This is a genomic window from Streptomyces sp. NPDC028308 (assembly GCF_055565855.1).
In genome coordinates this window covers 57,672-115,342 of the sequence record NZ_JBVHTO010000003.1, presented here as the reverse complement: position 1 = coordinate 115,342, position 57,671 = coordinate 57,672, and the positions used below count along the sequence as shown (strand labels likewise).

42 protein-coding genes (1 of these 42 only partly in view) are annotated in these 57,671 nt (G+C 71.6%); 15 read left to right on the top strand and 27 right to left on the bottom strand.

All coding sequences use genetic code 11. The features are described from left to right. Positions 1 to 238 precede the first annotated feature (238 nt). Together ACZ4VA_RS08155 and ACZ4VA_RS08150 are read left to right on the top strand one after the other, a co-directional pair. Complete coding sequence (locus tag ACZ4VA_RS08155; protein WP_355782891.1) at positions 239 to 733, top strand: DUF6082 family protein; 495 nt, start codon at positions 239 to 241, stop codon at positions 731 to 733. 604 nt (positions 734 to 1,337) lie between these two features. Then, positions 1,338 to 1,574 carry a hypothetical protein gene (locus tag ACZ4VA_RS08150; protein ID WP_355782912.1) on the top strand — a complete coding sequence of 79 codons (237 nt, stop codon included), beginning with the start codon at positions 1,338 to 1,340 and terminating at the stop codon, positions 1,572 to 1,574. 46 nt (positions 1,575 to 1,620) lie between these two features. On the opposite strand, the gene ACZ4VA_RS08145 is transcribed toward ACZ4VA_RS08150, so the two are convergent. Next, positions 1,621 to 2,796, bottom strand: coding sequence for a citrate synthase (locus ACZ4VA_RS08145; RefSeq protein WP_468080415.1), 1,176 nt, complete (start codon positions 2,794 to 2,796; stop codon positions 1,621 to 1,623). Between the two features lie 107 nt (positions 2,797 to 2,903). On the opposite strand from ACZ4VA_RS08145, the gene ACZ4VA_RS08140 reads away from it, so the two are divergent. From ACZ4VA_RS08140 to ACZ4VA_RS08120, 5 genes are all read left to right on the top strand, one after another. Then, positions 2,904 to 4,169, top strand: coding sequence for a citrate synthase (locus tag ACZ4VA_RS08140; RefSeq protein ID WP_468080413.1), 1,266 nt, complete (start codon positions 2,904 to 2,906; stop codon positions 4,167 to 4,169). A gap of 141 nt (positions 4,170 to 4,310) precedes the next feature. Then, positions 4,311 to 5,255, top strand: coding sequence for a sucrase ferredoxin (locus tag ACZ4VA_RS08135; protein WP_355782897.1), 945 nt, complete (start codon positions 4,311 to 4,313; stop codon positions 5,253 to 5,255). Positions 5,256 to 5,382: 127 nt separating this feature from the next. Beyond that, entirely contained in the window at positions 5,383 to 7,218 is a 1,836-nt protein-coding gene (locus ACZ4VA_RS08130; RefSeq protein WP_468080411.1) for an ATP-binding protein, read from the top strand. Then, a complete protein-coding gene (locus ACZ4VA_RS08125; protein WP_355782903.1) occupies positions 7,215 to 7,895 on the top strand; it encodes a response regulator in 681 nt (226 codons plus the stop codon). The genes ACZ4VA_RS08130 and ACZ4VA_RS08125 overlap by 4 nt, the downstream gene beginning before the upstream one ends. Positions 7,896 to 8,058: 163 nt before the next feature. Then, positions 8,059 to 8,751, top strand: coding sequence for a response regulator (locus ACZ4VA_RS08120; protein ID WP_356173802.1), 693 nt, complete (start codon positions 8,059 to 8,061; stop codon positions 8,749 to 8,751). Between the two features lie 246 nt (positions 8,752 to 8,997). Here the strand turns inward: ACZ4VA_RS08120 and ACZ4VA_RS08115 are convergent, their stop codons facing one another. The 5 genes from ACZ4VA_RS08115 to ACZ4VA_RS08095 all read right to left on the bottom strand — a co-directional run bounded on the left by ACZ4VA_RS08115 (position 8,998) and on the right by ACZ4VA_RS08095 (position 15,876). Beyond that, entirely contained in the window at positions 8,998 to 10,590 is a 1,593-nt protein-coding gene (locus ACZ4VA_RS08115) for a solute symporter family protein (RefSeq protein WP_468080408.1), read from the bottom strand. Then, entirely contained in the window at positions 10,587 to 11,153 is a 567-nt protein-coding gene (locus ACZ4VA_RS08110; protein WP_468080406.1) for a DUF485 domain-containing protein, read from the bottom strand. The genes ACZ4VA_RS08115 and ACZ4VA_RS08110 overlap by 4 nt, the downstream gene beginning before the upstream one ends. A 68-nt stretch (positions 11,154 to 11,221) precedes the next feature. Beyond that, positions 11,222 to 11,905 carry a response regulator transcription factor gene (locus tag ACZ4VA_RS08105; protein ID WP_355779769.1) on the bottom strand — a complete coding sequence of 228 codons (684 nt, stop codon included), beginning with the start codon at positions 11,903 to 11,905 and terminating at the stop codon, positions 11,222 to 11,224. Next, positions 11,902 to 13,053 carry a sensor histidine kinase gene (locus ACZ4VA_RS08100; protein WP_356242073.1) on the bottom strand — a complete coding sequence of 384 codons (1,152 nt, stop codon included), beginning with the start codon at positions 13,051 to 13,053 and terminating at the stop codon, positions 11,902 to 11,904. The genes ACZ4VA_RS08105 and ACZ4VA_RS08100 overlap by 4 nt, the downstream gene beginning before the upstream one ends. A 699-nt stretch (positions 13,054 to 13,752) precedes the next feature. After that, the gene (locus tag ACZ4VA_RS08095; RefSeq protein WP_355790977.1) at positions 13,753 to 15,876 is read right to left on the bottom strand and encodes a DNA gyrase/topoisomerase IV subunit B; all 2,124 of its coding nucleotides are present in this window, start codon (positions 15,874 to 15,876) and stop codon (positions 13,753 to 13,755) included. 440 nt (positions 15,877 to 16,316) lie between these two features. On the opposite strand from ACZ4VA_RS08095, the gene ACZ4VA_RS08090 reads away from it, so the two are divergent. After that, positions 16,317 to 16,544 (top strand): DUF7455 domain-containing protein, encoded by a 228-nt coding sequence (locus ACZ4VA_RS08090; protein WP_355790980.1) that lies wholly within the window; start codon positions 16,317 to 16,319, stop codon positions 16,542 to 16,544. Between the two features lie 355 nt (positions 16,545 to 16,899). On the opposite strand, the gene ACZ4VA_RS08085 is transcribed toward ACZ4VA_RS08090, so the two are convergent. The 7 genes from ACZ4VA_RS08085 to ACZ4VA_RS08055 form a co-directional block, all read right to left on the bottom strand. Then, positions 16,900 to 17,715 (bottom strand): S1 family serine peptidase, encoded by an 816-nt coding sequence (locus ACZ4VA_RS08085; RefSeq protein ID WP_355790983.1) that lies wholly within the window; start codon positions 17,713 to 17,715, stop codon positions 16,900 to 16,902. A 202-nt stretch (positions 17,716 to 17,917) separates the two neighbouring features. After that, entirely contained in the window at positions 17,918 to 19,459 is a 1,542-nt protein-coding gene (locus tag ACZ4VA_RS08080; RefSeq protein WP_355787280.1) for an RNA polymerase sigma factor, read from the bottom strand. 405 nt (positions 19,460 to 19,864) lie between these two features. After that, a complete protein-coding gene (locus tag ACZ4VA_RS08075) occupies positions 19,865 to 20,752 on the bottom strand; it encodes a FadR/GntR family transcriptional regulator (RefSeq protein WP_355787277.1) in 888 nt (295 codons plus the stop codon). Positions 20,753 to 20,914: 162 nt separating this feature from the next. Continuing rightward, entirely contained in the window at positions 20,915 to 22,675 is a 1,761-nt protein-coding gene (locus tag ACZ4VA_RS08070; RefSeq protein ID WP_356243841.1) for an ABC transporter ATP-binding protein, read from the bottom strand. A 382-nt stretch (positions 22,676 to 23,057) separates the two neighbouring features. Next, positions 23,058 to 23,816, bottom strand: a complete 759-nt coding sequence (locus tag ACZ4VA_RS08065; protein WP_355794163.1) for an NUDIX hydrolase — start codon at positions 23,814 to 23,816, stop codon at positions 23,058 to 23,060. Positions 23,817 to 23,946: 130 nt separating this feature from the next. Next, on the bottom strand, positions 23,947 to 26,151 hold the full coding sequence (locus ACZ4VA_RS08060) for a glycogen debranching N-terminal domain-containing protein (RefSeq protein WP_389390260.1): 2,205 nt from the start codon (positions 26,149 to 26,151) through the stop codon (positions 23,947 to 23,949). 285 nt (positions 26,152 to 26,436) lie between these two features. Continuing rightward, entirely contained in the window at positions 26,437 to 28,257 is a 1,821-nt protein-coding gene (locus ACZ4VA_RS08055; protein WP_468080400.1) for a DUF4192 domain-containing protein, read from the bottom strand. A 133-nt stretch (positions 28,258 to 28,390) separates the two neighbouring features. Here ACZ4VA_RS08055 and ACZ4VA_RS08050 point away from each other — a divergent pair, with 133 nt between their 5' ends. Next, on the top strand, positions 28,391 to 30,571 hold the full coding sequence (locus ACZ4VA_RS08050; RefSeq protein ID WP_468080398.1) for a RecQ family ATP-dependent DNA helicase: 2,181 nt from the start codon (positions 28,391 to 28,393) through the stop codon (positions 30,569 to 30,571). A gap of 225 nt (positions 30,572 to 30,796) precedes the next feature. Next, positions 30,797 to 31,432, top strand: a complete 636-nt coding sequence (locus tag ACZ4VA_RS08045; protein WP_355783463.1) for a hypothetical protein — start codon at positions 30,797 to 30,799, stop codon at positions 31,430 to 31,432. Positions 31,433 to 32,169: 737 nt separating this feature from the next. Here ACZ4VA_RS08045 and ACZ4VA_RS08040 read toward each other — a convergent pair. The 3 genes from ACZ4VA_RS08040 to ACZ4VA_RS08030 all read right to left on the bottom strand — a co-directional run bounded on the left by ACZ4VA_RS08040 (position 32,170) and on the right by ACZ4VA_RS08030 (position 34,283). Continuing rightward, the gene (locus ACZ4VA_RS08040) at positions 32,170 to 32,796 is read right to left on the bottom strand and encodes a hypothetical protein (RefSeq protein ID WP_356243853.1); all 627 of its coding nucleotides are present in this window, start codon (positions 32,794 to 32,796) and stop codon (positions 32,170 to 32,172) included. Positions 32,797 to 32,864: 68 nt separating this feature from the next. After that, a complete protein-coding gene (locus ACZ4VA_RS08035; RefSeq protein ID WP_355783469.1) occupies positions 32,865 to 33,566 on the bottom strand; it encodes a ribonuclease HII in 702 nt (233 codons plus the stop codon). A gap of 93 nt (positions 33,567 to 33,659) precedes the next feature. Beyond that, positions 33,660 to 34,283 (bottom strand): TetR/AcrR family transcriptional regulator, encoded by a 624-nt coding sequence (locus ACZ4VA_RS08030; RefSeq protein ID WP_468080395.1) that lies wholly within the window; start codon positions 34,281 to 34,283, stop codon positions 33,660 to 33,662. Between the two features lie 173 nt (positions 34,284 to 34,456). On the opposite strand from ACZ4VA_RS08030, the gene ACZ4VA_RS08025 reads away from it, so the two are divergent. Then, on the top strand, positions 34,457 to 36,004 hold the full coding sequence (locus ACZ4VA_RS08025; RefSeq protein WP_355783474.1) for an MFS transporter: 1,548 nt from the start codon (positions 34,457 to 34,459) through the stop codon (positions 36,002 to 36,004). Positions 36,005 to 36,160: 156 nt separating this feature from the next. On the opposite strand, the gene ACZ4VA_RS08020 is transcribed toward ACZ4VA_RS08025, so the two are convergent. The 4 genes from ACZ4VA_RS08020 to ACZ4VA_RS08005 form a co-directional block, all read right to left on the bottom strand. After that, positions 36,161 to 37,828, bottom strand: coding sequence for a DUF4153 domain-containing protein (locus ACZ4VA_RS08020; protein WP_468080393.1), 1,668 nt, complete (start codon positions 37,826 to 37,828; stop codon positions 36,161 to 36,163). 398 nt (positions 37,829 to 38,226) lie between these two features. Then, complete coding sequence (locus ACZ4VA_RS08015; RefSeq protein ID WP_468080391.1) at positions 38,227 to 39,132, bottom strand: ADP-ribosylglycohydrolase family protein; 906 nt, start codon at positions 39,130 to 39,132, stop codon at positions 38,227 to 38,229. A 12-nt stretch (positions 39,133 to 39,144) separates the two neighbouring features. Then, on the bottom strand, positions 39,145 to 39,804 hold the full coding sequence (locus ACZ4VA_RS08010) for a histidine phosphatase family protein (protein ID WP_355793940.1): 660 nt from the start codon (positions 39,802 to 39,804) through the stop codon (positions 39,145 to 39,147). 128 nt (positions 39,805 to 39,932) lie between these two features. Continuing rightward, a complete protein-coding gene (locus tag ACZ4VA_RS08005) occupies positions 39,933 to 40,538 on the bottom strand; it encodes a YdbC family protein (protein ID WP_355793941.1) in 606 nt (201 codons plus the stop codon). A gap of 153 nt (positions 40,539 to 40,691) precedes the next feature. Here ACZ4VA_RS08005 and ACZ4VA_RS08000 point away from each other — a divergent pair, with 153 nt between their 5' ends. Then, positions 40,692 to 41,225, top strand: a complete 534-nt coding sequence (locus ACZ4VA_RS08000) for a TerD family protein (protein ID WP_355793942.1) — start codon at positions 40,692 to 40,694, stop codon at positions 41,223 to 41,225. 307 nt (positions 41,226 to 41,532) lie between these two features. Here ACZ4VA_RS08000 and ACZ4VA_RS07995 read toward each other — a convergent pair whose 3' ends face one another. Then, complete coding sequence (locus ACZ4VA_RS07995; RefSeq protein WP_468080389.1) at positions 41,533 to 44,436, bottom strand: vitamin B12-dependent ribonucleotide reductase; 2,904 nt, start codon at positions 44,434 to 44,436, stop codon at positions 41,533 to 41,535. 165 nt (positions 44,437 to 44,601) lie between these two features. After that, positions 44,602 to 45,153: a transcriptional regulator NrdR gene (nrdR, locus tag ACZ4VA_RS07990; protein ID WP_355789529.1), complete on the bottom strand. Its 552-nt coding sequence runs from the start codon at positions 45,151 to 45,153 to the stop codon at positions 44,602 to 44,604. Positions 45,154 to 45,669: 516 nt separating this feature from the next. On the opposite strand from nrdR, the gene lexA reads away from it, so the two are divergent. After that, complete coding sequence (gene lexA, locus ACZ4VA_RS07985) at positions 45,670 to 46,446, top strand: transcriptional repressor LexA (RefSeq protein WP_355789532.1); 777 nt, start codon at positions 45,670 to 45,672, stop codon at positions 46,444 to 46,446. 165 nt (positions 46,447 to 46,611) lie between these two features. Here lexA and ACZ4VA_RS07980 read toward each other — a convergent pair whose 3' ends face one another. From ACZ4VA_RS07980 to ACZ4VA_RS07965, 4 genes are all read right to left on the bottom strand, one after another. After that, entirely contained in the window at positions 46,612 to 48,612 is a 2,001-nt protein-coding gene (locus tag ACZ4VA_RS07980; RefSeq protein WP_468080386.1) for an ATP-dependent DNA helicase, read from the bottom strand. Positions 48,613 to 48,714: 102 nt separating this feature from the next. Continuing rightward, positions 48,715 to 49,506, bottom strand: coding sequence for a GNAT family N-acetyltransferase (locus ACZ4VA_RS07975; RefSeq protein ID WP_355789296.1), 792 nt, complete (start codon positions 49,504 to 49,506; stop codon positions 48,715 to 48,717). A 39-nt stretch (positions 49,507 to 49,545) separates the two neighbouring features. After that, positions 49,546 to 51,684: an IucA/IucC family protein gene (locus ACZ4VA_RS07970; RefSeq protein WP_468080383.1), complete on the bottom strand. Its 2,139-nt coding sequence runs from the start codon at positions 51,682 to 51,684 to the stop codon at positions 49,546 to 49,548. A 415-nt stretch (positions 51,685 to 52,099) separates the two neighbouring features. Beyond that, positions 52,100 to 53,578, bottom strand: coding sequence for a diaminobutyrate--2-oxoglutarate transaminase family protein (locus ACZ4VA_RS07965; protein WP_468080381.1), 1,479 nt, complete (start codon positions 53,576 to 53,578; stop codon positions 52,100 to 52,102). A 342-nt stretch (positions 53,579 to 53,920) separates the two neighbouring features. Here ACZ4VA_RS07965 and ACZ4VA_RS07960 point away from each other — a divergent pair, with 342 nt between their 5' ends. After that, positions 53,921 to 55,144: a trypsin-like serine peptidase gene (locus ACZ4VA_RS07960; protein WP_355791594.1), complete on the top strand. Its 1,224-nt coding sequence runs from the start codon at positions 53,921 to 53,923 to the stop codon at positions 55,142 to 55,144. Positions 55,145 to 55,414: 270 nt separating this feature from the next. Further along, a complete protein-coding gene (locus ACZ4VA_RS07955; protein ID WP_356243866.1) occupies positions 55,415 to 56,614 on the top strand; it encodes a trypsin-like serine peptidase in 1,200 nt (399 codons plus the stop codon). A gap of 101 nt (positions 56,615 to 56,715) precedes the next feature. Here ACZ4VA_RS07955 and hflX read toward each other — a convergent pair whose 3' ends face one another. Beyond that, positions 56,716 to 57,671 carry the 3' portion of a GTPase HflX gene (gene hflX, locus ACZ4VA_RS07950; RefSeq protein ID WP_355792093.1) on the bottom strand. The gene runs 538 nt beyond the window's last position, so 956 of the gene's 1,494 nt are visible here — the last part of the coding sequence; the start codon falls outside the window, past its right edge; the stop codon is at positions 56,716 to 56,718.

The window sequence follows — 57,671 nt, the reverse complement described above, 5'->3', positions numbered from 1 at the left end:
GGCGCCGGGAAACGCAACCCGCACTTCCCTCCGTGCGCCTCCTCTCCGCCTCCCTGCCGATCAGAGCCGCTCGGCAAAACTGGGAGACGGCAAGCGCCGCCCATCGCTCGCCGGTCCGCTCCCTGTCGCCCCACACCCGACGACCGGCGGACGGTCGCCTGATTCGGGGGTTGACATGGCCACACGGAAAGTAGCGGTACCGGGGCTGGGCTCCGTGGCCGCGGCGGGGGTAGGCCTGGTGACGGGCGCTCTCGCGACCCTGACCGCACAGCGCCGAGCTCGCGACTCCCTGCGTCTGCGTGTCGAGCGTCTGGAGCGGAGCGGGAACGCACAACACCGTGCCAACCTCGCCCACCAGCAGCGCCTGCACTGGGAGCTGCTGAGCAAGGCGATGGACGACCCCGAGCTGGCCGAGGTACTGAACACCTACGAGGAGACCGTCCCCGCCAACAGGCAGCGGCAGTTCCTCTTCGCCAATGCCCTCTACACCAACGCCCTCTGCTACTACCGGATCGGCAACATCAGCCGCGAAGAGTTCTTCGGCTTCGTAAGGGGCATCCTGCAGAACCCCGTCTTCCGCGAGTACTGGTACGCCACCAGGCCCCACCGCGCGACATTGATCGAGACGTCCGAAGAAGCCGAACTCGGACGCATGGTCGAAGATCTGCTCCGCCAATTGGAGGAGACGGACATCGACGAGTGGTGGGTTGTGGGTGAACCCCCGAGCGAGTAGCGCTCGGGGACCGCGGTGAGCCCCCAACGTGCCGGACGCCCCGCACCTTCGTGGATCACACCGTCGGCCGAGTAACGAATCGATAAATGCACACGTTTCCCCAGATGCCAACAGGGTTGACTGCTCCGCACTCGCGCCAAGCGTCGACCCCACAGCGTCGCTCCGTGCCGCCCGTTCGTCGAGCCAGCCCCCTCGCAGGCTCTTCGCGACGCGTAGCGCTGCGTGCAGGCACTCAGCCTCGAGACCAAGGGAAACTTGAACAGTGAGTCAGATCAGCCGTCGGCTTGGCCTCCCTCCCAAAGCGCGGGGAAGCGTGTCCGGGCAGAACTGCCCGGACATCTTCGAGTTGTCCGACGGGAAATTCGCGGTCATCGGCACCGATGCCACCGTCACGCTGGGCGCTCGGCTCCCTGCCGACGCAAGCCGCGCCGAGCACGAACGCATCGTGGTCATCACTCGCGAAACCCTGATTCACGCGAAGGGCGACATCCCCACAGCCCCCGAAGGCGTTGAGGCATCCTCCGCGCCGGTCAGCACGGGACGCTCGAGGACAGTCATCACCAGGCCTGTGCCCAAACCTGCCGACAGGGAAGGTCAACACCAGGTGAAAATCGTACGGCGTATCGGTTCGTCGCCAACTGACAGAGGCAGCGCCACCGGACAAACCTGCCCGGACATCTTCGAACTGGAAGACGGCAATTTCGCCATCATCGGGGTGGAGGCCACGGACGCTCTCGACGGCGAGCTGCCGGCCGACGCCGCTCGCGCCGACTACGAACGCATCGTCGTCATCACTCGCGAAACGCTGGTGCGAGCCAAGGCCGACATCCCGGACGCCTGACGTCGACGCGGGTCCCGGCGTCCCCTCCTTCGGGCGCCGGGCCCACTTAGACCACCGCCGGAATCCTCTGCGGCGCCGGTTCGCCCACGTACCGGGCCGCCGGGCGGATGATCTTCGAGTCCTCCGCCTGTTCCAGGATGTTGGCGCTCCAGCCGACGACCCGGGCAGCCGCGAACGTCGGCGTGAACATCTCCCGGGGCAGCCCGCACAACTCCATGACGACACCGGCGTAGAACTCCACGTTCGTGTGCAGTTCCCGGCCCGGCTTCAGCTCGGCCAGGATCGCCTCGACGCGCCGCTCGACCTCGACCGCGAATGCGACCAGTGGGCCGCCGAAGCTCTCGGCGATGCCTCGCAGCATGCGGGAGCGCGGATCCTCCGTCCGGTAGACGGGGTGGCCGAAACCCATGATGCGGTCACCGGCCAGGACGCGTTCACGGATCCAGGCGTCGATGCGGTCGGGCGTGCCGATCGCGTCCAGCGTGTCCAGAGCGCGACTGGGGGCGCCACCGTGCAGAGGGCCGGAGAGGGCCCCCACGGCCCCGACGAGACACGCGGCGACGTCAGCTCCCGTCGACGCGATCACCCGCGCGGTGAAAGTTGACGCATTGAATCCGTGATCAATGGTGGAGATCAGGTATTGCTCGATAGCCCTGGTACGCGTCTCGTCCGGCTTCGAACCGGTCAGCATGAAGAGGTAGTTCGCCGCGTACGACAGGTCCTCGCGCGGTTCCACCGGGTCGAGTCCGCGCCCGAGGCGGTACAGCGCCGTGAGCAGCGTCGGTACGGCGGCGGAGGCGGCAAGGGCGTCCGCGCGACGCCGGTCGGGGTCGATGTCGTACACCGGCCGGAAGCCCGAGGCCGCGCCGAGCAGTGACAGGGCCGTACGCATCCCGGCGAGCGCGCCGCTGCCCGCGCTTCCCTGGGCGATGCCCGGCAGGGCCGCCCGCACCTCGTCCGGCAGCCGTCGTAGGGCGGCCGTCCTCGCGGTGAACTCGGCCCGCTGTGCGGGGTCCGGCAGTTCGCCGTGGACCATCAGGTGCCAGACGTCCTCGAAGCCGCGGGTCTGTGCGAGTTCGACGGCCGAGTACTGGCGGTAGTGGTAGAAGCCCTCCCGGCCTCTCACGTCACCGAGTGCTGTGTCGGTGACGACGACGCCCGCGAGTCCCCGCGGGACGTCGACAGGGGTGAGGGACGCGGTGGCGACCTGGTTGTTCGGCATGGTTCCTCCCTGGACTTGATTCGACTGTCCATGCTTGACTCAATTGTTGTCAACATTGATCCAATCAATGTGAATCAACCCCGTCGAGATATGGATACGGTGACGCCATGAGGGATCAGGAACCGTCGGCTCCCACCCGCGACACGGGGCGGCGGCTCAACACCAAGGAGACCGCCGAACTGCTCGGCGTGAAGCCCGAGACCGTCTACGCCTACGTGAGCCGCGGCCAGCTCGCCAGCCGGCGCGACCCCGGCGGGCGCGGAAGCACCTTCGACGCCCAGGAGGTCGAGGCGCTCGCCCGGCGCAACAGGCGCGACGGCGCCGGGAGTTCGAGCACGGGGGGTGAGCTGTCCGTCCGTACCCGCATCACCCTGATCGACGCGGATCACTACTACTTCCGGGGCGTCGACGCGACCGAACTGGCCGCCCGGTACTCCTACGAGGAGATCGCCGAATGGCTGTGGACGGAACAGCTGCGCCGCGGCGTCACCTTCACCGCCCCTGAGGCCTCCGTGGCCGTGGCGCGCCGAGCCGTCGAGTCGCTGCCCGAACACAGCGGGCCGACCGACCGGTTGCGGGTCGCCGCGATCGCGGCCGCGGCTGCGGACCCTCTGCGCTTCGACCTCTCCGAGGAGGCGGTTCTCGGTACCGCGCGCACCCTCATCCCCACCCTCGTCGCGGCTCTCCCGCCGAAGCGGCACGACCACCGGGACGAGGGACCGCTGGCCCAACGGCTGTGGGCGCGGCTCAGCGGGCGTACACCTGACGAGCCGTCACTGCGCGTACTGGACACGGCACTCGGGCTGCTCGTCGACCACGACCTCGCCGCCTCGACACTCGCGGTCCGGGTCGCCGCGTCGGCCCGGGCGCACGCCTACGCGGCCGTCTCCGCGGGCCTGGGCGTCCTCGAAGGCCCCCTGCACGGCGCGGCCAGCGGCCTCGCCCACCGGCTACTCCTGGAAGTCCTGGACAGGGGGACCGCCGTCCCGGTGATCGCGGACGAGTTGCGCGCCGGCCGCCGCGTCCCGGGCCTCGGGCACCGCCTGTATCAAGGCGAGGATCCTCGCGCGCGTGCCCTGTTCGCGCTCCTGGAGGACGTACCGCAGGCCGCGCCGGCCCTGGCGGCCGCCCGGGACATCGCGACCACCGCGGCCCGTCACACGCCCTTGCACGCCAACGTCGACCTCGCCCTGGCCGTCCTCACGGTCGCCTCCGGGATGCAGTCGAGCGCGGGGGAGACGGTCTTCGCCGTCGCGCGCACCGCCGGCTGGATCGCGCACACGCTGGAGGAGTACGGGGAGAGGCCGCTGCGCATGAGGCCGAGCGGGCACTACGTGGGCGCTCGGCCGCCACAGCCGTTCCCGGGCGAGTGAGCGGGGCCGTTTCGGGAAACCGATCGACACCTCGCGCCCAGCGCGAGCCGGATATAACCTCGTATGCCGGGTATGGGGTCTACAGCCCCGTCTCGGGGTCGCTGGAAGCCGTCCGAGGGAACTCAGGTTAGGCTCACCTCTGTGAGTACGTGCACGACCGCGTCCCGGGAGCTCGACGAGCCCCTCGCGGGCACCGCGGCCACCGCGAGAACCTGGCTGCTGCTGGAGCAGCCGGGACCCTGGGGTGCCAAGGCGCTCACCTCGAGCCACCTGGACCCCGCGCTCGGCCGCGCCCTCGAAGCCGCCGCCAAGGACACGGGTGTACGTATCGCACTCATCCGACGTCCCGGTCGTCACGCCGACTGCGGCACGCCCACCGAACGCCAGGTGTACGCGGCGCACACCGTCCCCGGAAACGCCTGGCTGCACAGCGCCACGGTGTCCGATCCGCAGGAGCTCCTCGACCTCGACCTCGCCGCGCTCGGCGGAGGCGACCACCACACCTTCGACGCGGCCCTGCGAGGCCGGCCGCACACCGCCGCCCCGCTCGCGCTCGTCTGCACCAACGGCAAGCGTGACCGCTGCTGCGCGCTCCTCGGGCGCCCTCTCGCGGCCGAACTCGCCGCCTCCGGCGTCACGGGCGCCTGGGAGGTCACCCACCTCGGCGGCCACCGTTTCTCGCCCACCCTGCTCGTCCTGCCGTTCGGATACGCCTACGGGCGCGTCGGGGCCCACCAGGTCAAGGAGGTCCTCCAGGGCGTACGGGAGGGACGCGTCGTCACAGAGGGGTGCCGAGGAAGCTCCGCCTGGGAGCGCCCGGCACAGGCCGCCGAGCTCGCGGTGCGCACCGCGACCGGAGAACACGCCGCGGACGCGCTGACCGTCCTCCGCACGGATGGAGCGGCACCGCGCTGGGAGGTGACGCTCGCCCACACGGACGGCCGACTGTGGCGTGTCGTCGTCGCCATGGGCGCGTCCGAACCGCCCCGCGAGGAGAGCTGCGGCTCGGCACTCGGCTCCCCGGCCCGCATGGACGTCGTGGCGGTACGGGAACTGCGCGCGGCGGATCTTCCCGTTCCGCATTGACCCGCAGCGACATCCTCTACTGGGACGCAGGACAACCACGGTCGTCCCGACACCCGTCGGCAACCTTCGGGAGATCCCCACCACACCCCCTACGGCCTCCCCCACGCGCCCCCGTACCGTCATAGGCATGAGCCCCACTCACCCTGGCCGTCGGCTCCGTCTCGGGTTGCCGCGGCGGATGTTCTCGCAGGTGCTGCTCATGCAGGTGGCGATCGCCGCCGGAGTGGCCGTGCTCGCCACCGGGCTGTTCCTCGCGCCGCTCAGCGAGCAGCTGGACGACCAGGCGATGCGCCGGGCGCTGGCGATCGCGCAGACCACGGCGGCCCAGCCGCAGATCGCCGAGGACCTGCGGTCGAGCCGACCGACGGCGGACGGCCCCGTCCAGCAGGAGGCCGAGCGCATCCGTGAGGCCAGCGGGGCCGAGTACGTCGTCGTGATGAACATGCGCGGGGTGCGCTGGTCGCACACCGACCCGGCGCAGATCGGCGGGGTCGTCTCGACCGACCCACGCCAGGCTCTGGCCGGCCGGGACGTCATGGAGATCGACACCGGCACGCTGGGCCGTTCGGCGCGCGGGAAGGTGCCGCTGCGGGCCGAGGACGGCGCCATCGTGGGCGCGGTCTCGGTCGGCATCGAGTACGACAGCGTGCGCGCCCGGCTCATCCACGCGATCCCCGGGCTCCTCGCCTACGCGGGCGGGGCCATGGCGGTCGGCGCGCTGGCGGCGTATCTGATCTCCCGCCGGGTGCAGCGGCAGACCCGGGACCTGGCGTTCTCGGACATCTCGGCGATGCTCGCGGAACGCGAGGCCATGCTGCACGGCATCCGCGAAGGAGTCGTCGCCCTGGACCGCGGCGGCCGGGTCCGGCTCCTGAACGACGAGGCGCAGCGGCTGCTCGGGCTCGACGCGGAGGCCATCGGACGGCCCCTCGACGACACGCTCGGCCCCGGCCGCACCACCGATGTCCTGGCCGGACGCGTCACCGGCACCGATCTCCTCACCGTCCGGGGTCAGCGCGTCCTGGTCGCCAACCGCATGCCCACCGACGACGGGGGCGCCGTCGCCACCCTGCGCGACCGGACCGAGCTGGAGCAGTTGGGCCGCGAGCTGGACTCGACGCGCGGTCTGATCGACGCCCTGCGCGCCCAGGACCACGAACACGCCAACCGCATGCACACGCTCCTGGGGCTCCTCGAACTGGAGATGTACGACGAGGCCGTGGAGTTCGTCGGCGAGGTGGTCGGCGACCACCGGGCCACCGCGGAACAGGTCACGGAGAAGATCCAGGACCCGCTGCTCGCCGCCCTGCTGGTCGGCAAGGCCACCGTCGCCGCGGAGCGCGGAGTGGCGCTGTGGATCTCGGACCGGACGTTCCTGCCGGACCGGCTGATCGATCCCCGGGGGCTGGTCACCGTCGTGGGGAACCTCGTCGACAACGCGCTGGACGCCGTCGGGGGCACGCCTCACGCGCGCGTGGAGGTCGAATTGCGCGCGGAGGGGCGTACGGCGGTGCTGCGCGTACGGGACACCGGGCCCGGGATTCCGGCGGAGCAGCGGCAGTTGATCTTCACCGACGGGTGGTCCACGAAGAAGCCCCCGGCGCACGGCAAGCGCGGGATCGGCCTCTCCCTGGTGCGGCGGCTGGCCGAGCGGCAGGGTGGGAGCGCCGAGGTGGCGGAGGCGGACGGCGGGGGCGCCGAGTTCACCGTCGTACTGCCGGAGGCGCTCACCGGGCCGGGCCTGACGCCCGAAGCCGAACCGGGACCGGTGGGAGCAACCGGATCGGCACACGGCGACGGAGCCGGATGGACGCTCTCGCCGGGGAGGGAGCCCGGTCAGGCGCCGGGAGACGGGCACGAGTCCGCCCCAGGGGCGGTCGCGGGCGACGCCCCTGGGGCAGCGTCCTCCGCGTCCGTCCCGTCCCCCGCCGTCCCCGCGTCCGCCGAGGAGGAGTCACGATGATCGAGGTACTCGTCGTGGACGACGACATCCGCGTCGCGCGGGTCAACGCCGCGTACGTGCAGAAGGTGGCCGGCTTCCATGTCGCGGGCGAGGCGCACACCGCCGCCGAGGCGCTCCACCTGATGGAGACGCTGCCGCGCCTGGACCTGGTCCTCATGGACCACTACATGCCGGACGAGACGGGCCTGGCCGTCGTCCAGGAGATGCGGCGGCGCGGCCACCAGACCGACGTCATCATGGTGACGGCGGCCCGGGACGTCGCGACCGTGCAGGCGGCGATGCGGCAGGGCGCGCTCCAGTACCTGGTCAAGCCGTTCGCGTTCGCCGGTCTGCGCGCCAAGCTGGAGGCGTACGCGGGTCTGCGCCGTACCCTCGACGGTGGCGGTGAGGCCGAACAGGCCGAGGTGGACCGCATCTTCGGAGCCCTCTCGACGGGCGCGGAGCCCGACCTGCCCAAGGGCCACTCCCCCACCACCGCCGAACTCGTACGCCGTGCCCTGGTGAACGCCGAGGGCCCCCTGTCGGCCCAGGAGATCGCGGAGGCGACCGGACTGAGCCGGCAGACCGCCCAGCGCTATCTGAAGCTCCTGGAGCGCACGGGGCGCGCCCGGCTGACCCTCAGGTACGGCGACGCGGGGCGCCCGGAGCACCGCTACGTCTGGGCGACCCGCAGGTGAGGACGGCCCGCGGTCGAGGCGCGCCCCAAAGGAGCGGCCTTCTTTTAGGCGCAAGGTCCTCTTCCGCTTGCCGGAGTCTGTTGTGCTCACTCCGGTCGCGCTACAACAGCGGGACCGGAACACGGGCTCCGCGCTCGGCCGGCCCTGACGGAAAGAGGGGTTGATGCTGGACGTCCTGGTCGTGGACGACGACCTCCGCGTTGCCGAGATCAATGCCAGGTACGTGGAGAAGGTGCCCGGGTTCCGGGTCGCCGCCCGCGCCCACAGCGCCGCCGAGGCGCTGGCCGCCATCGAACGCACGCCTGTCGACCTCGTGCTGCTCGACCACTGCCTGCCGGACGGGACGGGCCTCGACCTGGTCCGCCGGCTGCGGGAGGACGGCCACGGCACCGACGTCATCATGATCACGGCCGTCGGCGACGTCGACACCGTGCAGGCCGCCCTTCGGCTGGGTGCCCTGCACTACCTGGTCAAGCCGTTCACCTTCGCCGCCCTGCGCACCCGGTTGGAGTCGTACGCCGCCCTGCGCCGCACCGTCGACCGGGTGGGCGGGCGCGGCCCGGCGGACCAGGAACAGGTCGACCGGATCTTCGGCGCGCTGCGCACCGCGCCCACGCCCTCGGCACCCGAACTCCCCAGCGGCCACTCGGAAGCGACCACGGACTTGATCTGCGACGTGCTGCACCGCGCCGGGCGTCCGCTGTCCGCCGTCGAGGTCGCCGCCGAGGCAGGACTGAGCCGCTCCACCGCCCAGCGCTATCTCCGCCACCTGGAACAGGCGGGGCGCCTGCGCCTCTCCCTCAAGTACGGCGACACCGGACGCCCCGAACACCGGTACGCGTTGATCGCCCCCTGAACGGGCCCGGACACCCGGACTCCACGGGCGTGCTTCGCGACCAGCGCCCTGCACACGCCCGCGGTGCCGTCCGACGCACGCCTAAGCGCCGCCCTGCATACGCCCGCGTGCCGTCCGGCATCCCCGTACCGGCGTCGGCACACGCACGCGTGCCGCCCCGTGCGCGCCCCGCGTGCCTTCCGGCATCCCGGTACCGGTGTCCGACGCCAGGAATGCCCCCTCCGGGGTACGCGCCCGGCGGGGCCCTCAGACCGCTCCGGCCCCGGTGAGGGAACGCACCTCGGTCTCCGCGTGCTTCGCCTCGTCCGGGGGCTCCGCCGAGGTGACCGTGCCGAGCCAGCCCGCGAGGAATCCGAGCGGAATCGAGATCAGGCCGGGGTTCTGCAGTGGGAAGTACTGGAAGTCGACGCCCGGGAACAACGACTCCGGGCTGCCCGACACCACCGGCGACAGGACCACGAGGAGCAGCGCCGGGACCAAGCCGCCGTACACCGACCACACCGCCCCGCGCGTCGTGAAGTTCCGCCAGAACAGCGAATACATCAGCACGGGGAGGTTCGCGGAGGCGGCCACCGCGAAGGCGAGGCCGACGAGGAAGGCCACGTTCAGGTCGCGGGCCAGCAGCCCGAGTGCGATGGCGACCACGCCGATGCCGACCGCCGCGGCGCGTGCCACGGCGACCTCGCTGCGCGGTCTCGCGTGTCTGCGTCTGAGCGAGGCGTACAGGTCGTGGGCGACGGACGCGGAGGAGGCGAGCGTGATGCCCGCGACCACCGCGAGGATCGTCGCGAAGGCGATCGCGGCGACCACCGCGAACAGCACCGTTCCACCTGTGGAGCCCGCGCCGCCGCCCAGGTCGAGGGCGAGCAGGGGCATGGCGGTGTTCCCGGCGGCGTTCGACCCGCGGACCACGTCGGGCCCCACGATCGCGGCCGCACCGAACCCGAGGACGATGCTCATCAGGTAGAACCCGCCGATGAGTCCGACCGCCCAGACCACGGACCGGCGCGCCGCCCGCGCGGTCGGCACCGTGTAGAACCGGGACAGGATGTGCGGCAGACCGGCTGTGCCGAGGACCAGGGCGAGTCCCAGGCTGATGAAGTCGAAGCGCGCGGTCCAGCTCCCGCCGTACTTCAGTCCCGGTGCCAGGAACGCGTCACCGTGCCCACTGCGCGCGGCCGCCGTGCGGAGCAACTGGTCGAAGTCGCCGTGGAAGCGCACGAGTACGAGCACGGTCAGCACGACCGTGCCGCCCAGGAGCATGACCGCCTTGACGATCTGGATCCATGTGGTGGCCCGCATCCCTCCCATCGACACGTAGATCACCATGAGTGCTCCGACGCCGATCACCGTCCAGTTCCGCGCCGCCCCGCTCGTGCCTCCCAGCAGCAGCGCGACCAGGCTGCCCGCACCGACCATCTGCGCCACCAGGTACAGAACGGACACGGTCACCGAGGAAGTTCCCGCCGCGATCCGCACCGGCCGCTCGCTCATGCGGGCCGCCACCACGTCGGCCAGGGTGAACCGGCCGCAGTTGCGCACCAGTTCGGCGACCAGGAAGAGGACCACGAGCCAGGCCACGAGGAAGCCCACGACGTAGAGCAGCCCGTCGTAGCCGAAGAGTGCGATGAGTCCCGTGACGCCGAGGAAGGACGCGGCCGACATGTAGTCGCCTGAGATGGCAAAACCATTCTCCATCGGGGAGAACAACCGCCCGCCGGCGTAGAACTCCTCGGCGGAGCCATGACGGTTGCGGCTCACCCACGTGGTGATCCCCAGCGTCACGGCCACGAACACGCTGAACAGCAGCAACGCCAGCGACTGGTGGTGTCCCGTCACCGCTGCCCACCCCCGGCGCTCCGCGTCAGCTCCTGGGTGTCCCAGCGCAGATCCAGCGCGGCCCGGTCCCTGCGCAGCCGGGCGTGACGGGCGTACGCCCAGGTGAACAGGAAGGTGGTGAGGAACTGCCCCAGCCCCGCCAGCATCGCCACGTTCACCGCGCCCGCCACGGGGCGCGCCATGAGCCCCGGCGCGGACGTCGCGGTGACCACGTAACCCACGTACCAGGTGAGGAAGACGGCGACGCCCGGGAACACGAACCGGCGGTACCGGCCGCGTACCTCCTGGAAGGCCGCACTGCGCTGCACCTCCAGGTAGACCTCGGCCGCGCCACGGGATACGGGCTCGCCCTCCCGGCGTACGGCGGGCTCTACGGGAGCGGGCGCGCCAGTGCTGTCCAACTCGCCCCAGCCGGACGCCAACGCGTCGTACCAGGGGTCGTCGTAACCCACGTTTCCGGTCTCCACCGGCTGCGCGGGGACACGTTGACGCCCTTCGTGGTCCTCGGACGGACTCTCAGGACCCTCCCCGCGCAGGCGGGGACGACCGTTCCTTGACTGCATGCCCAAGGATGGGCAGAACGGGAAGATCCCGGACTCTTCAATCCATGGTCTTCACTCCATCAGGTGACTCACGCCCCCGGTGGGCGCACCAGGCCCTTCCCATAGGCGTAACGGACCGCCTGCGCACGGTCCTTGAGCCCGGCCTTGGCGAACAGGTTGTTGATGTGGGTCTTCACGGTCGCCGTGGACACGTGCAGCTTGCGGGCGATCTCCTGGTTGGCGAGACCTTCGGCGATCAGCACCAGCACCTCGACCTCCCGTGCGGTGAGCCCGTCCGGCGCCTCGGGTGGCCGTGCCGGTTCCCGCTCGGGCTCCGACAGCCGCTCCAGCAGCCGCCGTTGGATCCCGGGCGACAGGCCGGCCTCCCCGGACAGCACGCTCCGCACCGCCCGTACGATCTCGTCGCCGCCCGCGTCCTTGGTGAGGTATCCGCGGGCGCCTGCCCTGATCGCGGGGAACAGCGACTCGTCGTCCGCGAACGTGGTGAGCACCACGACCTGGGTGCCGGGGTACCGGGTCCTGATCCGCCGGGTCGCCTCGACCCCGTCGCACCGGGGCATCCGCAGGTCCATCAGCACGACGTCCGGGGACAGTTCGGCGACCAGGGCCACGGCCTCGTCCCCGTCGCCCGCCGCGCCGACGACCTCGATCCCGGGCAGCAGGCCGAGCAGCATGACGATGCCCTCACGCACCACTGTCTGGTCGTCCACCACCAGGACCCGCGCCGGCCCGCCGCCCGGCTCCCCGGTCATACGGGCACCTCCAGCGTCACCAGGAACCCCTCCTCCTGCGGCCCGGCTTCAAGTGTGCCGCCCAGCAACTCGGCGCGCTCCCGCATGCCCAGCAGACCGTACCCGGCACCGCTGCCGGACATCTCCCCCGGCGAGCCTCCCGAGTCCCGGATCGCCAGCCGCACTTGGCGGTCCCCGTAGTCGAGGCTCATGTGGACCCTGGCGCCACGCGCGTGCTTGCGGACGTTCGTGAGGGCTTCCTGCGCGACCCTGCGCACCGCCTGTGAGGCCTCCGCGGGCAGGAGCCGTCTCTCCCCCGACACCGTGAGGTCCGCTCCGTCCTGCGTGGCGACGAGCTCGCTCAGGAAGTCCTCCAGCGGGGACATCTCGCCGCGCAGGGCGGAGAGCGCCTGCCGTGTCTCGGCGAGGCCTTCCCGGGCCATCCCCCTCGCCGCCACCACCCGTTCGAGAATCCGGTCCTGTCCCGCGCCCCGCTCGATCAGCAGCCGGGCCGCCTCCAGGTGCACGAGCTGGGCGGAGAGGCTGTGCGCCAGCACGTCGTGGATTTCCCGAGCGATTCTGGTCCTCTCCGCGAGCGCGGCGGACTCCGCCTCGGCGACACGCGCCGCCCGCTCCTGGGCGAGCAGCCGCTGGGCGTTGCCGCGCGCCTCGGCGTCGAGCCGCAGGACGTACCCGCCCAGGGCGAGACCGGCCGCCGTCGTCAGGGTCGCCGTCCAGTCGTCGTTGTCGGCCACCGCGTACGCACCGAGGGCCGCGGACATCGCGGGTAGCGCGGCCGCCAGAGGCAGGCGCTCGATGGCGCTGACGGCGCACGCGCACCACAGCACCAGTGCCGGGACCCGGAAGCCGGTGGCCTCGGCCGTCGTCGCGACCGCGAGCAGCAGCGCGAACAGTCCGAGGGACGGCAGCAGACGGTGTTCCAGCGTGGTCCGGAAGAACGCCCAGGCGGACAGGGCGCACAACACGACTCCCAGTACCGCCACGGCAGCGGCCCAGCCTCGCGGGCCCCCGTCCGCGAACGTCGTCCACAGCAGGGCGGCCAGGGCGATGAGCCGTACGGTCCAGGCCAGCGCGCGCCGGGGTGTCGGCACTCCTGCCCGGGACAGCGCCTCACGGGAGGGCCAGCGCGTCCACGCGTTCCCCGTCACACGCGCCCCTTCCACGCCGCCCACGCAGTGCCGTCACCGTACGGGTCGTTCCCGGCACGACATCGGCCACGGAGACCGGCCCGCCGAACCAGAACGACGCCCGCGACGATCAACAAGGCATTGATCAACCCCGAGATACGGGCCGCCGTGAGTACCGGCAGCGGGCGCTACCGACGCCACCGACCCTACGGAAACGGCCACCTCGGCAGATCAACCCCGGGGTGGATCAACGATGGACTCACTCCACCCCCGGGTGGACACCCCGTCCGGACCCTCGGGCGCATCAGCACCCGACGCTGTAGTGGACGTAGGGGTGGGACGGCGAACCCGGCGCCAGCGGGGAGCCGCCTGCGCCCACCCTCCCCCATCGCCCCGAACGGCACGCATGCCCGCAGCTGAGGCGGGCGGACGACCGCCCGCGGCCAGGGTGGGCGCCGCGCCCCTCACCTCACGCATGCCCGCAGCCGACACGGCGGGTCGGCGCCTCGCCCCAGCCGCTCAGGGCCCGCAGTCGCCATCGCACCGAAGGGGCCGTGCCGGTACATCAAATGGCCGTCGAGACGGGGACGTACCCCACCGAGGAACGCTGGTGACGGAGGCCCACACCAACTACCGACGGCCGGATGTACCGGCACGGCCCCGACCCACCCACCGGACCGACAGCGCCCGACGCCCTCCAAGCCGAACAGCCCTCGACACCTACGCGTCGATACGCGACCGGTCCAACGTCGCCGCCGAGCTGGAGATGAACTCCTTGCGCGGTGCCACGTCGTTCCCCATGAGCAGGTCGAACACCTGCTCGGACGCCTCCAGGTCGGAGATGTTGATCCGGCGCAGCGTGCGGTGGCGCGGATCCATCGTCGTCTCGGCCAGCTGGTCGGCGTCCATCTCGCCGAGGCCCTTGTACCGCTGGATGGAGTCCTTGTAGCGCACGTTCTTGCGCTGCAGCTCCAGCAGCGTCTCCCGGAGCTCACGGTCCGAGTACGTGTAGATGTACTTGTCCTGCCCCTTCTTGGGCTGACTGAGCTCGATCCGGTGCAGCGGCGGCACCGCCGCGAACACCCGCCCCGCCTCCACCATGGGCCGCATGTAGCGCTGGAACAGCGTCAGCAGCAGGCACCGGATGTGCGCCCCGTCCACATCGGCGTCGACGAGGAGAATGATCTTCCCGTAGCGCGCCGCGTCGATGTCGAAGGTCCGGCCGGACCCCGCCCCTATGACCTGGATGATCGCGCCGCACTCGACGTTCTTCAGCATGTCCGTGACGGACGACTTCTGGACGTTGAGGATCTTGCCGCGGATCGGCAGCAGCGCCTGGAACTCGGAGTTCCGGGCGAGCTTGGCGGTGCCCAGCGCGGAGTCGCCCTCGACGATGAAGAGCTCGCTGCGCTCGACGTCGTCGCTGCGGCAGTCCGCGAGCTTGGCTGGCAGCGAGGAGGACTCCAGAGCCGTCTTCCGGCGCTGGGCGTCCTTGTGCTGGCGGGCCGCGATGCGCGTACGGGCGGCGGAGACGGCCTTCTCCAGGACGACCCGTGCCTGCGCGGCCGTGTCCCGCTTGGTGGAGGTCAGGAACGCCTTGAGCTCCCTGGAGACCACGTTGGTCACGATGCGGCGGGCAGCGGAGGTACCGAGCACCTCCTTGGTCTGCCCCTCGAACTGAGGTTCGGCAAGACGCACGGTGACGACAGCCGTCAGGCCCTCCAGGGCGTCGTCCTTGACGATGTCGTCCTCGGCGACGCGGAGCAGCTTCTTGGCCCGCAGGACTTCGTTGACCGTCTTGGCGACGGCCTGCTCGAAGCCGGCGACGTGGGTGCCGCCCTTGGGGGTGGCGATGATGTTCACGAACGACTTGAGCGTCGTGTCGTAACCGGTGCCCCAGCGCAGGGCGACGTCGACCCCGAGGTCACGGGTGACCTCGGTGGGCGTCATCTGACCGTGGTCGTCGAGGACCGGGACCGTCTCCTTGAAGCTGCCCTGCCCTGAGAAGCGCAGGACGTCGCAGACGGGCTTGTCGTTGGCGAGGTACTCGCAGAACTCGCTGATGCCGCCGTCGAAGCGGAAGGACTCCTCGCCCTTGCTGCCGCCCTCACCGAGGCCGAACTCGTCACGGACGACGATCGTGAGCCCCGGCACGAGGAAGGCCGTCTGGCGGGCCCGCTGATGCAGGTTCTCCAGGGAGAGCTTGGCCTCCTTGAGGAAGATCTGGAGGTCGGCCCAGTAACGGACGCGCGTGCCGTTGCGCGCCTTGGGGATCTTCTTGGTCTTGCGGAGGCCGCTTCCCGCGTCGAACTTCGCGTCCGGGCCCGCACCGGCGAAGGCACCCGGCACACCGCGCCGGAAGCTGATCGCGTGCGTGTGGCCGTTTCGGTCGACCTCGACGTCGAGGCGGGCGGAGAGCGCGTTCACCACGGAGGCGCCCACACCGTGCAGACCGCCGGAGGCCGCGTACGAGCCGCCGCCGAACTTTCCGCCGGCGTGCAGCTTGGTCATGACGACCTCGACACCGGAAAGGCCGGTTTTGGGCTCGACGTCCACGGGGATGCCGCGGCCGTTGTCCCGCACTTCCACCGAGGCGTCGTCGTGGAGGATGACCTCGATGTGGTCGCAGTAGCCCCCGAGGGCCTCGTCGACGGAGTTGTCGATGATCTCCCAGAGGCAGTGCATCAGGCCGCGACTGTCGGTCGAGCCGATGTACATACCGGGGCGCTTGCGTACGGCCTCGAGCCCTTCGAGGACGAGCAGGTGCCGCGCGGTGTAGTTGGAACCGTCCCGGTCTGCTCCGGTCAGCAGCGCTGTGGACGGCACGGACGTCTCGGCGGTCACGCGGTTCGCTCCTCGCTGAATTTCAGATGGTGGCCTTTTGGGTAAGGGCCCGGCTTGGTTCGCCGCTCAGAGGGTACCGAGGCCTGGTAGAGCCGTTGTAGCGCCACCCTCGTCCGAACTTAGACTAGTCGAGAGTCGCATAGGTGTTCGATCCCTCGATGGAGTGAAGTACATATCACGTTCCCTTCGAGGCATGAACCATTTAGGCTCCGGGCACGTCCTCATGAACAACCCGGCAAGCCAGCCGGGAGGACCGACACTGACAGACAACGCGAACCCGTAAGACGCGAACCACGTAATACGGCACATTCGCCGCCAACCGGCAGCAGACAGCCACCTCGGAAAGAAATTTTCGAGGAGAAGCCACGAGCGGGAACGTTTTCGGCCTGGTTGGATGTTGACCCTGGTACGACAGCTCGTCGAGCTAGAGAAGAGGCGACGTGACTACTGTTCTGACCCCCGCGAGCCCGCTGACGGCCGCTGACCGCTGCGACCGTTGCGGCGCCCAGGCATATCTGCGCGTCGTCCTCCTGAGCGGCGGAGAACTGCTCTTCTGCGCCCACCACGGTCGCAAGTTCGAGCCGGAACTCAAGAAGATCGCCGCTGAGATACAGGACGAGACGGAGCGGCTGACGTCCGTTCCGACAGTCAGCGACGAAGATCGCTGACTTTCGCGTCGACGACGAGCGAGTGCCGGCATCAGGCCGGTCCACGGGCGACCACCCCCTCGAAACGGGGAGTGGCCGCCCGTACTCGTACCGCGACGCACCTCGTTCCCCCCCCAGCCGTCGAGCCCACAGACGGGCTCGGCACCCCAGCCACCCCCAAGCAGCCGGACCGCCACGGCCTAAGCGACCCCCAGGCCACTGGACCGGCTCAGCAGCGACCGGCAACGATGAGCATGCCGAGCGCGCCTGGCCACGAGTCCGGTGAACCACAGGGCCGCTGAAGCATGAGCCCGCTGAGCGCCGAGCTCGCCGGGTCGCAAGCCCGCCGAGCCCGTCAGCACACCCAGCCGGGGCCTCAGCGCCCTCCGAGCCGCCGTACGGCGTCCGACACCCGCGTGTACACGCCGGGGCTCCCCGCACGCCCGCAGCCGCTCCCCCAGGAGACCAGCCCGATCAGCCGTCCCTGGGCGACCAGCGGACCGCCGCTGTCCCCCTGACAGGCGTCCCGTCCGCCCCTGACCTCTCCGGCGCACAACATGGAGGCCGCCCGGTACGTCCCGTCCGAGCTGCCCGGGTAGGCCTCCTCGCAGGCCGCGTCGGGCAGCACCTTCACCCGAGCCGCCCGCAGACCGCCCGCGTAGTCGCCTGCGCCCGTGGTGTCGCCCCAGCCGTAGACCTCGGCGACCGTCCCGGGGGCGTAAGCGGGATCGCCCTTGGGCGCGGTGGGGATGACGTAGCTCTCGGGCAGGGGGCTGGCGAGAGTGAGCGTCCCGAAGTCACCGGCCTTGGTGCGATGGTCGTAGTCGGGGTTCACCCAGGTGTCGCGGACCTGGATCTCCTTGCCGGCGTCCGAGGTCAGGTTCCCCCGGCCCGCGATGACCCTCAGGTCCCGGACCTGCTGCGGCGGCGCCCCGAGCACGTCCTCGCTCAGGCAGTGGGCCGCGGTCAGCACGGTGGACCGGCCGATCACCACGCCCCCGCAGAACTGCCCCGCCCGCGTACCTCCGAACCGGTCACGGCTGGCCAGCGCCACCGTCCAGGGGCTCTGGGAGATCTCGACCGGATAGCCGCCGATGACGACGTTGTCGGGGGCCGCGTGGGCGGGTGACGCCAGCGGTATCACGGCCGCCGTGGCCGCCAGGGCCAGGACTCGGGCGAAGGGACGGCGCATGCGCTCTCCTCACTCAGGGGTGGTCGTGGAAGACCCAGAGTGATCCAGCGGGGACGGACCCGCACCCCGCGCACACGCACGGAGGACACTCGCACATACGCGTGGACAGGAACCCGCCCGGATGACCGGAGGAGGCACGCCCGGACACGTCGAGGGCCCGGCTCCGTGAGGAGCCGGGTCCTGGGAGACGTACGGCCGAGGCCTAGTCCAGGTAGTCGCGCAGGACCTGCGAACGCGACGGGTGGCGCAGCTTCGACATGGTCTTGGACTCGATCTGGCGGATCCGCTCGCGGGTCACGCCGTAGACCTTGCCGATCTCGTCGAGGGTCTTCGGCTGACCGTCGGTGAGACCGAAGCGCATCGAGACGACGCCCGCCTCGCGCTCCGAGAGGGTGTCCAGGACGGAGTGCAGCTGCTCCTGCAGCAGGGTGAAGCTGACCGCGTCGGCCGGGACGACGGCCTCGGAGTCCTCGATGAGGTCACCGAACTCGCTGTCGCCGTCCTCGCCGAGCGGGGTGTGCAGCGAGATGGGCTCGCGACCGTACTTCTGGACCTCGATGACCTTCTCGGGGGTCATGTCGAGTTCCTTGGCCAGCTCCTCCGGGGTGGGCTCGCGGCCCAGGTCCTGGAGCATCTGGCGCTGGACGCGCGCGAGCTTGTTGATGACCTCGACCATGTGCACCGGGATACGGATGGTGCGGGCCTGGTCGGCCATCGCTCGGGTGATCGCCTGACGGATCCACCAGGTGGCGTACGTGGAGAACTTGTAGCCCTTGGTGTAGTCGAACTTCTCGACCGCGCGGATCAGACCGAGGTTGCCCTCCTGGATCAGGTCCAGGAAGAGCATGCCGCGGCCGGTGTAACGCTTGGCCAGGGAGACCACCAGACGGAGGTTGGCCTCCAGCAGGTGGTTCTTGGCGCGGCGCCCGTCCTCGGCGATGATCTCCAGCTCGCGCTTGAGCTTGGGGGCGAGCTTGTCGGCGTTCGCCAGCTTGTCCTCGGCGAACAGACCGGCCTCGATGCGCTTGGCGAGTTCGACCTCCTGCTCGGCGTTGAGCAGCGGGACCTTGCCGATCTGCTTGAGGTAGTCCTTGACGGGGTCGGCGGTGGCACCGGCGACGGCGACCTGCTGGGCCGGTGCGTCGTCCTCGTCGTCGTCGGAGAGGACGAAACCCTTGTTCTCGGTCCCTTCCTCTTCCTCCTCGCCGGCCTTGACGGCACCGGCGGTCTCCTCGACCGCCTCGTCGTCGACCAGCTCGGCGTCGTCCTTCTTGGACGTGGTCTTCTTGGCCGTCGCCTTCTTGGCGACGGTCTTCTTCGCGACGGCCTTCTTGGCGGTCGTCTTCTTGGCGGCAGCCTGCTTGACGGACGCGTCCTCAGCCGGCTCGTCCGCGGTGGGGGCCGCCGGGGCAGTGGTGGCGGTGGCCTTCTTGGCCGTCACCGTCTTCGCCGCGACGGTCTTGGTCGCGGTGCGCTTGGCCGGACTCTTCGCTGCGACGCTCTTTCGGGTGCGCTTGGGCTCCGCGGCACTGACCATCAGCGTCACACCCTCTTCCTCGAGGATCTGGTTGAGGCTGCGCAGTACGTTCTTCCACTGAGTGGCCGGAATCTGGTCAGCTTCGAAGGCCCGACGCACGTCATCGCCGGCGATCTGCCCCTCAGCCTTTCCCCGCTCGATGAGCGCCATGACAGAGACGGACTCGGCGATCTCCGGCGGGAGCGTACGGGATGTGCTGGCCGACACGAACAACCTCTCGGAACGTTGGAAAACGGCTTCCGGCCCCGTCCGGTACGGACAGGAGCCGACGACCGCCGACTTGGGGATGGGCCGACGGCGCGGGCGGGGGCCGGGAAGATGCACAGCGCCATGAACGGCGTCCGTATTCCTTCCTCGGCTGTCACCTCTTAGGTCATCGCGTGGTTCCGAGGAGCGTTACGCCCAATCTGCGTGGCCCGAGTCACACCCCGTAAGCACACAAAAGCGGCCGAATAATGTCAGAGGTGGTCATTCTGCGGGCTTCTCGGCCCCTCGCGCCACCGGACCCCGTCGATCCCTGGGGATCCGACGGGGTCCGGCGCGAACTGGGGCGCCGGCCGTGCGATGCCTGTCGTGGACACCCGCCTTCGGCCGCGCCACGCCTGGTGCGCGTCAGTGCTCGCGCGGCGCGGGCACCACACGCTCCACCTCGGGGTGGACGGTGAGCAATTGGCGCATGGCGGCCTCGGCCGCCGCTCCGTCGCTCGCGGCGAGGGCGTCGACGATCCGCGCGTGGTACGACAGCGAGGCCTCGGTGGGCCGGTCGCAGCCGGTGACCGGGTTCCCTGCGACCTGGAGCGCGGCCGAGACGATGCCCGAGAGGTGCTCCAGCATGCGGTTGCCGGCGACCTGGATCAGGAGGGAGTGGAACTCCGCGTCGGCGCGGGAGAAGGTGAGGGCGTCACCCTGCGCCATGGCGTGGCCCATGATCTCGATCATGTCGCCGAGGCGCTGCTGCACCTCCTCGCGCCCGTGTCCCGCGGCCAGGCGCGCGGCAAGCGGCTCGATCGTCCAGCGCAGCTCACTGAGCTCGCGGCGCTGGTCGTCGCGCTGCGGCCCGAAGGCCCGCCATTCGATGATGTCCGGGTCGAGGAGATTCCAGTCGCTGACCGGGCGCACGCGCGTGCCCACGTTCGGCCGCGCGCTCACGAGGCCCTTCGCCTCCAGGACGCGGAGCGACTCGCGGACGACGGTGCGGGAGACCTCGAATCGCTGGCCGATCTCCTCGGGAACGAGCGGGCGGTCCGCGCCCAGGTCGCCGGAGACGATCATCTGGCCCAGCTGCTGAACGAGTTGGCCGTGCAGTCCGCGGCCGCGACTGCCGGCGGCGCGCCGGCCCACGCGGCCGAGCTCCGGCTCCGAGTGCTCCCAGGCGGGAATGCCTACGCGGTCGACACCGGGGGCTTCGGCGTAGGGGTAGCGGTCGAGTTCGCCCGGGCCGGCCAGGCCGGAGTCTGCGGAGCGGGCGGCGGTCATCATGGTGTGCGCAAGGGTACTCACGGATCTTTTGTCGGCGCCCCGTTCAACTCCCTTGAGGTCTTTGGTGAAAAGCACACGAAAGGGTGATCGCTCACCCCGTCGCAATTGACGCCTTATCGGAAAGAAATGAGCGTTCCCCGGGGAGTTGTGTGCAGCGCCGGAAGGGAAGGGTGCCGATGGTCGTCATCGGACCCTGCCGCGCAGGGTCGTGAGCAGATATGCGCAGAGCAGAGCGGCCAGCGACAACGTGAGGGCGCCGCCGACGGGTTGGGCCACCGCCTTCGCCCCGGCCGCCAGAACACGCTCTCCGCCGAACGGCCACTGCGACAGCAAGTGCTCACGCAACCGCACGGAGAAACCGGCCGTGGACCGCACAGACGGACCCTCCACGGCCTTCTGTACGAGTGGTACGACGAGGATCGGAACCGTGAGCACGGCGGCGAGGCCCGCCGTCGTGGACCGGAAGACACCGGCGGCCAGCACACCGGCCCAGGCGCATCCCACGACGACCCCGGCCCAACTGACGGCCAAGGCAGGCCAGTCGGAGGGGACTCCGGCAAGTTCTTGGCCGTACAGGAGGTAGAGCGCCTCGAAGTCGCAGGCGACCGTGAGGAAGGCGAGGGCCAGCGCCGTGGCACCGCTGACGAGGAGTTTGGCGACGAGCAGGCTCATGCGCCGGGGCACGGTTCCGCGGTCGGCGGCCAGGGCGGGATGCCGGAACTCCTCGCCGAAGGCGATCGCGCCGAGCAGTCCCGCGCCGAGCGCCGCGGGCGGCAACGGGAACTCCCTCGGCCACGCGGCGAGCAGTCGCGCCTGCGGAGTGTGCCCGATCCGGGCCAGCAGAACGGAGACGAGCGCGGAGGTGACGAGTACGGCGGCTGCGGTGAGATATCCGGTGCCGACCCCGGCGGCGCGGCGCAGTTCGTAGCGCAGTGGTCGCAGCGGGCTCGGTGCCTGGCGGACGCTGATGGGCGGTGGCAGGGGCGACGAGGCGCCGTCGTCCGCGTCCAGCACCTCGACGGGCCGTGACTCACCGCTCCCGCGCCCCTCGTCGGCCGGTTCGGCACTGGGCCCCATGTCGCCGATCTCGTCGGCGAGTTGGTGGACGAGGATGCCGTGCCGGAAGGCGGTCTCGCCGACGTCGGCACACGCGCTGCCGTACACCGAGAGGCGGTTGCCGTCCTCGTGGACGACCTCCACGGAGCGCTGGGTCGCCCGGGCCTCCTTGGCGAGCAGGACGCCGAGCCGGGCTGCGTGCGGGCTGCGGACGGCGACCCGGGGACGCAGCCGCGTGCGGGCGAAGTCGGCGACGTCCTGGTCGGCGAGGAGCTTCCCCTCGGCCAGCGTGACGACCCGGTCGGCCGCCCCGGCGGCCTCCTTGGGGTCGTCGGTGGTGAACAGCACGGTGCCGCCCTGTGCGGCGTGCGCCCGCAGGATCTCGTGCAGCCAGCGGGCCTCGCGCGTGGCGAGGCCCGCCGCGGGGCCGTCGAGGACGAGCGTGTGCGGGTCGGCCAGCAGTGCGCACGCGAGGCCGAGACGTCGGTCCATTCCCCGCGAGAGAGTGCCCAGGCGCTCGTCACGCAGGCTGACGAGGCCCACGACTTCGAGGACTTCGTCGGCCCGGCGCATGGGCACGCCGGCCGCCGCGCACAGCATGCGCAGATGCCCCCGCACGCTGCGGGACGGGTGACCGGGCACATCGCCGAGGAGAACGCCCACTTCACGCGACGGATGGGCGATGCGGTGCAGCGGCCGACCTCTGAAGTAGGCGATTCCGCGGCCCTGTTGGAGTTCGAGCATGAGTCTCAGGGCCGTCGTCTTGCCTGCGCCCGGTGCTCCGAGGAGCGCCGTCACACGGCCCGCGTGTGCCTCGAAGGAGACGTCGTCGAGGGCGGGGGGTAGCTCCTTGCGAGGGTTGCTGGTCAGTCCGATGGCCTGGATCACCCTGAGCAAGATAGCGGTACATTTCCCGTTTTCCGGGCACCTCGGGGCGCGCTAGGAGCCGACTTCGCCCGTCTCCGGCCGCGTCTGCGGGGGTCGGCTGCGGCCAGCGGTCCCGGACCTTCTCGTCTCACGCGCGGAAGCCGACGCGCCCCGGGGGCCGCCGCTCTCGCCCGACGACCAGGTCAGGCCCCGGGGCGCGCTACGAGCCGACTTCGTCCATCTCCGGCCGCGCCTGCCGGGGGCGGCTGCGGCCGCCGGTCCCGGGCCGCTCATCGCGCGCGGCCGAAGTCGTCGTGACCAGCCGAGGCCGCCGCTCCCGCCGCCGCGTCGACCTGCCCACCTACGCCTTCACCCGCCGCCGCTACCCGACGGCCAGGTCAGGTCACACCTCGGGGCGCAGCATCGGCGGGTTGAGCAGCGTGGCGCCACCCGCGCGGAAGAGCTGCGCGGGGCGGCCGCCCTGCCGGGTGGTCGTACCGCCGGTGGGCACGAGGAAGCCCGGCGTGCCCGTCACCTTGCGGTGGAAGTTACGCGGGTCCAGCGCCACACCCCACACGGCCTCGTACACCCGGCGCAGCTCACCGACGGTGAACTCGGTCGGGCAGAAAGCGGTGGCCAGTGACGAATACTCGATCTTGGACCGGGCGCGCTCCACCCCGTCCGAGAGGATCTGGGCGTGGTCGAAGGCGAGCGGGGCCGCCTGCTCGCCGTCCCGGCCGTAACCGCCCTGCTGCAGCAGCTCCTCGACCGGCGCCCAGCGGGCGCTGTTGGCGTCACCGCCCGCCCGGGGCGCAGGCAGGTCGGGGGCCAGCGCGAGATGAGCGACGCTGACCACGCGCATCCGCGGGTCGCGCTTGGGGTCGCCGTAGGTCGCGAGCTGCTCCAGGTGTGCGCCGTTGTCCTGCGCCGGAGCCGAGGGGTCGTGCGCGCACAGCCCGGTCTCCTCGACCAGTTCACGGGCCGCCGCCTGTGCGAGGTCCTCGTCGGACCGCACGAAGCCGCCCGGCAGCGCCCACCGCCCCTGGAACGGCTGCTCGCCCCTCCTTACCGCCAACGCGCACAGGGCATGGCGTCGTACGGTCAGCACGACCAGGTCCACGGTCACGGCGAAGGGCGGGTAAGCCGACGGGTCGTAGGGCATGCCGCGATCATAGTCGTCTGCCTGACGATAAACACTCCCTTCGTCGGTCGCATCCATGGCTGATCCACTGCGCTGCGACACGTGTTCCAGAGGCCCCCGCAGCCGCCCTCCCGCGTCACGTCGCGCCAGCTCACGCCCCCAACTGCAGCCCCTCTGCCGCTTCCTCGACCATGGCGACGCCGAGCCGGCTGACGCGTACGGAGAAGGGCGCGCCCGCCACACGCAGTCCCGTGAGCCCGATCTCCCCGAGGGGCGCGCTGCTCATGGGACGAAGCGTCACCGTCCCGGCCGGGGCGTCGGGCCGGATCCCGGCAAGCGAAGTGAGCAGGAGCACCCCGGCGGCAGCGGCGGTGGCCGCCGGACGGCAGGCTGCGGGGTGCGGCAGCGGGGCACCGTCTTCCCTGCGCTGCTCCCCCGCGTACATCTCGGGCAGCCGGTGGCCGAAGGTCTCGGCGGCCGCCAGCACGCCCCGCAGCAGCGAGCCTGCCTCCCTCTCGTACCCGGCCGCGGCCAGCCCCGCGACCGCGACGGCGGTCTCCTGCATACGCACGGCTCCGCCTCGATGCCCGAACGGGTTGTACGCGGCTTCCTTCGCCCCGAGGCTGCGCAGCCCCCAGCCCGAGTCCATGGCCGGACCGCCGAGCAACCGGGCGAGCTGCTCGGTCTGCATTTTGTCGAGCAGCCCCGCGGCGGAGGTCCCGGCGCCGAGCAGACCGGTGTCGAGGAGGTGCGCGGCGCCCGCCCCCAGGTGGGGCACGAGGCGCCCGTCCGGCGCACGGGCCGCCGCCGGCCTGCCGCCTCCCCGGTCCTCCAGCCAGAAGTCGGTGCGGAACGCGCGGCGCATGCTCTGGGCCCACTGCCGCAGCCCCGCGCCACCCGGCCTGTCGTAGGCATCGAGCAGATCGGCGCCGAGGAGGGCCGCACGGTGGGCATAGGCCTGTGTCTCGCAGCGCAGTGGTCCGCCGGGGTGGGGGTCGGGCAGATAGGTGCCGTCGCCGACGGTGGTCCGCAACCACTGAAGGCAGCCCTCGGCCGCGGGCAGCAGTTCCTCGGTCTGCTGGTCCGGAAGACCCCATCGCCGGGCTTCCGCCAGAAGCACGGGGAACAGGAGTGTCGCCTCGGTGGACGTGCAGCCCGGTGGCAGATGCGGGCCGGCGTCCCTGCGCGGTCCCGGGATCATGCCGGACTGGGGCCCAGGACCGCCGAGTTGAGTGCGCGCGAGGGACCTCAGGGTGCCCGCGGCGAGCCGGGTGCCGAGCGGCAGCGTCATGCGTGCCGAGACGAGGGCCTCCGCGGGAGCCATGCCGCAGCGCCAGGGGGCTCCGCCGGCGAGGAAGACGTCGGAGGGGTGCCCCGGGTCGCGCAGCAACAGTGCTTCGAGGTCCTCGACGCAGGTGTCGAGCAGTGCCTGGGCCCTGGCGTCGTCGCCGGTGGCCCCGGCCCTGGCCAGCGGGCTCGGCGCACCCCGGCCAACCGCTCCGCCGGGTCCCGCACCGTCCATCCGTACTCGCAGCTCCATGGTCAGTGTGCCGCCGGGCGGAAGCTCCACCTCCCAGCGCAGCAACCCCGCGGACGCCAGCGCGTCGGTGGGCTGCGGCTCGGCCGTGACCGTCGCCGAGCGGCCGCCTGCCGCCGACCAGCGCAGGCCGGAGGCGTGGACGCTCGCGGGCAGTTCCGGTCCCGCCCCGCCGGAGGCGATCGCGCCGAGCTCCGCGAGATCCGTCCCCAGGGCCACCTCCACCGGCAGGCGCAAAGGGCGGCGGGCCGAGCTGTGCAAGGTGATCCGCTCCGTGCCGTCGGCGCTCCTGGTGCGCTCCACGATCACGTCGGGGTCCGGACCACCGTCGGGAGACGCCCGCAGCGTCCCCACGAACCGGGCTCGGTCGGCGGCGGTCATCCGGGCCTGTACGGCGAGTGGTTCCCGGCCGGCCACCCGGACCTGGCAGCGGGAGAGCAGACGCCGGCCCGCCCGGTAGAACCCGTCCAGCCCCTGGCCCGTCAACTGTCCCTGATCCGTGGAGATGGCCAACCCCGGAAGCGAGACGCAGACCAGCGCGGCGTGGGCGGGCGGGAGCTCCGGGGCCCTGCGCGGTGTGGGCAGGGGCAGGGACGCTCTCGAAGCGACCAGGCCGACCGTGCCGGGAGGCCGCGTCGACGGGTCCGTCACTCCCGGCTGCCGAGTCGACAAGTCGGCTCCGGTGTCTCGCTGCGTCGCCGACCTGCCCGTGTCCTCGAACGTGGGCGGTGGGACACCCGCGCGTGTGGAGGGACGGGTGGGTGAGTGAGGGGACGGACGGTCGCCGTCGGGGGTGGAGGACGGGGTGGACAGCGGCATGGGGCGGCTTCTCCTGCGCTCGGTACGCCTGGGGCACGCTCGGTGCCAGGTGGCGGGCTCCGGATGACCGTGGACTGTGCGGCGGCGCGGCACGGCCACGAGATCCGCCACTCAGGTGAACGGGGCGGCCGTCCCGCGGGTCACGCCCCCGGAGGGAGAAGCCGACCGGATGGCGGCGGCCCGGGGCGGGTGGCGAGGCAGGGCCGGAGCGGCGCTTCAACCCGTGGCGGAGCCAACCCAGGACGCGGGCCGAGACGCCGCGCAGTCCCGTCCCAGGCTCAGTCCTCACCTGTCCTCGCCGGTTCCATGGCCGGTCACCCGGCGCCGGAGCTGGGGATGGATCCTCGGGACGTCGCTCGCGAGGGACGCGCCGCCGCCTTCGGACGCGAGGCCGAGAGCCCCGCCGCCTTCGGACGCGGGGCTCTCGGCGGGACGGCGACGTCGAGCGGCGGCGATACGGGATGCCCGACGACTCGGATGCATGCTGCCCTCCGATGTACGCACCCGGCGACGCCGCCGACGCGAGGGCGGTGACGGCTGCGCGGCCTCACCGGGCAGCCCGACGCACGACGACAGCTCAGGCGCGCCGGACGGGGCCGAGCCGTCCGAGCGGTTCCCGGTGGCCGCTGGATCCGAGCCTCCGGAGTCCGCCGTGCGGCCTTCGCGCTCCGATCGCAGGCACCGGCGGACCGACTCCGGGTCCAGGCCCTCGTTGCAGGCCTGGTGAAGGAGGCGGGCGAAGAGGTAGTCGGGGTCGACCCCGATGGCCATGGCCAGGGCTTCACGGGCCTCCAGCTCGTCACCGGACGACCACGCGACCCATCCCGCGAGCGTGAGGGGCGCGGCCGCGTGCTCGGCGTACGGGCCGACGCAGCGGCGGGCCAGTGCGCGCCAGAGGCGCAGGGCCGGCCCCGCTTCCTCGCCTTCCATCCACTCGGCCGCCCGGTCGCGTGTCGTACGGTCCTGGAGGCCGAGGATGAGGGCGGCGGCTTCGTCGTGCCCGAGGAGTTCGTCGTCGCGTCGGTCCGAGTCGAGCGAGCCGGCCACCGGACGGGTGCCGGCGATACGCCCCATGGCCTTGCGGGCCAGATCGAGGGTCTCCTCCGCGACCTCCGTGCGGCTCCCGGCGTCCAGGATCCGGGGGACCAGGGACATGCTCGCGGCGTCCAGGGCGGCCTCCTGGTCCAAGGCCACTGCCGTCTCCCATGGACTGAGCCTGGCCCTGAACTCGCGCAGACTGCCGCGCACTTGGAGTCCGGCATAGGTCGCGGCGGCAGCGAGGACGGATGTGCCCGGCAGTCCCATCGGTTCGCCGTGCGGCGGACAGCAGTCCTCGCTCGGGCAGCAGTAGGACCAGAAGCGGCCGTCCGAGATGCACAGGGCCTCGACCACCGGGACGTCGAAGGTGCCGCAGGCGGTGCGGAGCAGCTGCGCCAAGGGGCGCAGGCGTTCCATCACGTCCCGTCCCGATTCGCCGCTCCGCGGTTCCTGACAGAGGTAGGCGACCATGGTCTCCGGCCGGGCGCCCCTGCGCTCACTCCCCAGCACCAGTCCCCGCGCCAGCTGTCCCGCCGCCGAGGACCAGTCGTCCGTCTGAGCCGGGATTCCCAGTCGCGCCCGCCCTCCGAACCGGCCACGCTGCTCCCGGTCGTGGAGTGCCACCAGCACGATGCTGTCCTCGGGTCGGTAGCCCAGGAGGTAGGGCAGCGCGTCGGCCAGCTCCGCGGGCGTCCGGAGCGTGACCTGCTGCTGACCGGAGAGACCCGGAGCCGTGCCGTGCCCGACGAAGGTGAGCGGCTCGGCAGGGCTCACGCGCCCGGCCGACTCCTCGCCGCCCACGCCTCCACCGCGCTCGCCGAACCCTGGATCACCGGCTTTGCCCAGGCCCAAGCGCTGAGCCGCCAAGGACTCCTCCCCGCCGGCCCGCACCCCCGTCGGCTGCTCCCTCGTCGGCTCCTCCCCCGTCTCCTGCTCGCCCGCACGAACGGGCGCCTGCGGGTACTCCCCACATCGCGCGTCCTCTTGCTGTGCCCGCGCGCTGATGTCACCTTCGCCGGCGATGCCGCTCGTTTCGGAGGTGCCGGTCGTTTCGCTGTGATTCGTCATGCCGTGACCATCCCGCGAAACCGGAAAACTCGCTGGAGCCTGTGGATAACCATGAGCATGGGCACGACAGGACTTGTCCACAGTCCGAGCTGCTCGTTCGCGCTTTGTCCGACCCATCGGGTTGCATGGGGCCATGAGCAACGAAGACCAGCGCCTCACGGCCGACGAAGACCTGCGCACCGCGGCCGATGCCGTACTCGCCCGGCTGGTCGGTGCGCCGGCGGGCGACGCCCGGCTGCGCGAGGACCAGTGGCGTGCCATCGAGGCCCTGGTCGCCGACAAGCGCAGAGCCCTGGTCGTGCAGCGCACCGGCTGGGGCAAGTCCGCGGTGTACTTCGTCGCGACGGCCCTGCTGCGGGAGCGGGGGGCCGGACCCACGGTGATCGTGTCCCCGCTCCTCGCACTCATGCGCAACCAGGTGGAGGCGGCCGCCCGAGCCGGCATCCGCGCCCGCACGATCAACTCGTCCAACCCGGAGGAGTGGGACACCATCCAGGCCGAGGTGGCCGCGGGCGAGGTCGACGTGCTCCTGGTCAGCCCGGAGCGGCTCAACAATCCGGACTTCCGCGACCAGGTGCTCCCCAAGCTGGCCGCCGCGACCGGTCTGCTCGTGGTGGACGAGGCGCACTGCATCTCCGACTGGGGCCACGACTTCCGGCCCGACTACCGCAGGCTGCGGACGATGCTCGCCGACCTCCCGTCCGGCGTTCCGGTGCTGGCCACCACGGCGACCGCGAACGCGCGCGTCACGGCCGACGTGGCCGAGCAGCTCGGCACGGGCGGCGGCACGGACGCGCTCGTCCTGCGCGGTCCGCTGGACCGGGAGAGCCTCAGTCTCGGAGTGCTGCAGCTGCCGGACGCCGCCACCCGCATGGCCTGGCTGGCCGAGCACCTCCCCGACCTGCCCGGGTCGGGGATCATCTACACCCTCACCGTGGCGGCCGCCGAGGAGGTCACCGCGTTCCTTCGCCAATGCGGCCACACGGTGACGTCGTACACGGGCAAGACGGAGAACGCGGACCGGCAGCAGGCCGAGGAGGACCTGCTCGCCAACCGTGTGAAGGCCCTGGTCGCCACCTCCGCGCTGGGCATGGGGTTCGACAAGCCCGACCTCGGCTTCGTGGTGCACCTCGGGTCTCCCTCGTCTCCGATCGCGTACTACCAGCAGGTGGGGCGTGCGGGCCGAGGCGTGGAGCATGCCGAAGTGCTGCTCCTGCCGGGCAAGGAGGACCAAGCGATCTGGCAATACTTCGCGTCGATCGCCTTCCCGCCGGAGGAGCAGGTCCGCCGGACCCTCGACGCGCTCGCCGGTGCCGGCAGGCCGCTGTCGCTGCCCGCGCTCGAACCGCTCGTGGAGCTGCGCCGCTCCCGCCTGGAGACGATGCTCAAGGTGCTGGACGTGGACGGGGCGGTGCGGCGGGTCCAGGGCGGCTGGATCTCCACGGGAGTCCCGTGGACGTACGACGCGGAGCGTTATGCCTGGGTCGCGAAGCAGCGGGCCGCCGAGCAGCAGGCCATGCGCGACTACGTGACGACGACGGACTGCCGGATGGAGTTCCTGCGCCGGCAGCTGGACGACGAGGCCGCCGCACCCTGCGGACGCTGCGACAACTGCGCGGGGCCGCGGTTCACGGACTCGGTCTCCCCCACCTCGCTGGAGGCGGCACGCGGCGAGCTGGGGCGCGCGGGCGTCGAGGTCGAGCCCCGGAAGATGTGGCCCACCGGCCTTCCTGCGGTCGGCGTCGACCTCAAGGGACGCATTCCGGCCGGGGAGCAGTTCTCTCCCGGGCGGGCGCTGGGCAGGCTCTCGGACATCGGCTGGGGAAACAGACTGCGACCGATGCTCGCGCCTCAGGCTCCGGATGGTCCGGTGCCCGACGATGTCGCCCAGGCCGTGGTGGGTGTGCTGGCCGACTGGGCGAAGGGTCCCGGCGGCTGGGCCTCGGGCCAGCCGGACGCGCAGCCGCGCCCGGCCGGTGTCGTCACCATGGCCTCGCGTTCACGTCCGCAGCTGATCCAGTCGCTCGGCGCGCGGATCGCGGAGATCGGGCGACTCCCCCTGCTCGGGACCGTCGAGTACACGGGTGAGATCTCACAGGCTTCGCGAAGCAACAGTGCCCAGCGGCTGAAGGCGCTCGACGGTGCGCTGACCGTGCCGCCGGAGCTGGCGGCCGTGCTCAAGGAAGCCGACGGCCCGGTGTTGCTCGTGGACGACGCCATGGAGACCGGCTGGACGCTCGCTGTGGCCGCACGACTCCTTCGACGAGCAGGTGCACAGGGGGTGTTGCCGCTGGTCCTCGCCGTGCAAGCGTGACCCCATGCGTCGCCGACGGGAACAGTGGGCAGGGATATAGACGGCTTTTCGCCGCAAAACAGTCCGTGGCCCCAATTGCTCGTTGCCGCAACCAAGTTCGACAGGAAGAATTGAACTCCGCTCCCCGCACGGCTCGTCCGTGGTCCGGTAGGGCCCTGTTGCGGTGCGCGCTCCCCCAAGTCCGACCCTCGCCCGAAGTGTGGGCGCGTAGCCGAAGGGAGGACCGTGACCTTCGGATTCGCTCCGTCCTCGGCGGCATCCATGTCGACGTCTGCCGACCTGTCCGCCGCTTCCGCCAATCCACTGACCAGGATGCTCGAACCGGCCGAGTGGGCCGCCGCGGGAATCCCCCTGCTGCGTGACCCGCGCGAGGTCGTCAGCGGGCTGCACTCCCGGCACCGCCCCGGGCCCGCGACCGTGATCGTGGCCGTTCTCGACCCGGACGAGCGGCTGTGTGCGAGCGCCTCGTTCACGCGTCGGCCGGCACCGGCCGACGGGTGGATGTTCCGCAACGTGCTGCTCGCGCAGCTGCGCCGCGTGATCCCGCACGACCTGCGCCGCCGTACCCCGGTCCGTACCGCCGTGCTGCTCTACTGCCGTGACGGCGACGCGCGTTGGACGGAGGAGGACGGGGCGTGGATGTGGGGACTGCGGGACGCGTGCACGTTGCATGGGTTGCGCTGCGGGGCGTACATCACGCTGACGCGTGACGGATGGCAGGTCCTCGGTGAGGGTCGCGGAGGGCGCCGCCCCAGCGTCGACTCGGCGCCGGAGCCTTTCGCCACGGCCGACGCCCCGCTCCCGGCGCCGCGCACCGGGGGTGCCGCGTCCGAGCTGCTGCGCCGGGCCGCCGCCCGCTGAGGAACGACCGGGGTGACAGGCCCGCGCGTGGGGAGCAAGAACCGTCGTCGGCGCCCTGACCCGGCTCGACGGCGGGGCAGGGAGAGCAGGAATGACGGAGTCGCGGGCGCGGTTCCGGGGCACACCTCTCGCGGCCCTCGCGTGACGGCAGCGGACGCACGGTAGCGACAGGCCGACGCCCAATGCCCCGCGGCGGCACGGCGGGACATCGCTATCGCCGCTTACCGGCCCGGAACCACGGGCCCCCGGGCCCGCACCCGCGCCCCGCCCACCCCGCACCCGCAGCGTCCCGAAGAACCGCGCCGACCGCACCGCAGCACCTCAGCACCGCAGCACCGCAGCACCGGGGAAGCCAAAGCGGCGAGGCACCGAAACAACGAAGCTCTGATCCGGCCGACTCGTAAAGCACGGCCTGCCGCCCCCAGCGGCGAAATCACCGCCCCAAGCTGACAGACACGCCGAAGTACCCACCGTGCTCAGGCGTCGGCGTCGGCGTCGGTCTCGATATCGGCATCGGCATCGGCATCGGCATCGGCATCGGCGACAGCCTCAGCGTCGGAGTCGGAGCCGGAGTCCGCGACAGTCTCAGCGGTCAGCGTCGACTTCGAGGCACAGGAGAACGCCCACCGTGCAGGTGCCGCGGTGCGGCACCCCCGACGGACTCCCCGTGCTCGTCCCGCTCCCGACACGGCCGGGAGCGGAGGCCGAAACGGTTCCGGACGGCGTCCGGAAACGGCTCAGACTCCCGCACCCAGCACCGAGTTGATCTGCTGCGGGTCACCGCAGACGATCAGCAGGGCATCGGCCCGGCCAAGGGCCAGCGGCAGGGCGGAGGCGACCGCGGCGACGGTTCCGCCGTTGACGGCGACCACGACGACGGGTCGGGACGAGGCCCGGCCAGCGACGGAGGCGTCGGCATAGAAGACGTCGTCCCCGGCGTCGTGCAGACCCCAGTAGGCGGTCTCGCCGAAGGACAGTTCGTGCGCGGCCCACGGGTGCGGGTCGCCGGTGGTGATCACCAGCACCTCACCCGGGGCGCGGCCCGACTCGAGCAGCAGGTCGACGGCTTCTTCCGCGGCGTCCAGCGCGCCCTCGGCCGAGGCCGGGATCAGCTGGATCTGCGGGGTGGAACCGGCCTTGGCGGCGGCCGGGGCCGGGGGCCCGGGCTTGGTCACGGCCGGTTCGCGCGACGTGCGTTGGACCGGCATGGGCCGGACAGGACCCGGACGGCCGGGACGCGGCGGAGCCGCGGGACGGGGGCCGGGTACGGGGCGGGGGGTCGGCGCTGTACGGCCACTGGCCGACGTCGCGCGGGGACCCTGGGCACTCTCGTGAATCTGAGGCTCCTCGGGAAGGAGAGGCATGAGTTGATATCTATCAAACGCCGGTGCGACACGCCTCGGCGGGTGGCACACAAGTGCGAACGGGACCGTCAGAAATCGAAGCCGAGCTGGCCCTCGATCTCCGGAACGTTTCCGTCCGCCCAGGCGCGGACCTTCTTGAGGTGCCGCCACTGGGGCAGCGCATCAAGATACGCCCACGTCAGCCGGTGGTACGGGGTGGGGCCCCGCTCCGCCAGTGCGGCCTTGTGCACCGGGGACGGATACCCGGCGTTGGCCGCAAAACCGAAGTCTGCATGGTCGATACCCAGTTCGGCCATCATTTTGTCGCGCTGCACCTTGGCGATCACCGAGGCCGCGGCGACCGCGACGCAGGACTGGTCCCCCTTGATCACCGTGCGGACGCGCCACGGGGAGCCGAGGTAGTCGTGCTTGCCGTCGAGGATCACGGCGTCGGGGCGCACCGGCAGGGTCTCCAGGGCGCGCACCGCCGCGAGCCGCAGGGCGGCGGTCATGCCCATGCCGTCGATCTCCTCCGGAGAGGCGTGCCCGAGGGCGTACGACGTCACCCAGGTACGCAGCTCCTCGGCGAGCGCGGTGCGGCGCTTGATCGTGAGGAGCTTGGAGTCGGTGAGGCCTTCGGGCGGTCGGCGCAGTCCGGTGATCGCCGCGCAGACGGTGACGGGACCGGCCCAGGCGCCCCGCCCCACCTCGTCGACACCGGCAATGACCTTCGCTCCGGTCGTGGCGCGGAGGGAGCGCTCGACGGTGTGGGTGGGAGGTTCGTACGGCATGGCGTGCTTAGCGTACGCCGCCCGGAAGCCGCCGCGACACCCAGGTTTGCCGGGACGGCACCGGGCGCCCGGCCGCCGCGGGAAATCCCTTGGTCAGGCGGGGTCCGGGCGCAGCAGCGGCATCATCAGGTGGTCGATCATCTCCGCGAGGTCCGTCTCGCTCCATTCGCTGGCGCACACCTTCGATCGGTACATCATCATCGCCGGGATGGCGTCGAACACGTAACTGTTCGCGGCGTCGGGCCGCACGTCGCCCCGCTCGATTCCGCGGTGGATGACCTCCCGGAGCAGATGCATGGTGGGCTCGACGACGCCGCCGAGGATCACTCCGTGGAAGCGTTCGGCCTGGGCCGCGTCGCATTCGTGAAGGACGGAACGCAGGGCGAGTCCGGGCCGTGAGTACATGGCCTCGCGCACGCGCCGGCACAGTTCGAGGAGGTCCGCGCGGACGCTGCCGAGGTCGGGCGCCTCCCTCAGACGCGGCAGCCCGGCCTGCAGGGCGTCCACGACGAGGTCCTCCTTGGAGGGCCACCGGCGGTAGACCGCGGCCTTCCCGGTCTGGGCGCCCGAGGCGACCCCCTCCATGGTGAGACCGTTCCAGCCGACGGTACCGAGCTGTTCCAGGGCGGCTTCGAGGATCGCCCGTTCGAGTACGGCGCCGCGGCGACGCGGGGAGGCCGCCTGAGCGGGGGCGCCCGTCCAGCGCGAAGTATCCATCTGAGTCTCTCCGTCAAGCATGCGGAATTGGGGATTCCGGGTGGGGACGAGCAAGCACATCACGAAAAGCGGCAGCGTCTTCAGTGAACGCTTGCGTTCACTGTCGGGGAGTCACTACCGTTGTCGCGCCAGTGAACGCGAGCGTTCACTAACGTACTTGTGGGGGACCCATAGTGACGACCTCTCAGTTGATTCCCAAACAGAAGCCCGGAGCGGCCCGTCGGGAAGGACATCCCGGCATCGCACTCGCGGTCATCGCGGCCTGCCAACTCATGGTGGTCCTCGACGCGACGATTGTGAACATCGCGCTCCCGCACATTCAAGACGCCCTCGAATTCAGCACCACCGACCTGACCTGGGTGGTCAGCGCCTACACCCTCACCTTCGGCGGTCTGCTGCTCCTCGGCGGGCGGGCCGGTGACATCCTCGGGCGGCGCCGGGTCTTCATGACCGGCATCCTGCTCTTCACGGCGGCCTCGCTGCTGGGCGGTCTGGCCCAGGAGCCCTGGCAGCTGATGGCCGCGCGCGCCCTCCAGGGTGTGGGTGGCGCGATCGCGTCTCCCACCTCGCTGGCTCTGATCACCACCACCTTCCCGGAGGGCCCGGAGCGGAACCGGGCCTTCGGTGTCTTCGCCGCGGTCTCCGCGGGCGGTGGCGCCGTCGGCCTGCTCGCGGGCGGCATGCTCACGGAGTGGCTCGACTGGCGCTGGGTTCTCTTCGTGAACGTGCCCATCGGCCTGCTGATCGCGGTGCTCGCCCCGATGTACATCAGCGAGTCCGAACGCCACCCGGGCCGTTTCGACGTCGCGGGAGCACTCACCTCGACGCTCGGCATGGCATCCCTGGTCTACGGCTTCATCCGGGCCGCGGAGGAGGGCTGGCGGGACAGCCTCACCCTCGGTTCCTTCGGTGCGGCGGTGGTCCTGCTGCTGCTCTTCGGGTTCGTCGAGATGCGGGCCAAGGAGCCGATCACTCCGCTCAGGATGTTCGCCGACCGCAACCGCTCGGGCACGTACGTGATCATGCTCAGCCTGGCCGCCGCCATGTTCGGCATGTTCTTCTACATCGTCCTCTTCGTGCAGAACGTGCTGAGCTACAGCCCGATCTCGGCGGGAGTCGCCTTCCTCCCGGTGACCGTCGCGATCGTCACCGGCGCCGGGCTGTCGCAGCGGTTCCTGCCCGTGCTCGGCCCCAAGCCGTTCATGGTCGTGGGCTCGTCGCTCGTCGCGCTCGGACTGGGCTGGCTGACCTTCATCAGCCCCGACAGCTCGTACGTCGGCGGAATCCTCGGCCCGATGCTGCTCTTCGGCTTCGGCATGGGGCTGAACTTCGTGACGCTGACGCTCACCGCGGTCTCGGGCGTCTCCTCGCACGAGGCCGGCGCGGCCTCGGGACTGCTCAACGCCACGCAGCAGGTGGGCGGTTCGCTCGGTCTCTCCATCCTCACCACGGTCTTCGGCTCGGCCAGCCGTGACGAGGCGGAGAAGCAGGTGCCGAGCTTCCTCGCCGACGCCTCGCCGGAGCAGAAGGCCGAGTTCGCCAAGACCCACCAACTGCCCGCTCCCTGGGGCCACGAGGTGCTCGCCGAGGGCATCTCCGCGGCCTTCATCCCTGCCGCGGCGATGGCCGTGCTCGCCCTGATCGTCGCGACCGTCGTGATCAAGGTCCGCAAGAGCGACCTGGACGCGCTCGCCGGCACGGCGGGACCCGCGGCGGGCTGACCCGGGCGCCGCGAAGGCCGGGCCACGCCCGGGAGTCCGACGGCAAGGACGTCGACCCGGCCTTCGCGGTACCGGCCCTCGCCTTACCAGGCAGGGGCCCACCCAGCCTCTCCCGATCGCCCTCAGTGCCCCCCGCGCCCCGGCGCCCCCGCCACCTCAGCGGTACGTCATCTCCTCGCTCAGGCGGTTGCAGACGGACCAGTCCGCGTTCTTCGACAGCGGTCGCTCGGCGAGGATGTCGCGGGCGCGCGCCTCGCCCCAACTGGTGGCGTACCAGGGCTCGTCGCCGTCCGTCAGGTCCTCGTCGGCGGACTGGAGCACACAGCTGCGCAGCGGCTCCTCCAGCCGGTCGAGCGCCGGTACGGCGTCGGCGGAGAGCCCGCGCGCGTACTCGACGTCGATCTTGCCGGTGTCCTCGTACCGCTGGACGTTGCGCTCGGCGATCAGCGCGTCCGGCGACATCAGGCCGAAGGCGAGCACTCCCGCGGCGGCGGAGGCCGCGACGACGCGGGGCAGCCAGCGGGCTCCCCACACCCCGGCCGCCATGATGAGCACGATGACGAGACCGAGCCAGAGCTCCACCGCCACGACCGACAGTCGCAGCCGCGTCAGTCCGTACGCCTCCACGTACATGTCCATGCGCCGCACCGCGGATGCCACGACAACGAGCGCCAGGGCGCACAGAGTTCCGAGCACCCCGCGCACCAGCGTCCGGTCGCGGGTTCCGTCGCGCGGTGCCCAGCGCAGCGCCAGGACGATGACGAGCAGCGTGAGGAGGGTGGCCATCAGCAGCTGCCAGAACCCCTGGCGCGCGTACTCGGCGTAGGTCTGGCCCGTCTGCTCCAGCACGGCGTCGTAGCCGCCGAAGAGGACGGCGAGCTGGACCGCGTTGAAGACGGCGAAGAGGATCACGAGCACGGTCAGCGGGAGCGCCCACTCGAAGCGGCCGCGGGCACGGCCCTCGGGTATCTCGGCGCGGTCCCAGTGGACGGGTGCGGCGGCCGTGTGCGCGGCGGCGAGTCCCAGTACCAGGCCGAACAACAGCAGCAGGAGGTGCCAGGGCCCGCCGGACACGGAGGCGTCCGGGAGCAGGCTGCCGAGCAGGTCGGCGAACGCGGCGTCGGCGCCCGCGAAGAGCGCGCCGAAGACCAGCAGCAGGACGGCGGTCACGGTGACGGCGCGCAGCACCGGACCGACGCGTCCCCGGGCGCCGCCCGCCCGCTCGCGCAGGCCCTGCCAGCCCCAGACGGGACCGGTGACGACGGAGTTGAACATCCCCAGCGGGCTGAGCAGCACCGCGAGCCAGCTGCGTCCGCCGTTCAGGGCGAGCGAGCCCAGTGCGACCGCGGCGACGACGGCCAGGAAGGACGGCCAGTCGGCGTCGCGCAGCGCGGGCACCGCCAGCAGGGCCAGTCCGCCGATCCCCCAGCCGAGGGTCCACGCGCGTGTGCGGCGCCCCGCGGCGCGGGCGGCGAAGTAGCCGGCGAGCGCCGCCGGGATCGCCACGAGAAGCAGGTTCAGCCCCACGCCGTCGCCCAGGAGCAGCATGCTGAGCAGGCCGGTGGCGAGCACGGCCCACAGGGTGTCCGTACGGATCGGGGCGGGCGTGCCGACGCGCAGGTCGGCGAGCCAGGACACGGGACTCGCTGCCGGGGCGGCCCAGTGGTCCTCGCCGGAACCGTGCTCGTCGGAACCCTGCTCGTCGGGTGCGTCGTTCTCCGGGACGGTGTCGTCGGGCTCGGCGCTCTTGACCGAACCGGCGCTCTCCGTCGGCCCCTTCGGCTCCGGATCTCCTGGCTCGGACGTGGACGGTGTATCGGACACGGGACCCCCTCCCAGCCGGTCCCTGCGCGGCCCCGGGCGCGCCGGAGCGGCGGGAGGGGCTGGTGACCGGTGTCTCGTCGGCGCTCGCCCGGCAAGATCAACAGGCGGCGTGGCGGCAAGGCTATCCACGGGCGACGGGTCCGGGCCGGGCGAGGGCGGCCTGTAGCAAGCCTGTGACAGAGGGGGCGGGTGTGGCGGGTGGTGAGTAATCAGCCATGTGACCGGCGCCCCCGGCAAGCCGCATCAGAGGCTGACCCGCACACGGAGATCCGCGTCACAGGCCGGTCCGCAGCTCGCGAGCCGCATCAGAGGCCGACCCGCAAGCCGCGTAAGAGGCCGACCCGCACCGGGCCGACCGCATCACAAGCCCGTGGCGAACAACCCGCCCGCCGGCAGCGTCACGCCGGAACGGCCACCCACTCCGGCAGCGGTTCCGTCCGCTCCAGCCAGGTGCTCGGCGGGGCGCCGGTCTCGGCGGAGGCGACCACGCCGCCCACGATGGCGCAGGTGGTGTCCATGTCGCCGCCCACCTGGGCGGTCGTCCAGAACGCCTCCTCGTAGCCGCCGAGGGCCCGCGCGGCCGACCAGAGGGCGAACGGCACCGTGTCGTGCGCCGTCGTACGCCGTCCGCAGCCGAGCACCGCGGCGACCGTGGCGGTGTCGCCGTAGTCGAGCATGTCCCGGGCGCGCCGCAGTCCCGCGCCGACGGCGCTGCGCGGTACGAGGGCGATGACGCCGTCGAGCAGCGCCTCGGGGCCGGGAGGACCGGCGGGGTCGGCCGCCAGGGCGGCTGCCGCGGCGACGGCCATGGCGCCGACGACGGCCTCGCGGTGCTGGTGCGTGGGGTAGGCGGAGATCTCGGCCTGGTGCGTGGCCTGCTCGGGATCGTCCGCGTACCAGGCGCCGAGCGGGGCGATCCGCATGGCCGCGCCGTTCCCCCAGGAGCCCTGGCCCTTGAAGAGCGCGGAGGACAGCTCGCGCCAGTCGCCGCCGTCCCGGATCTGCCGCAGCAGCCGGTCGACCGCGGGTCCGTAACCGCGGTCGATGTCGTGGTGCTCGGCGAAGGAGAGGGCGAGCCGGTCCTGGTCGATCCGGTGGTGCGCGGCCAGCACGGCCACGACCGAGGAGGCCATCGCGGTGTCGTCGGTCCAGCGCCACGGACCGGCGGGCAGCTCGCGGCGCTTGAGGAGCGGGTAGTTCACGGGCAGGAAGAACTGCGAGCCCAGGGCGTCTCCCACGGCGAGTCCGCGCAGGCTGGACAGGGCGCGGCTCAGGCGCCCGTCGGGAGAGGAGTCAGCGGTCATCGCCCTGCCACTCTATCCGGTGACTCCGTACGGCTCCGGATCACGCCAGCGTTCGAAAGGCCGGTCAAGTGTGTACTTGCCGTCGTCTCCGAGAACGAGCATCCGCATCTCCGCGTTCCCCGGGTTCGCCAGCGATTCGAACTCCGCGACCGTCCAGTGGAACCAGCGCATGCAGAACAGCCGCATGGCCAGTCCGTGCGTCACCAGGAGCACGTTCGGCGGGTGGTCGGGGGCCTCGAAGCTCCGGTAGAGGCTCTCCAGGAAGTTGCCGACCCGGTCGTACACGTCGGCACCGGACTCGCCCTGCGCGAAGCGGTAGAAGAAGTGGCCGTACGCGTCCCGGTACGCCTTCTGCAGGCGTACGTCGTCGCGGTCCTGCCAGTTGCCCCAGTCCTGCTCGCGCAGCCGGGGCTCCTCGCGCACGCGCACCAGTTCGGGGTCGAGGTGGAAGGCCCGGAACGTCTCGTGGGTGCGGCGGTACGGGGACACGTAAACGCTTACGCGCTCCCGGCCGAAGAGTTCCCGGAGCTGCTTGCCCCGCTCCTCCGCCTGCCGCCAGCCGGTCTCGGTGAGCGCCAGCGCGTGGTCGGGCTCGCGTTCGTACACGGTGTCATCGGCGTTGCCCACCGACTCTCCGTGCCGGACAAGAACGATGCGCCGTGGTCGAGCCATGCCGAAACCCTAGATCGAGTGACGCCCGATCGAGCACTCGTACGGGCTCCATACGGCGTAGATCACACAATTCGGCCTCGTGGGAGCGGTCGCGGACGCGTTGTGCGCCCGGGCGCGCCCCGGGCTCCTCAGACGATCCAGGAGGGTTCCAGCTGGACTATGTCGCCGGCGAGGGCGGCGACGTCCGCCTCCGTCTGGGCGCGCAGGGTGAGCCGCTCGACGCGCTCGGCGCGGTACTTGCCGTGTTCCGCCGCCGACTGCCACATGGACAGGATCAGGAACTCCGGACCGGGTGCCTCACCGAAGAGTCCGCGGATCATGCCGGGCGAGCCCGCCATCGCGGGGTTCCACACCTTCTCCTGCATGAGGGCGAAGTGCTCGGCGCGCTCCTCGTGGACCCGGCAGTGCGCCACCCGCACCAGGTCGGCGTCGGTGAACCGCGGCTCGAAGCCGGTCTTCACGTCGAAGCGGTGGTCGAAGAGTTTGGCCTGGGCGTCCTTGAAGGTGCCCGACTGCGCCGCCGCGAGCCGGTCGTGGGACCGGGCCATGAAGGAGTCGTAGAAGGCGCGGCTCTCCCAGAAGGCGAAGATGTGCGCCACCCCCGGCCGTCCCCGGCTCCAGCCCCCGCCCTGGCCCCGGAAACCCGGCTCGCCCAGGAGCCCCGCCCACTTTCGCTGCCCCCGCTCGAAACCGCGGCGGTCCACCACGGTGCAGCGAATCCACTTGACCAGCACCGCGCCATCGTAAGGCCACGGACGTGGCGCCGGTCACGCTCCGGCGGAGTGCACCCGAGCGGGCTCCCCGGCGCGCGTGGCACGATGTGCAACCGTCCTTTACATCAGCCCAGTTGGGGCAGACAGACAGTGGGAACGGGGAGGGAAGATCTGGTGAACGGTCTCAGCAAGGGCATCGACAAGGTCGAGGTGGCGGTGAAGTGGGACCCGAGTCCCGCCGGGGAGCCGAACACCGATCTGGACGTCGTCGCCGCGACGTACCTGGCGGACGACCCGTACGGGAATCCCGACTACGTCGTGCACTTCGACAGCCGCTCCCCGGACGGCACCATCTATCTCGACCGGGACAGCCAGGACGGCAAGGGCTTCGGCTGGGACGAGGTCATGACCCTGGAACTGAACCGCCTGAACGGCCGCTACGCGCGCGTGGTGGTCGGCGTCGTCATACAGCAGCGTTCCGTGCACAGGACGTTCGCCGGCGTGATCAATCCCGGGCTGCGCATGCGGGAGGGTTACACGGTCCTGGCCGAGGACGACTTCAGCGGGGTGGCGGGGGCGACGGCGGCGACCGTCGGGGAGTTCGTGCGCGACGAGTCCGGGGAGTGGACCTTCCATCCCGGGATCGACGGCTTCGACACGGACCCGGCGTCCTTCACGAGGATCATGGGCGCCCGCCGCGAGGAGTGAGCCCGACACCGTGGACGACGACGGTGCGACCGGAGTGCGGCGCTCACCGAAGACGGGATCACGCGGGGCGGTACGACGGACAGCCGTGCCGCCCCGCGCGTCCGTGCCGTCGAGCGCGCACCCGGCACGCCGTAGCGCTCGCGGAACACGTTGCGCGGGCCGCTCCGAGGCGCGGTCGTCGCAGGCTCCCTGACCGGGCGCGCCGAGCCGGGCGCGCGCGTCCTCCCCCGGAACGCCGAGTGGGGAGCCGGCGTCGTGCCGGCTCCCCACTCAGGCCGGGTGTCTCAGCCCCGGCGGGCGTTCGTCATCAGCTGCAACCGCTGGTCGAGCCGCAGCCCTCGCAGATGTAGCACGACCCGGCGCGCTGCATCTTCGTACCGCAGGAGAAGCACAGGGGGGCGTCCGCCTGGATGCCCAGCTGCATCTCCACCAGCTCGGCACTGGTGTGCGCCTGCTGCGGGGCGGGCTTGGCCGCCTCGACCTCGGCCTTCGGCGCGGCGACCGCCTTCAGTTCCTGCGCGCGGGGCGCGGACTGGGCGAGACCCTCGACGTCCATCTCCTCGTCGGTCGGCTCGTACGAGCCGGTCTCCAGGTGACGCTGACGCTCCTCGGCGGAGTGGATGCCGAGCGCGGAGCGCGTCTCGAAGGGGAGGAAGTCGAGCGCCAGGCGCCGGAAGATGTAGTCGACGATCGACTGCGCCATCCGCACGTCCGGGTCGTCCGTCATGCCGGCCGGCTCGAAGCGCATGTTGGTGAACTTCGAGACGTACGTCTCCAGCGGCACGCCGTACTGCAGGCCCACCGAGACGGCGATCGAGAAGGCGTCCATCATGCCCGCGAGGGTCGAGCCCTGCTTGGACATCTTCAGGAAGACCTCGCCGAGACCGTCGTCCGGGTAGGAGTTGGCGGTCATGTAGCCCTCGGCGCCGCCCACCGTGAACGAGGTGGTGATGCCGGGCCGGCCCTTGGGGAGGCGCTTGCGGACCGGACGGTACTCGACGACCTTCTCGATCGCGGTACGGATGGTCTCCTCTGCCGTGGCCGTGACCGTGTCCGCCTCGGACTTCTCCTTCTCCTTGGTCTTCGCGGAGAGGGGCTGGCCGACCTTGCAGTTGTCGCGGTAGATGGCGAGCGCCTTGACGCCCATCTTCCACGCCTCGAAGTAGACCTCCTCGACGTCCTCGACGGTCGCCGTCTCCGGCAGGTTGACCGTCTTGGACAGCGCGCCCGAGATCCACGGCTGGATCGCGGCCATCATGCGGACGTGACCCATCGCGGAGATGGAACGCTCGCCCATGGCGCAGTCGAAGACCTCGTAGTGCTCCTGCTTGAGACCGGGGGCGTCGATCACGTTGCCGTTCTCGGCGATGTGGGCGACGATCGCCTCGATCTGCTCCTCCTGGTAGCCCAGGCGGCGCAGGGCCTGCGGCACGGTGCCGTTGACGATCTGCATCGAACCGCCGCCGACCAGCTTCTTGAACTTGACCAGGGCGAGGTCGGGCTCGAGGCCGGTGGTGTCGCAGGACATCGCGAGACCGATGGTGCCGGTCGGGGCGATGACCGACGCCTGCGCGTTGCGGAAGCCGTTCTTCTCGCCGAGGCGGAGGACGTCCTGCCAGGCCTCCGTGGCGGCGGCCCAGATCGGGGTGTCCAGGTCGTCCATGCGGACGGCCACGGCGTTGGCGTCGGAGTGCTGCTTCATGACGCGCTGGTGCGGCTGCGCGTTGCGGGCGTAGCCGTCGTACGGGCCGACGACCGCGGCGAGTTCGGCGGAGCGGCGGTACGACGTACCCGTCATCAGGGAGGTGATGGCGCCGGCGAGGGCGCGGCCGCCGTCGGAGTCGTACGCGTGGCCGGTCGCCATGAGCAGGGCGCCGAGGTTGGCGTAGCCGATGCCCAGCTGGCGGAAGGCGCGGGTGTTCTCGCCGATCTTCTCGGTCGGGAAGTCCGCGAAGCAGATGGAGATGTCCATCGCGGTGATGACCAGCTCGACGACCTTCGCGAAGCGCTCGACGTCGAAGGACTGGTGGCCCTTGTTGTCGTCCTTCAGGAACTTCATCAGGTTCAGCGAGGCGAGGTTGCAGGACGTGTTGTCCAGGTGCATGTACTCGCTGCACGGGTTCGAGCCGTTGATACGGCCGGACTCCGGGCACGTGTGCCAGTGGTTGATCGTGTCGTCGTACTGGATGCCCGGGTCGGCGCAGGCCCAGGCGGCCTCGGCCATCTTGCGGAAGAGCGACTTGGCGTCGACCTCCTCGATGACCTCGCCGGTCATGCGCGAGGTGAGGCCGAACTTGCCGCCCGTCTCGACGGCCTTCATGAACGTGTCGTTCACGCGGACCGAGTTGTTGGCGTTCTGGTACTGGACGGACGTGATGTCGTCGCCGCCCAGGTCCATGTCGAAGCCCGCGTCGCGCAGGGCGCGGATCTTCTCCTCCTCCTTCACCTTGGTCTCGATGAAGTCCTCGATGTCGGGGTGGTCGACGTCGAGGATGACCATCTTGGCCGCGCGGCGCGTGGCGCCGCCCGACTTGATGGTCCCCGCGGAGGCGTCGGCGCCGCGCATGAACGAGACGGGACCCGAGGCGTTGCCGCCGGAGGAGAGCAGCTCCTTGGAGGAGCGGATGCGGGAGAGGTTCAGGCCGGCGCCGGAGCCGCCCTTGAAGATCATGCCCTCTTCCTTGTACCAGTCGAGGATCGACTCCATGGAGTCGTCGACGGACAGGATGAAGCAGGCGGAGACCTGCTGGGGCTGGGGCGTGCCGACGTTGAACCAGACCGGCGAGTTGAAGCTGAAGATCTGGTGCAGGAGGGCGTAGGCCAGCTCGTGCTCGAAGATCTCGGCGTCGGCGGGGGAGGCGAAGTAGTTGTAGTCCTCGCCGGCCTTCCGGTACGTCTTCACGATCCGGTCGATGAGCTGCTTGAGGCTCACCTCGCGCTGCGGGGTGCCCACAGCGCCGCGGAAGTACTTGCTGGTGACGATGTTGACCGCGTTCACCGACCAGAAGTCGGGGAACTCGACGCCACGCTGCTCGAAGTTGACCGAGCCGTCGCGCCAGTTGGTCATGACGACGTCACGGCTAGCCCACTCGACCTCGTCGTACGGGTGCACGCCGGGGGTGGTGTGGATGCGTTCGACACGCAGTCCCTTGCTCGCCTTGGTGCCCTTGGCGCGGGAACTCCGTGCCGGACCGCTCGCCGTCTCTGTCATGCCGCCTCCCTGTTTCAGGCTAAAACGCCCTGAAGTGCCACGTTCTTCCCATGGCACGTTGTGTGTCTGGTACTGCGTGAGCCGCGAAACGCGGTCCCCCGCAGCAGGTCTTGGGTCGCCGCCGGTCGACCGGGGCCGGACGGATGGTCCGGGCCGGCCCGCCGGTCAGTCGGCGGCGTTCGCCGGTACGGGGACCTGGGTGGTCTCTCCGGACCCGCGGTCGGTCACCTGGCGCTCCGCGTCCGCGTCGTCACCGTCCGCGGCGGGGCGCTGCCTGGCTTCCCTGAGTTCCACGATGGCGGCCTCGAAGTCCTCCAGCGAGTCGAACGCCCGGTAGACGGACGCGAACCGCAGATAGGCGACGAGGTCGAGCTCCTGCAACGGGCCGAGTATGGCCAGCCCCACGTCGTGGGTGGTCAGTTCGGCGCTTCCGGTGGCGCGCACCGCCTCCTCGACCCGCTGGCCGAGCTGGGCGAGCGCGTCCTCGGTGACAGGCCGTCCCTGGCACGCCTTGCGCACGCCGTTGATGACCTTGGTGCGGCTGAAGGGCTCGGTGACCCCGGACCGCTTGACCACCATCAGCGAGCACGTCTCCACCGTCGTGAATCGACGGGAGCAGTCGGGGCACTGGCGGCGCCTGCGGATCGACGTGCCGTCGTCGGTCGTACGACTGTCGACGACGCGGCTGTCGGGGTGCCTGCAGAAGGGGCAGTGCATGGCTCCATCCCTCCTTCACAGCACGACTCATAGACCTCAGAGACCTCTCGGGCCCCTCGAAGCAGCCCCCAGCATAGGCGATGCCCTGGGGCGGAAAGACCCGGGGGACCACAACTTCTGGGCTGCTGTTGCAATCCAACCACTACATGTGGTGCCAGGCACGTAAATCCACACGGGGCGCGCGTGTCGCACCCGTACTGGCATGTGCCACGCGGCCGTACCTGGAGACGGGCGGGGCGGAACCCGGCGCGCGACGCACGGGAGGGGCCGGTCCACGGCCCGCGGGGCACCTGATGGCAGACTGGCCGCGGCCCACCGCCGTCGGCACGCTCGCCACCCCGGCGGTGAAGAGTACAGGAATCAACCGTTCTGTCCGCCGGGCACCGCGTCAGCTATTACACCCAGACACATGATCACGTCAGTGAATTCCCGGTTTTTCACTCGAACGTGTGTTTGGCGCAACCTTTCGAAAGCCACTACCGTTGTCCAGCAGGGAGACCATCGAGAGGGGCCGACGTGACCACCACCGCAGACAGTGCCACCATCACTGCCCAGGACCGCTCCCAGAGCCGACTCGAGCCGGTGCATGCGATGAACGAAGCCATGAATCCTGAGGGACCCAAGCGGTCCCTGCCCGGCCGACCTCCAGGCATCCGGGCGGACAGTTCCGGGCTCACGGACCGACAGCGCCGGGTGATCGAGGTCATCAGGGACTCCGTGCAGCGGCGCGGGTACCCGCCGTCGATGCGGGAGATCGGTCAGGCGGTCGGCCTGTCCAGCACGTCGTCCGTCGCCCACCAGCTGATGGCGCTGGAGCGCAAGGGCTTCCTGCGCCGCGACCCGCACCGCCCCCGGGCGTACGAGGTCCGCGGTTCCGACCAGTCCTCCGTGCAGCCCACGGACACCGCGGGCAAGCCCGCCGCGTCGTACGTGCCGCTCGTGGGCCGTATCGCCGCCGGCGGTCCGATCCTCGCCGAGGAGTCGGTCGAGGACGTCTTCCCCCTCCCCCGGCAGCTGGTCGGCGACGGCGAGCTGTTCGTCCTGAAGGTCGTCGGTGACTCGATGATCGAGGCGGCCATCTGCGACGGGGACTGGGTGACGGTCCGCCGCCAGCCGGTGGCGGAGAACGGCGACATCGTGGCCGCCATGCTCGACGGCGAGGCCACGGTCAAGCGGTTCAAGCGCGAGGACGGCCACGTGTGGCTGCTGCCGCACAACAGCGCGTACCAGCCGATCCCGGGCGACGAGGCCACCATCCTGGGCAAGGTGGTCGCGGTGCTGCGGCGGGTGTGACCGCCCGCGGCGGGCACCCTGCTCCACCGCCCGCCCCAAGACCGGGCCCCGGGACCACCTGCGCCGGTTCCGGGGCCCTGCGCTGTCCCCGCCATGGAGCGGCGGCGCGCTTCGGGCCTGTCCCCTCGGGGGCAGGCCCGAACCCATGCCCTGGTCGTGTCCGGCTCAGGAGGCGTCGCTCTCCTCGGCGGCCGCGTCCTCCGCCTTGCGGGCGGCCTCGTCGATCGCGGCCAGTGACCTGCGCACCTGATTGCGGTCCGTCGTGTACCAGAAGTCGGGCAGCGAGGCCTTGAGGTAACTGCCGTAGCGGGCCGTCGCCAGCCGCTGGTCCAGTACCGCGACCACCCCGCGGTCCCCCGACGCCCGTACGAGGCGGCCGGCGCCCTGGGCCATCAGCAGCGCGGCGTGGGTGGCGGCGACGGCCATGAAGCCGTTGCCCCCCGCCTCCTCGACCGCCTTCTGGCGGGCGCTCATCAAAGGGTCGTCGGGGCGCGGGAACGGGATCTTGTCCATGACCACCAGCTGACAGCTGGGCCCGGGCACGTCGACGCCCTGCCACAGGGACAGCGTGCCGAACAGACACGTCTTCGGGTCGGCGGCGAAGTTCTTGATCAGCTCGCCGAGCGTCTCCTCGCCCTGAAGCAGGATGGGGAACTCGGGGATGCGCGTGCGCAGTTCCTCGGCCGCGAGCTGAGCGGCCCGCATCGAGGAGAACAGGCCGAGTGTCCGGCCGCCCGCCGACTGGATCAGCTCCGTCAGCTCGTCCAGCATGTCCGCGCGGTCGCCGTCGCGCGCGGGACGCGACAGGTGCTTGGCGACGTAGAGGATGCCCTGCCTGGGGTAGTCGAAGGGCGATCCGACATCGACGCCCTTCCACTGCGGCAGGTCCTCGTCCTCCACCCCCTCGGGGCCGAGGCCGAGCGAGGCCCCTACGCCGTTGAAGTCGCCGCCCAGCTTCAGGGTCGCCGAGGTCAGCACGACCGACCGGTCCGCGAAGAGCTTCTCCCTCAGCAGCCCGGACACCGACATGGGCGCGACCCGCAGCGAGGCGCCGAAGCGGTCATGACGCTCGTACCAGACGACGTCCCACTCCGAGCCGTTCGTGATGCGCTCCGCCACGTCGTGCACGGACTCCACCGAGGCGAGGGCCTGCTTGCGCACCGCGTCCTCGTCCTGGACGGACTTGTCGCGGGTGGCGCCGATCGCCGAGATCACCGTACGGGCGGCGTCCCGCAGCGCCATCAGCGCGTATCCGAGGTCCTCGGGGATCTCCTCCAGGCGACCGGGCAGGGCCAGCTCCATGAGCCGCTCGAAGCCCTCGGCGGCGGTCTGGAGCTGGTCGGCGGCCTTCTCGTTGACCAGCTTGGCCGCCCGGCGCACGGCGCGGTTGACCTGGCCGGGGGTGAGCTCGCCGGTCGCGACGCCGGTGACCCGGGAGACCAGTTCATGGGCCTCGTCCACGATGAGGACCTCGTGCTGCGGCAGGACCGGCGCGCCCTCGATGGCGTCGATCGCGAGCAGCGCGTGGTTCGTGACGACGACGTCCGCGAGCTTGGCGCGCTCCCGTGCCATCTCGGCGAAGCACTCGGCGCCGTACGCGCACTTCGTGGCGCCCAGGCACTCCCGGGAGGACACCGAGATCTGCGCCCAGGCACGGTCGGAGACGCCGGGGGTCAGGTTGTCCCGGTCCCCGGTCTCCGTCTCGTCCGACCAGTCGCGCAGGCGGACCAGGTCCTGTCCGAGCTTGCTGGTGGGGGCGGCCGCCTCGAACTGGTCGAAGAGGCCCTCCTCCTCGTCCTGCGGCATGCCCTCGTGCAGCCGGTGCAGGCACAGGTAGTTCGACCGGCCCTTGAGCATCGCGAAGGAGGGGCGGCGGCGCAGCAGCGGATGCAGCGAGTCCACGGTCCGCGGGAGGTCCCGCTCGACGAGCTGCCGCTGGAGCGCCAGGGTGGCCGTCGCCACGACGACGCGCTCCCCGTGCGCGAGCGCGGGCACCAGGTAGCCGAGCGATTTTCCGGTGCCGGTGCCGGCCTGGACCAGGAGATGGGATCCGTCGTCGATGGCGCCCGCGACGGCTTCGGCCATGGTCACCTGGCCGGGACGCTCCGTACCGCCGACGGCGGTGACGGCGGCGTGCAGGAGTTCGGGGAGTGAGGGCTTCGTCATAGCGCGACCACCCTACGGGGCAGGACTGACAACCGTGCGATCACGCCGGTGGCCGGGGACGCGATCGGGACGGCGGCGGCCGGACGCCTCGGGGCGTCCGCGCTACAGCGCATCGCGCAGGCCCCGGTCCCTGATCATGAGGGCGGCCCGCTTGCCGGGCAGGTCCACCTCGGCGGAGAACCGGAAACCGGCGCTCATGAACGCCGAGACGGAGGGGGTGTTGCGCAGGTCGGGTTCCGCGACGACCCGCGCGCAGGCCGGGCGGTTCTCGTGCACGAGGTCGGCGACGGCACGGAGCAGCGCCGAGCCGACGCCCCGCCCCCGGTCGGCGACGCCGCCGATCAGGAGGTGGATTCCGGTGTCGTTCGGGCGGGCCGGGTAGTGGCGGGCCAGCGGGTCGAGGTCGGCCCGGTAGAGCTCCCAGTAGCTCATCGGGGTGCCGTCGAGGACGCCGAGGCAGGGCACGCTGCGTCCGTCGTCGGCGAGCCGGTCCCGCAGATGCCGCTCGGTCACGGCCTCGGGTCCGGCGAGTTCCCAGAACGCGGCGACGGCGGGGTCGTTCATCCACCGCGTGACGAGCGCGAGGTCGCGTCCGAGCCGGACGGGGACGAGCTGGAAGACGCCCACGGCTGTGGCGGCGGGTCCCCAGGTGTCGACGCGGTCGAGCAGGTCCTCGCCCGCCGGAGCGGACGCGTCCGCCGCGGCCCCCTTCGCCCCGCCCGACGCGGCGTGCGGCCCGGCCTCCTCGGCGATGAGGGCGAGGAACTCGTCGGGCAGGCGCAGGTCCAGGGTGTCCTCGCTGTCCGAGTCCTGGCCGGGCCCCTGCTCGGCGCCGAGGCCGGTGACGGGGGCGGGGGCGGTTGCGGCGTCGGTGCTCGCATCGGTGGGAGGCACGGCGACGCTCCTCTCGGGAGACGGGATGGGGCGTGTTCCTCAGGGACGGCAGGGGTTGGTGATCGTGACGTACACGGACTGGGTGTCCACCGGGCCGACCAGTTCGTCGAGGCCGTGCAGCCGGGTCAGCAGGTTGGCCTTGCAGCGCAGGACGGGCGAGTCCAGGAGGTGCGCGGGCAAGGTGCTGCGCAGTCGGTCCGGACCGGTGGCCACGCCGGTGAGGAACCGGCGGAAGGCGGCGAGCAGCACCTGTTCCCCGGCCAGGCGCTGGGAGCCGAAGGCGCCGATGAGGCCCAGTACGTTGTTGACGGCGAGGTAGTAGGCGAAGCGCTCGTCGGTGACCTCGTCGGAGACGAACGTGTCGCTCCGCTCGCCGATGCCGGGCAGCCGGGCGTCGAGCTCCGCACGCCGTGAGGCACGGAAGTAGTAGCCCTGGTTGTCGCGGTAGCGGCCCCCGGCGGGCCAGCCCTCGGGGTCCAGCACGAGCAGGGTGTTCTGCTGGTGCGCCTCCAGGGCGATCCCGGCCTCGCCGTCCAGCCAGAGCAGCGGGCGCACGACCTGTTCGAGGTAGCGCAGGAACCACTCGGCGGCCACGGCGCCGCGGGGGCGGCCGGTCCGGGCGGCGAGCCGGGTGACGACCTCGGCCAGTCGGGACCTCATGACCGGGTGGGACCGGTCGCGGGAGTCGGGGTGCGGTCGGGGCGAGACGAAGCCGGCCACGCAGGAGACGTCGTCCGTCGGTCCGAAGGGGTTGTGCCGGATCACCGCGTCGAGCCCCTGCACGGGCTCCCCGTCGGTGCCGTCGACGGCGACCCAGGCGGGGTCGCGGACGATGTCGAAGCCCGGGTGGGCGGTGTGCCACCGCCTGGACAGGCCAGCGCGCAGCAGCCGGTGCACCTCGACGCCGCGATGGAGTTCCTTACGGAGGTTCTCGCGGCGGGAGTTGGTGATGCGCAGGGCGAGCGACAGCTTGAGCATCGCGGGGGCACCGGAGCGGTAGAGGGTGCGCACGGAGGACGTGGGATGCCAGTCGGGGCCGTACGGGCCCAGGTCGCGCAGCAGCCCGGCGGCGAACAGCGCCTCGGTCTGCGGACGGTGCCGGATCTCGTGAGCCTGCCAGGGGTGCAACGGCAGGGCGGTGTGCCCGTCGGGCAGCGGCAGCCCGGCGCCGGCGAGCCGCGCGGTCAGCTCTCCGGCGGTCACAGGGCGTCCGCGTTCGGTCCACGCCGAGTCCGTGGCGAGCACCGAGGGGGCGACGGCCAGCCAGTGCGGCGGGAAGGAGCCGCGCAGCTCGGGCGAGTACCGCCGGGCGTCGGCGTCGGAGAGCCCTTCGCGGCTCTTCGGCGTCGGGTGCAGCGGGTGCCCGAGGAGGAGCGCCTGCTCGGCGGAGAGGAACAGGTCGGGGCCGTCGCCGGGCCGCTTCCGGCGGTCGGCGACGAAGACTGCGGTGCGCCGCACGGAGTCGGCGACCCGCCCGACCAGGTCGTTCACGTCACCGACCCCGCCGTGCGGCCCGGAGGGAGCGGGACCGGGCTCGGAGGTGCCGTCGGCGGGGGCGGGCGGGGCGTCCTGCACCGACGCGGAGGGGGTGCTCGCCGGGTCTCCCGAAGGGGCGGGCGGTGCCTGTTCGGAGCCCTCGGTGGGAGCGGGCGGGGCCTGCGTCGAGTGCCCGTCCGGAGCAGGCGCCTGCGTGGCATCTCCCGTCGGGACGGGCCGGCCCCCCGACGGGCCTCCCTCGGGGGTGCTCGGCGTCTCCCGGGAGAGCAGGGCGGCCAGCGTCACCGCGTCGACGGGAGGGGCCCAGTCCGGGGCGGTGGCCACGTACGGGAGCCCGAAGCGGTGCCATCCGGTCGGGGACCAGTAGCGGACGGGAGCCAGGAGGACCGTGCCGGTCGCCCGGAGAGGGATGCGCAGGACGCCGTCGGGGGCCGGGAGGTCGTTCTCGCGTACCCAGCAGCGCAGCAGGTTCTCGATGGCCGCCGCCTGGGCCGCCGTGTGCGGATCCGGGTGCTCGATCAGGTCCGTGGCCTCGCGCGACCGCGGGCTCTCGGCGGTCGGCGCCCCGTCCTTCTGCCGGGGTACCGACGCGGTCTCCGGCGCCGGTGCGGCCGCCTGGACGCCGTCGGAATCCGGCGCGGGGCCCTGCGGCGGGCCGTCGGATGCTGGGGTCGGATTCACGGGCGTTCCTCGTGTTCTGGGTCTGCGTTCGTGCGGTCGGTCTGTGGTGCGCCGGGACGGTGCCGGGGTGCGCGTCCTGCGCGGGTCTTCCGGGCCGCCCTGGTTGCCGGGGGACGGGCTGGGCGGGGGTGACGTCTCCGGGCGGGTTCCCGCCTGGGGTGCAGTCGGCGGCGAGGGGATCGCACGTGCCAAGCCCGACGGTGGCGACCGCACGTCCGGCCGAGGGCGACCGACGGCAGCCACCAAGTCGCCCTTGGCACCGGCCCCTTGCCCTCGTGAGCCGTACGCCGAGAGCGGTGGCCGGTCGCGTCGACACCGTGGCCGCAGCCCGGGACCGTCTCCGGTCGCCCCCAGCCGGTCGGCGCCTCACGTGGCCCACGCTCGCCGCCACGGCACTGCCCCGCACCGCCCCGAACTACCCCGTCCCGTCGGTCTCCCGCCCCTCGCTCGCACGGTCCCGTGCGTCGGGAGCGGGTCCGCCGCTCCCCCGCCCGGCGGCGGGGCCGGTCTCGGCGGGTCCGCGGGCCACCGCCTCCACCGCGTCGGCGAGCCGTTCCAGGACGGCGTTCGCCTGTTCGTCGGTGATCGTCAGGGGCGGGAGCAGACGTACGACGCTCTCGCGGCGGCCGCCGAGTTCGACGATCAGACCGCGTCGCAGGCACTCCCGCTGGACGGCGGAGGCGAGGTGCGGCGCGGCGGGGGGCGGGTCCGTGCCGGCGGCGTCCGGCTCGACCAGCTCCAGGCCGATCATCAGCCCCCTGCCGCGGACGTCCCCGACGCAGTCGAACTGGCCGCTCAGCGCGCGGAGTTGTCCGAGCATGCGGGCCCCCAGTCCGGCGGCGCGCTCGGCGAGACGGTTCTCGCGGACGTGTCCGAGGGTCGCCGTGCCCGCGGCCATGGCGAGCTGGTTCCCGCGGAAGGTGCCCGCGTGGGCGCCGGGCGGCCACACGTCGAGCTCCTCGCGGTAGACCACGACGGCCAGCGGGAGGCTGCCGCCGATGGCCTTGGAGAGGACCATCACGTCGGGGGTGACGCCGCTGTGCTCGACGGCCCAGAAGGCGCCGGTGCGGCCGACGCCCGTCTGGATCTCGTCGGCGATCAGCGGGATGGACCGGGTCCGGGTGATCTCCCGCATGCGCCGCATCCAGGCGTCCGGCGCGGGGATCACCCCGCCCTCGCCCTGGACCGGTTCGAGGATCATCCCGGCGGGGTGCGGCACGCCCGACTTGGTGTCGTCGAGGACCGACTCGGTCCAGCGGGCGGCGAGTTCGGCACCCCGGTCGCCGCCTACGCCGTAGGGGCACCGGTAGTCCTGGGGGTACGGCAGCCGCGCCACCCGTACCTCGGTCGCGCCCCCGGACGCTTCGAGCGCCCCCGCCGTCATGCCGTGGTAGGCGCCGGTGAAGGCGAGCATCGCGGCGCGTCCGGTCGCGGCGCGCACCAGTTTGAACGCGGCCTCCACGGCGTCCGTGCCCGCCGGTCCGCAGAACTGCACCCGTGCCCGGTCGGCGAACGCGGACGGCAGGGTGCGGAACAGCTCGGTGGTGAAGGCGTCCTTGACGGGGGTGGCGAGGTCGAGGGCGTGCAGGGGCGCCCCCGAGTCGAGGACCTTCCTGATCGCCTCCAGCACCACCGGGTGGTTGTGCCCGAGGGCCAGGGTCCCGGCCCCGGAGAGGCAGTCCAGGTAGCGGCGCCCGTCGGCTCCCTCGATCGTCAGTCCGCGCGCGCGGACGGGCACGACGGGCAGGGCGCGCGCGTAGGTGCGCGCGGCGGACTCACGCGCCGACTGGCGCCGCAGGATCCCCTCGTGCGCCGCGTGCGCCTCCGGGGAGCCGCCCTCCGTGTGTGCCCCGTCGGGCTCACGCCCCATCACCGCAGACTCCGTCACGGCCACGACTACCGGTCCTCCCGCTGTTCACAGGCGAGTTGGCGGGGGTTTCGAACGCACGCTGGACGCCCCCCGTACCTACCAACGACGCGGCGGGCAAGGGGAAGCGGGTGAACCGAAGATCCTTGCCGTGACGGAACCGTTGCCGTTCCGTGGGAAGTCCCCCACAGCGACCGCATAGTGTGTGGTGCCGTTCAGGAGTACGGAAAACGGGCCACCGGCCCCGCCGCCGCGTCCCACGGTCCCCCGGTCGGGGGGCCGCGCCGGCGGATCCGTGCCCGGCTGCATGTGTACGGCCGCTGCCTCGGCAGCGCAGATGTTTCTCACGCCCCAGGGGGAGTTCACACCATGCGATCCATACGCCCGCCCTTCACCGCCCGCCGAGGGGGGAGCAAGCGCCGCAGGACCTCCCCCGTACTGGTCGCCGTGGGTCTGACGGCGACGCTGGCGCTCACCGCGACCGCGTGCGGCTCGGGCGACGAGAAGACGAACGCCGAGGCGTCCGCGACCCAGAGCAGCGACGGCAAGATCAAGATCCCGGACAGCGTCAAGGACAAGCTCAAGGAACACGGCTTCGACCTGGACAAGTGGAAGGGCGGCGCCTGGAAGGACTGGGACCGGGACGACTGGCTGCGCGAGGCCGACGAGTTCATCAACCCGATCATCAAGGACCTGTGGGACCCGGACCGGATGCGGGACGCGGACGACCCGGACCAGGACAAGGGCGTCGACGAGAACGACATCTCCGGCGACCAGGGTGTCACCGACGCGACGCCGGTTCCGGTGACCGCCCGTTCCGTGCGGGCCGCTTACCACGACAGCGTGCCCGAGGCGGGCAAGGTGTTCTTCGACTCCCCCGAGGGCACGATGGTCTGCTCGGCGACCGTGGTGAAGGACCCGGCCCACCCGGGCAAGTCGAACATGGTGTGGACGGCGGGGCACTGCGTGCACGCGGGCAAGAAGGGCGGCTGGTACCGCAACATCGCGTTCGTGCCGGCGTACAACAACGCCGGTGAGAACGCCGCCCAGTTGCAGGACGCCAGTAAGACCGAGATCGCTCCGTACGGCGTGTGGTGGAGCGACTGGGCGCAGACCTCCGACCAGTGGATCGAGCAGGGGGGCGCGACGGGCGGCGAGGGCGCACCGTACGACTTCGCGGTGCTGCACGTGACCCCGGAGAAGGGCAGCGACGGCAAGTCCCTGGAGGAGACGGTCGGTTCGGCCCTGCCGGTGGAGTTCAACGCGCCGGCCGTGCCCGAGGTGTCGAGCATCACCGCGACCGGTTACCCGGCGGCGGCGCCGTACGACGGCCAGAAGCTGTTCCAGTGCACGGACGAGCCGGGGCGGCTGTCGATCGTGAAGTCCGACCCGACGATGTACCGCATCGGCTGCACGATGACCGGCGGTTCGTCCGGCGGCGGCTGGGTGGCGAAGGGGGCCGACGGCAAGCCCGCGCTGGTCTCCAACACCTCGATCGGCCCGGTGAGTTCGGGCTGGCTGGCGGGTCCGCACCTGGGGGCCGAGGCCAAGGGTGTGTACGACTCGGTGAGCGAGAAGTTCGCCGGGCGGTGACCGGGTCCGGTTGACCCGAGGCGGAGCGACGGCGATGGAGGGCGCGCGCCGGCCGGGGTGCTTCACAGCGCCGTGGCCGACGCGGCGGAGGGAACGGCCGGCGGGTGCGATGGGCGCACCGGCCGCGTCCGGAAACCTTCACCGTCCCGCCGTCGTCCGCCCGCGACTGCCCGGGCATAGTGGGGTGTCGCGTTCGAGCGGGTCCACGGAAGGCCGGCTCCGCGCCTGACAAGCACATGACAGCAACGCTTCAACGGGGGTTACCACAGCATGCGTTCCGTACGTACGTCCGTCGCGCGCCGGCCCGGCAGGCGCGGCGTCCTGCTCGCCACGGGGCTGCTCGCGGCCCTGTCCCTCACCGCCACCGCCTGCGGCTCGGGTGACGACACGGCGGGCGACAAGCCCGCCGCCACCGCGTCCGGGGCGGACGGCCAGGACAGCGCCCGGGTTCCCGGCGACCTCGCGGACCGGCTCAAGGAGCACGGCATCGACGTGGACCGGTGGAAGGACGGCGGATGGAAGAACTGGGACAAGGACAAGTGGCTCAGTGAGGCCAAGGACTTCGTCAACCCGGTGATCGACGGGCTGTGGAAGCCCGAGCGCATGAAGTCCGCCAAGGACCCCGACAAGACGATCTCGTCCAAGGACGCGACCGCCGACCAGGGCGTCAGCGACCCCGCGCCCGAGCCGGTCCCGGCCAAGGCGGAGAAGACGCCGTACCACGAGAACGCGGCGCCGGTCGGCAAGGTCTTCTTCGACTCCCCCGAGGGCTCGATGGTCTGTTCCGGGACGGTCGTCAAGGACGTCAACCACCCGGGCAGGTCCAACCTGGTGTGGACCGCGGGCCACTGCGTGCACGCGGGCGGTGGCGGCGGCTGGTACCGCAACATCGCCTTCGTCCCGTCCTACAACGACCTGAACAAGTCCGAGGCGCAGCTGAGCGGTGCCACGGCCCGGGAGATGGCCCCCTACGGTCAGTGGTGGGCCGACTGGGCGGCCACCTCCGACCAGTGGATCTCCGGCGGCGACGAGACCGGCGGCGCGGGCGCCCCGTACGACTACGCCGTGCTGCACGTGAAGCCGGAGCAGGGCGGAAAGTCCCTGGAGGAGACGGTCGGCAACGCGCTGGCCGTGGACTTCTCCGCGCCGTCCGCCCGCGACGCGGGTGCCATGGGCGCCTGGGGCTACCCCGCCGCGCCTCCGTACAACGGTCTGAGCATGTTCAAGTGCGTCGACCGGCCCGGGCGCCTCTCGCTCAGGCCGGGCCTGCCGACGATGTACCGCATCGGCTGCACCATGACCGGCGGCTCGTCCGGCGGCGGCTGGTTCCGCGTCGTCGACGGCAGGACGAAGCTGGTGTCGAACACGTCGATCGGCCCGTCCGACAACACCTGGCTCGCCGGACCGCAGCTCGGAAAGGGCGCCGAGGCGCTGTACCAGAACATGAGCAAGAAGTACGGCGGCCGGTAGCCGCCGCCCGCCCCGACAGCACACACGGCGAAGGCCCGCTCCCGAGAGAGGGAGCGGGCCTTCGCCGTGTACCGGTGGTGCGTACCGCCGGGCCTACCGGGTCAGGCGAGCGGTGCCGGGACGTACGGCGCGAGATCCGCCGCCAGCTCCTCGTGCACCCGCGCCTTGAGCAGCGTGCCCTCCGGGGTGTGCTCCTCGGAGATGACGTCGCCCTCGTCGTGCGCCCGCGCGATCAGCTGGCCCTGCGTGTACGGCACGAGCGCCTCGATCTCCACCGAGGGACGCGGCAGCTCGTTGTCGATGAGCGCGCGCAGCTCGGCGATGCCCCGGCCGGTACGGGCCGAGATGGCGATGGAGCGCTTCTCGTTGCGCATCAGCCGCTGGAGCACCAGCGGGTCCGCGGCGTCCGCCTTGTTGATCACCACGATCTCGGGCACCTTCGTGGCGCCCACGTCGCGGATGACCTCGCGCACGGCGGCCAGCTGCTCCTCCGGAGCCGGGTGCGAACCATCCACCACGTGCAGGATCAGGTCGGAGTCGCCGACCTCCTCCATCGTGGAGCGGAACGCCTCGACCAGGTGGTGCGGCAGGTGCCGTACGAAGCCGACCGTGTCGGCCAGCGTGTACAGCCGGCCGCTCGGGGTCTCGGCCCGGCGCACGGTCGGGTCGAGGGTCGCGAACAGCGCGTTCTCGACGAGCACGCCCGCGCCCGTGAGGCGGTTGAGCAGCGAGGACTTGCCCGCGTTCGTGTAGCCCGCGATGGCGACCGAGGGCACCTTGTGGCGCCTGCGCTCCTGGCGCTTGATCTCGCGGCCCGTCTTCATGTCCGCGATCTCCCGGCGCATCTTCGCCATCTTCTCGCGGATACGGCGCCGGTCCGTCTCGATCTTGGTCTCACCGGGACCACGGGTGGCGAGGCCGCCGCCCTTGCCGCCGCCCATCTGACGGGACAGCGACTGACCCCATCCGCGCAGTCGCGGCAGCATGTACTGCATCTGCGCGAGGGCGACCTGCGCCTTGCCCTCACGGGACTTGGCGTGCTGGGCGAAGATGTCCA

Bases quoted from the DNA above. Each gene is read 5' to 3' on its own strand.
- ACZ4VA_RS08145 (WP_468080415.1), bottom strand. From the start codon at position 2,796: ATGCCGAACAACCAGGTCGCCACCGCGTCCCTCACCCCTGTCGACGTC.
- ACZ4VA_RS08140 (WP_468080413.1), top strand. From the start codon at position 2,904: ATGAGGGATCAGGAACCGTCGGCTCCCACCCGCGACACGGGGCGGCGG.
- ACZ4VA_RS08130 (WP_468080411.1), top strand. From the start codon at position 5,383: ATGAGCCCCACTCACCCTGGCCGTCGGCTCCGTCTCGGGTTGCCGCGG.
- ACZ4VA_RS08125 (WP_355782903.1), top strand. From the start codon at position 7,215: ATGATCGAGGTACTCGTCGTGGACGACGACATCCGCGTCGCGCGGGTC.
- ACZ4VA_RS08120 (WP_356173802.1), top strand. From the start codon at position 8,059: ATGCTGGACGTCCTGGTCGTGGACGACGACCTCCGCGTTGCCGAGATC.
- ACZ4VA_RS08110 (WP_468080406.1), bottom strand. From the start codon at position 11,153: ATGCAGTCAAGGAACGGTCGTCCCCGCCTGCGCGGGGAGGGTCCTGAG.
- ACZ4VA_RS08105 (WP_355779769.1), bottom strand. From the start codon at position 11,905: ATGACCGGGGAGCCGGGCGGCGGGCCGGCGCGGGTCCTGGTGGTGGAC.
- ACZ4VA_RS08085 (WP_355790983.1), bottom strand. From the start codon at position 17,715: ATGCGCCGTCCCTTCGCCCGAGTCCTGGCCCTGGCGGCCACGGCGGCC.
- ACZ4VA_RS08065 (WP_355794163.1), bottom strand. From the start codon at position 23,816: ATGCCCTACGACCCGTCGGCTTACCCGCCCTTCGCCGTGACCGTGGAC.
- ACZ4VA_RS08060 (WP_389390260.1), bottom strand. From the start codon at position 26,151: ATGCCGCTGTCCACCCCGTCCTCCACCCCCGACGGCGACCGTCCGTCC.
- ACZ4VA_RS08055 (WP_468080400.1), bottom strand. From the start codon at position 28,257: ATGACGAATCACAGCGAAACGACCGGCACCTCCGAAACGAGCGGCATC.
- ACZ4VA_RS08050 (WP_468080398.1), top strand. From the start codon at position 28,391: ATGAGCAACGAAGACCAGCGCCTCACGGCCGACGAAGACCTGCGCACC.
- ACZ4VA_RS08040 (WP_356243853.1), bottom strand. From the start codon at position 32,796: ATGCCTCTCCTTCCCGAGGAGCCTCAGATTCACGAGAGTGCCCAGGGT.
- ACZ4VA_RS08035 (WP_355783469.1), bottom strand. From the start codon at position 33,566: ATGCCGTACGAACCTCCCACCCACACCGTCGAGCGCTCCCTCCGCGCC.
- ACZ4VA_RS08030 (WP_468080395.1), bottom strand. From the start codon at position 34,283: ATGGATACTTCGCGCTGGACGGGCGCCCCCGCTCAGGCGGCCTCCCCG.
- ACZ4VA_RS08015 (WP_468080391.1), bottom strand. From the start codon at position 39,132: ATGACCGCTGACTCCTCTCCCGACGGGCGCCTGAGCCGCGCCCTGTCC.
- ACZ4VA_RS08010 (WP_355793940.1), bottom strand. From the start codon at position 39,804: ATGGCTCGACCACGGCGCATCGTTCTTGTCCGGCACGGAGAGTCGGTG.
- ACZ4VA_RS07995 (WP_468080389.1), bottom strand. From the start codon at position 44,436: ATGACAGAGACGGCGAGCGGTCCGGCACGGAGTTCCCGCGCCAAGGGC.
- nrdR (WP_355789529.1), bottom strand. From the start codon at position 45,153: ATGCACTGCCCCTTCTGCAGGCACCCCGACAGCCGCGTCGTCGACAGT.
- ACZ4VA_RS07980 (WP_468080386.1), bottom strand. From the start codon at position 48,612: ATGACGAAGCCCTCACTCCCCGAACTCCTGCACGCCGCCGTCACCGCC.
- ACZ4VA_RS07960 (WP_355791594.1), top strand. From the start codon at position 53,921: ATGCGATCCATACGCCCGCCCTTCACCGCCCGCCGAGGGGGGAGCAAG.
- ACZ4VA_RS07955 (WP_356243866.1), top strand. From the start codon at position 55,415: ATGCGTTCCGTACGTACGTCCGTCGCGCGCCGGCCCGGCAGGCGCGGC.